The organism is Mycobacterium sp. 852002-10029_SCH5224772, assembly GCF_001667315.1.
In the GTDB taxonomy this organism is placed as follows: Bacteria; Actinomycetota; Actinomycetes; order Mycobacteriales; family Mycobacteriaceae; genus Mycobacterium.
In genome coordinates this window covers 1-57,671 of sequence record NZ_LZHT01000076.1, presented here as the reverse complement: position 1 = coordinate 57,671, position 57,671 = coordinate 1, and the positions used below count along the sequence as shown (strand labels likewise).

Genomic DNA, 57,671 nt, shown 5'->3' with positions numbered 1-57,671 from the left:
CCAGCGACTCCGACTGGGACCGCGAGAAGCTGCAGGAGCGGCTGGCCAAGCTGGCCGGCGGCGTCGCCGTGATCCAGGTGGGTGCGGCCACCGAGACCGCGCTCAAGGAACGCAAGGAAAGCGTCGAGGATGCCGTCGCGGCCGCCAAGGCCGCGGTCGAGGAGGGCATCGTCGCCGGCGGCGGCTCGGCCCTGCTGCAGACCCGCAAGGCGCTGGAAAAGCTGCGCGGCTCGCTGTCCGGCGATCAAGCGCTCGGCGTCGACGTCTTCTCCGAGGCATTGGCCGCTCCGCTGTACTGGATCGCCACCAACGCCGGGCTCGACGGCGCGGTCGCGGTGCACAAGGTGACCGAGCTGCCCAACGGGCACGGGCTGAACGCGGACAAGCTCACCTACGGTGACTTGATCGCTGACGGCGTCATCGACCCGGTCAAGGTCACCCGCTCGGCGGTGCTCAACGCGGCGTCGGTGGCCCGGATGGTGCTGACCACCGAAACGGCGATCGTCGAGAAGCCGGCCAAGGAAGACGACGACCACGGCCACGGTCATCACCACCATCACTGAGTAGTATTGGTGCCCGACCGTGGGCCTAATGTACGAAATCCCAACGGTTTTCGTGCATAGGTCCCACGGTCGGCGTCATTTCGGCCGCCGCGGCTCGATCAGAACTTGGAGCCCAATCCCGCGATCAGGTTGATGGTGACCGCCAAGATGACCGCGCCGAGAAGGTAAGACAGCAGCGCATGGCGCAGCACCGTCGCCCTGATGGATGTCAATCCGATCTCGGTGTCCGACACCTGATAGGTCATGCCGACGGTGAAGGCCACATACGCGAAGTCGCGAAAGCGCGGTCGCTCTGGGTCGTGGAAGTTGATTCCACCCGGCTCGCCTGAGTAATACAGCCGCGCGTAGTGCACGGTGAACAATGTGTGCACGGCAAACCAGGACGCCGCGACGGTCAGGATGCCGACGACGGCGGCTTCCACGGCTCCGGGGCCCGAGCGCGACGCGGCGGCCACCACGTAACCGACCCCGCCCAGGCTGGCGACGCTTGCCGACACGATGACGGCGTCGGCCACCCACCGGGTGGGGTCCTCTTTCGTCACGTATTTGCAGGTTTGATCGGCGTCCATGCCGCCCAAGAGGAGCCGCGTCCAGACCACGTAGATGCAGGCGGTGACGATCCAGCCGGCAAGCGCGAATCGCCAACCGACGGTGTTGCCGACTACGAGAGCGACGGCGACTCCGAGCGCGGCGGCAATCGCTATCCGAGCCGCGACCGTGTCGCGAAAGAACTCAACGAGGGATTCCACAACCCCGACCTAAGCACGAGCACCTGTCATCCACGTAGCACGAAAACGGCGGTCACCGTCAGCCCCGAACGATGACCCCGACCCTCCGTCGGGAATAGTATCAATCGATACGGTATTATACGATACAGTTAGGGTATCGGATGAGAGGTGACGACCATGGACGTGTACGAGGCAGTCACAACCCGACGGGCAGTGCGCGGATTCACCGACCAGCCGGTGTCGAGAGAGGTGCTGGAGCGTGTGCTGTCCGCCGCAGCGTGGTCGCCGTCGGGATCCAACATCCAGCCGTGGAACATCTATGTGGTGACCGGCGCGCCGTTGGCCGAGCTCAAAAAGCGCGCGGTCGAGCGGGTGGCCGCCGGCGACCCATGGGACGAGCGAGAGTACGAGATGTACCCCCAGGCGCTGCAGTCCCCATACCGCGAGCGGCGGTCGGCGTTCGGTAAGGAGCGCTACGGCGCACTCGGCATTGCGCGCGACGACTGGGATGGGCGCCAACGGGCGGCGATTGCCAACTGGGATTGCTTCGGTGCGCCCGCAGCCCTGTTCTGCTACATCGACCGCGACATGGGCCCGGCCCAATGGGCCGACCTGGGCATGTATCTGCAGACCGTCATGCTGCTACTGCGCGCCGAAGGCCTGCACAGCTGTCCGCAGATGGCGTGGTCGCAGGTTCGCCAGACGGTTGCCGAGGTCCTCTGCCCCCCGGACCGGCTAATGCTCTTCTGCGGCATGTCGATCGGCTACGAGGACCCTGCGGTTAATTACATTCGTACGGGCAGGGCACCGCTCGACGAAACGGTCGCGTTCGTCGACGACGAGTCGCCCGCTCCGCGGCAGGTGGACCGTTGCACCGGCGCTCCGGTGTTCGATCGGGATGAAAGAATGCGAGCGTCATGACCCGCGCTCCAAAGCATGCCGCGACTGCGCGCGCCACCGACCGCCCGGGGGATCCGTCCCCGTTCGCGCTGGGTTTGTTGCTGCGCCGCGCACACTGGCGCGCGGCCGCGGTGATGTCGGAGGCGCTTCGGCCGCTGGGCATCGAGTTGCGGCATTTCGCCGTGCTGCTCGTCCTCGTCAACCGCGGGCCCACAGAGCAGCGGGCCCTCGTAGAGGCGACGGGCTCGGACAAGGCGGGCATCATGCGGGTCGTGGATGACCTGGAGAGTAAGGGTCTCGCTGTCCGCAAGCATGTCCCGGGCGATCGGCGGGTGCGAGCCGTGGAGATCACCGCCAAGGGGCTTGAGATATTCGACGCCGCCCACGTGGCCGCGGAGCCGCTGGCCGAGAATCTGGTCTCCGCCATGGGTCCGGGGGAGGCAGAACAACTCAGGGATCTGCTGACCCGGTTCACTTCTGCTGCGGACTAGTAGCGGCTCGGTGCTCCCGTCAGCGGCTGCCCGGCGGCAGGCTGGGCGGGGTCGTCACGGTCGTGGTCGGCGTGGACGTCACGGCCGGGGTGCTGGTGACCGTGACGGTGCTCGTGCTGGTGCTCGTCGACGGCGGGGGCACGGCGACGGTCGTGGTGCTGGTCGTGACGCTGGTTGTCGACGAGGTCGTCGTCGCCGACGCCGCGGCGATCACACCGCAGGCGATGCGCTTGCTCGGCTCGGCGGTGGGGCTGCTGCCCAGGTTGTCGGCGCTCTGGTGGAGGATCAGCGCGCTGCCCGAGCTGTTTCGCAGGTCCGCGGCGGTGAACGAGTTGCTGGTGGTGACCAGTTTCGCCGAGCCGTCAGAGCGCACCTGCAGCGCGGTCAAATCGCCGCTGGCGGGATAGCCCGTGTGATTGGCCGCCTGGTAGACGCTTCCCGCGGAGTCGAAGTCGCCCTCGCATTTGCCGACCGAATAGATTTGCAGCCCGTGGAAACCGGGGCTGAGCACCTGGTTGGGGCCGGCCTCCACGGTCACCGTCGCGTAGCCGTTCGCGAACTCGAAGGTGGCGTTGGCGACCGGACTCCCGTCGGCGGTCTTGAGCTGCGTGGTCAGCCGCTCGGTGCCGGGCGCCGGGCTGGTCAGCGGTGACGTATTGGGTTGGCTGCTCTGCTGGTTCGCGCAGGCGGCCAGCGGTGCGATGGTCACGGCGAGCGCCGCGACCGCGAGGGATGCGCCGTTGTTCATGGGCGGTGCCTACCCAATTCGCCGATTTCAAAACGAGCATGACTCTGCGGCAGCGCCGAGAGCCGCACGGCTCACAGCGAACTCAGCAGGACCGCGCGGCCGCGGACGCGGAGCTTGTTGAGCGTCGACTGACGCAACCCGACGATGCGCTCGACCATTCTGTTGCCGAGGTTGTCGAGCATGTCCGCACTCAAATCGATTGGGGCAGGGCACAAGTCGCGTTCCTCTTCGCTGGCGTGGGCGTCGAGGACCCTGACGAACGAGTGCCATTCGTCTTCGTAGTCGGGTGCGGTCGGCGGCGTCCGCAGGAGCACCGCTAGCTGGTCCCAGACTTGGCGGTGCTCCGCATGGGCGATCGCGACCAGGGTGCTCGCCGCCGACACGGCGGGATAGAACAGGTCGTCTTCGATGCGCATGTGGATGTCCAGCTCCATCAACAGCTCATCGAGGGCGACTTGGCGCTCGCGGGTGTGCGGCGGTATCGCGCTGATCTTCTCGCAGAGTCCGCGCAAGACTTTGTGGTGCTCGAACAGCACGTCGTAGGCATTCACCGCACCCTCCCGCGCACTTCGACGAGTCCGTCGCGGATCCGCACCGGATAACTCGGCAGCGCCGCCGTTGCCGGTCCGCGCAGCACTGCTCCCGATCCGCACGCGAACCTGGAACCGTGCCAGGGACACACGATTCGATCGCGGTCGATCCAGCCGTCGTTCATCGGCGCGCCCAGGTGCGGGCAGCGTTCACCCACGGCCAGTATCCGGCCCTCGTTGCGGTAAAGCACCACGCCGACGCCGGCCACCGCGACTCGCCGTGGCTGGCCGTCCAGCGCCGCGGCCGCCAACACCGGCGTCCATACGTCCCCCCTCAGCCGGGCGCCAGAGCGGTCAACCCCGGCGCCCGATGCGAACACCAACGTCCCACCGAGGTAGCCGCCACCGAGGGTGAGGCCATAGCCCAGCGCGCTGGCCGCCATCCCGCGCCGATGACGGCCGCACCGGCGGTCCCACCAGGACGCCGCGTACAGGCCGGTCGCGATGGTGTTGAGGAAGCCGTGCACCAGACCGATCCGACGCGATTGTTCGTGGGTGTGCTGCCAGTCCGTCAGACCGGTGACGCCCGCACCGACGCTGCCGACAAGCCCGACGCCCAGCGCAAACCTCGATGCGCCGCGCAACTTTGTGGCGCGGCCGGGCAACGCGCCGACGGAATCCATCGCGACCGTCGTCGTCATCGCTCCGATCGGAATCGACGTCAACACCGGATGCAGTGGATGACCGAGCCAGGTGCCGTGCAACAGATTGCTGATCCGATCCCGACGCCCGCCCATGGCCGCGAACAGGAAGGTCAGAGCGTGCTCAAGCCGGTAGCTCGGCCGGTCCAGCCAGGCTTGCCGTCCCAGTGTCGCGGTGTGCCGATATGCCACAGTGCGCCCCCTCCGGAGTGCGAGACCGGCGCGGCGCAACGCGTCTCGACGCCGCGTCGGGGATGGACCGCGGCCGGGCCGCCGCGCCCATTCCTAGTCCACGGGCTGCGGCTGCGAATCGTTCACTCGACGGCCGACGAACGAGCCGTGCAGCAGCCACCACGTTGTCGGGGCACGACAACGGACCGTCGCCCCGTTGTCCGGTTCGGGCAAGCGCCGATGCGGCCGGCCACGCGACCATGGAGTTAGCAACGGACGAAGACTTCGCCCCAGGGCGACCCGAGTCGTCAGGGGCGGTGCACCGGCCCGCCCGCCCCTGGCGACAACCCCCTCCGACACGAAAGGACGTCACGCGCCATGACCACCATTCAGCGCTTCCGGATGACGCCGCAGCAATACACCCGATTGCACGACGAACTGGCCGGGCTGCGTTCGCGCCGCGGCGTCGAGGTTCCCGACGACCTCATGGACTACAACCCGAATCGCCGTGCGCGCCAGTCGGTGCGACGCGCGCGCATCTCCCAGATCGAGGGGCTGCTGTCCAACGCGGTCGTCGTCGGCGAAGGGGCCGCGTTTGATCCCGTCGCCGAAGCGGGCATGGTGTTGACCATTCGCTACGACGACACCGGTGAAACCGAGACGTTTCTGCTGGGCAGGCCGTGCCCCGAGGATGCCGGCATCAAGGCCTATTCGATGGCGTCCCCGCTGGGCCGCGCGATGGCCGGCGCCCGTCCGGGTGATGAGCGTTTCTACGCCATCCCGGATGGGACGGGGCGCTGCGTGACGCTGCTGAAGGCCGTCCCGTACGGAATGTATGCGATGAAAAGCCGTGGGCCACAGCTGGTTATGCGGCGTAGCTCCATGCACGTTCCGGACAAGCAGATCCACCGCTGGGAAGGCGAGGGCGGCGCGGAATACCTTACCCAAGCGGTATCTGCGATCTGAAAAAGTAGGCCGTCAATCAGATTGCGGCCGAACAGGATCGGCGGGTCAGGCGCTGCGCCGGATGCCGCGGCCGATGTCGCCCTTGAGCAGAAGGTCGCGTTCGGATTCCGACAGGCCGCCCCAAACCCCGTAGGGCTCACCGACTTCGAGGGCGTGCGAACGGCATTCCTGGATCACCGGGCACTGCCGGCACATTTCCTTGGCGCGCTGTTCACGTTGCATGCGGGCCCGGCCGCGCTCCCCGTCGGGGTGGAAGAACACCGCTGAGTCAACGCCGCGGCACACGCCCTGCAGTTGCCAATTCCAGATGTCGGCGTTGGGTCCAGGTAGTTGCTCCGGCTGTGGCATTGGTTCGTTCCCTCTCTGCACGGCCCGCCAGGTGAGGTCAGGTTCGCGAAAGCGATTGTGTGCAACTTAAATTAAGTGGAGTGGAGTCACCGATGACTACCCGTCATGTGTAGACGTTAGGGGCGACGATGAATTTCCGTCAATAGCCACTTAGCCCGGCAAAGTATGTGCCCCTTGGGGCAAAATTAACTTCGCGTTCATCTCGAATGGAATTGCGACAGCAACGCCGTGCTACCTGGCAGTTGACCGAAAGGAGATTTCCCAGCTCAGCGCCAGCCGGAGCCGCGGGCCGAATTTATCCATGGGCTATAGTGATTAACTGTTCGGTAACAGGAAGACCACAAACTGTTTACTACATCATTGTGATTGAAACTCGTCACACTTCCTTGATTGAGCGGCAGTTGGCCGACGCCGCGTTCGGAGACCGGCCCGGGCGCTGGCCGCTGCCGTCGGCGACGACGCCGGACCAACGGTGGCTGCGCGCGGTCGCGGCCGGGGGGCAGGGGCGCTACGGCGCCGCCCAGCGCGACCTCGCCGTGCTGCGGCGCGACGCTCCAGCCGGACGGCTGGCCTCGCTGGCCCACAGCACGCAGGGATCGTTCTTGCGCCAGCTCGGTTGGCACACCGCCGCCCGCGGCTGGGACGGGCGCGCCCTGGCGCTGTCCGGGACCGACCCCGAGGCGGGCTCCGACGCCCTGATCGGGCTGGCGGCCGACGCGCTGGGCGTCGGGCGCTTTGCGGCCGCCGCGACGTTGTTGGCGCGCGCCGACCCGTTGCTGACATCCGCGGTGCCCGACCGGCTTCCGGTGCGCCGCGGGTGGGTGGCCGCCGAACTCGCGATGGCCAGCGGCGAGGGCGACGTCGCCGTCCACCATGCCGGCGAGGCGGTGGAGCTGGCCGCGGCCATGGCCATCCCCTCGGCGCGGCACCGAGCCAAAAGCGAGGTGGTGCTGGCCGCCGCGCTGTGCAGCGCGGGAGACGTCGAGCGCGCCCGCGCTGTCGCACAGGCCGCGCTGCACACCACCGGCCGATTAGGCCTGCTTCCGCTTCGTTGGGCGTTGGCGTGCTTGCTGATAGATATCGGAAGTGTCACTTTTTCGGCACAGCAATTGCACGAAATCCGCGATATCTGCGCAGGCCAGGTGCGGCACGCCGGTGGAACGTGGCGTTCCGCTTGAAACGGCCTCCCGCCCGTTATTGTCATTTCGTAAGTTAGCCCAGTTGGCCCGCGATGTGTCCGGTTCGTAACGTTAGGGATATCACCGTCGATGACAATTCCAGCAGGGGAACGTCTCGACGCTGTGGTCGCCAAGGCCGTCACCGGAGACCACGGCGCACTGAGGGAGGTGCTGGAGACCATCCGCCCGATCGTCGTGCGATATTGCCGGGCGCGCGTCGGCACAATCGACCGCGGTGGCCTGTCAGCGGATGACGTGGCGCAGGAGGTGTGCTTGGCGACTATCACGGCGCTGCCCCGCTATCGCGATCGCGGACGCCCTTTTCTGGCCTTCCTCTACGGCATCGCGGCCCACAAGGTCGCCGACGCCCATCGGGCCGCCGGTCGCGATCTTGCCTATCCCACCGAATCGCTTCCCGACCGTTGGTCGCCCGACGCGGGACCCGAACAGCTTGCCATCGAAGCCGATTCGGTGAGCCGGATGAGCGAACTGCTCGAGATCCTGCCCGCCAAACAACGCGAGATCCTGATCCTGCGCGTTGTCGTCGGCCTGTCCGCCGAGGAGACCGCGGCCGCGGTCGGCAGTACCACCGGAGCGGTCCGCGTTGCCCAGCACCGCGCGCTGTCGCGGTTGAAGTCCGAGATGATCGCGGCAGGTGACTGTGCCTGAATCCCTGGATGAATTCGCTCGCACCGATCTGCTCATCGATGCGCTCGCCCAACGCCGGCCGGTGGGCGTGGAGGACCCCGACGCCGACGTGCTGACCGCCATGCTCGAGGACTGGCGCGACAACCTGCGGTGGCCCCCGGCCAGCGCGCTGGTGACACCCGAAGAGGCGGTCAACGCGTTGCGCACCGGGCTGGCCGAGCGCCGGCGGGGCCGTCGTGGCCTGACCGCCATCGGCTCGGTCGCCGCGGCGCTGATCGCGTTCAGCGGCTTTGGGGCCATGGTGGTCGAGGCACGCCCCGGCACCCCGCTGCACGGGCTGCACGCGATGTTCTTCGACCAACCGCGGGTCAACGAAAAGCAGGAAATGCTGGCCGCCAAGGCCGACCTGGCCAAGGTGCAGGAATCGATCGACCGCGGCGAGTGGGACCAGGCCAGAAATCAGCTCACCGAGGTGAGCAGCCTGGTGCAGTCGATCGACGACCCGGCCGCCAGGCAGGACCTGATGAACCAGCTGAAGCTGTTGAACGCCAAGGTCGAATCGCGCAACCCTAACGCCACACTGCCGGCCCCGGCGGCTCCGTCAGCCGTGCCGAAGGCGGCGACACAGTCGCCGGGTCCGCCCCGGGGCGGCGGGAATCAGTGACGGCGGTGAAAACCGTCGGCGTCTGACGTCGCTTCGTTGAGCGAGGCGTCGGCGTAGCCCCGGCAGTAGTCCCACGTGACGTAGGCATCCGGCTCGGGGTCATAGGCGGGCTCGTGCGGGCGCACGGTGCCATCGATCAACAGCTGCAGCAGGTTGGCCCGCAGCATGTCCCAGTCGTGATAGTGATCCTGCTGACACTCGTCGCAGCACACCACGAGTCCGCGAATCCCTTTGTGCGCCAGCAACGCTTCGTAGACCGCCAGATCGGCGAGGTCGGCCTCGACGGCCATCCGCTCTTGGGAATCCAGGGGCTGGCCTGGCTCGACGGCTTCCAGCGCCGCCGACGGATCGCACGGGTCGTCGGCGAAGGGATCGGGCGGCAAACCCGGTGGGAGGTGGTCGCGCACGCCTCTAGCCTACGCAGCCCGGTCGCGATAGCGCCAGCAGGGAGCTACCCGCCGTTCCCGTTCCGTTTGGCGCGCGGGCCGCGGCCCCGAACACGCGAAATCCCTGCGGTGTTGGATTGCCCGGTTCCTCCCCGCGCCGTCACGGCGCGCATCGTCACCGGGCGGTGTTGGATTGCCCGGTTTCTCCCCGCGCCGTCACGGCGCGCATCGTCACCGGGCGAAGGCGAGCCGATAGGATGGGCTTCTCACGTCGCATCGTATGGAGGGCCCCACTGATGACCCGTGGCACGTCCCACCTGGAAGACAGCTCTGACCTGGTCGGCAGTCCGTATGTCCGGGTGGGTGGCCTCGTCGACGACCCCGTTCCCACCGGCGGCGACAACCCGCACAAGATCGCGATGCTGGGGCTGACGTTCGACGACGTCCTGTTGCTGCCGGCCGCCTCCGATGTGGTTCCCGCCACCGCCGACACCTCCAGCCAGCTGACGAAGAAGATCAGGCTCAAGGTGCCGCTGGTGAGTTCGGCGATGGACACCGTTACCGAGTCGCGGATGGCGATCGCGATGGCGCGCGCCGGCGGCATGGGTGTGCTGCACCGCAATCTGCCGGTGGCCGAACAAGCCGGCCAGGTTGAGATGGTGAAGCGTTCCGAGGCCGGGATGGTCACCGATCCGGTCACCTGCCGCCCGGACAACACACTGGCCCAGGTCGATGCGCTGTGCGCGAAGTTCCGGATTTCCGGTTTGCCGGTCGTCGACGACTCCGGTGCGTTGGTGGGCATCATCACCAACCGCGACATGCGTTTCGAGGTGGATCAGACCAAGCAGGTCGCCGAGGTGATGACCAAAGCCCCGCTGATCACCGCGCAGGAGGGGGTGTCGGCCGACGCGGCGCTGGGCCTGTTGCGGCGCCACAAGATCGAGAAGCTGCCCATCGTCGACGGCCACGGCCGGCTGACCGGGCTGATCACCGTCAAAGATTTCGTCAAGACCGAACAGCACCCGCTGGCCACCAAGGACAGCGACGGCAGGCTGCTCGTCGGCGCCGCCGTCGGCGTCGGCGGTGATGCCTGGGTGCGCGCGATGATGCTGGTCGATGCCGGGGTCGACGTCCTGATCGTGGACACCGCGCACGCGCACAACCGGCTGGTGCTCGACATGGTCGGCAAGCTCAAGGCCGAGGCGGGCGACCGCGTCGAGGTGATCGGCGGCAATGTCGCCACCCGGTCGGCCGCGGCCGCCCTGGTCGCCGCCGGCGCCGACGCGGTGAAGGTGGGCGTGGGACCGGGGTCGATCTGCACTACCCGGGTGGTGGCCGGCGTCGGCGCGCCGCAGATCACCGCGATCCTGGAAGCCGTCGCCGCCTGCGGGCCGGCCGGGGTGCCGGTGATCGCCGACGGCGGGCTGCAGTACTCCGGCGACATCGCCAAGGCCCTGGCCGCGGGGGCGTCGACGGCCATGCTGGGTTCGCTGCTGGCGGGCACCGCCGAGGCGCCCGGCGAACTGATCTTCGTCAACGGCAAGCAGTTCAAGAGCTACCGCGGCATGGGATCGCTGGGGGCCATGGCGGGCCGGGGCTCCGGCGGCGGAAAGTCGTACTCGAAGGACCGTTACTTCGCCGACGACGCGCTCTCGGAGGACAAGCTGGTGCCCGAGGGCATCGAGGGCCGGGTGCCGTTCCGCGGCCCGCTGTCCTCGGTGATCCACCAGCTGACCGGCGGTCTGCGCGCGGCGATGGGGTACACCGGCTCGTCGACCATCGAGGAGCTGCAGCAGGCCCAGTTCGTCCGGATCACGGCGGCCGGGCTGCGGGAAAGCCACCCGCACGACGTCGCCATGACGGTCGAAGCCCCCAACTACTACGCGCGCTGAGGCCCAGATGGTCGAGATCGGGATGGGCCGCATCGCCCGTCGCAGCTATGAACTGAGCGAAGTCAGCATCGTGGCGTCCCGGCGCACCCGCTCGTCGCAGGACGTGTCGACCGCCTGGCAGCTGGACGCCTACCGGTTCGAGATCCCGGTGCTCGCTCATCCGACCGATGCGCTGGTGTCGCCGGAGTTCGCGATCGAGCTCGGCCGCCTCGGCGGCCTGGGCGTGCTCAACGGCGAGGGCCTGATCGGGCGGCACGCCGACGTCGAGGCCAAGATCGCCCAGCTGGTCGAGGCCGCGAGCAAGGAGCCCGAGCCCTCGGCGGCGATCCGGCTGCTGCAGGAATTCCATGCGGCACCGCTGAATCCGGAGCTGCTGGGCTCCGCCGTCGCCCGCATCAGGGAGGCCGGCGTCACCACCGCGGTGCGGGTGAGCCCGCAGAACGCGCAGGCGCTCACCCCGGTGCTGTTGCAGGCCGGGATCGACCTGCTGGTCATCCAGGGCACGATCGTCTCGGCCGAGCGGGTGGCCAGCGATGGGGAGCCGCTGAACCTCAAGACCTTCATCTCCGAGCTCGACGTGCCGGTGGTCGCCGGCGGAGTGCAGGACCACCGCACCGCGCTGCACCTGATGCGTACCGGCGCCGCCGGCGTCATCGTCGGCTATGGCGCGACCAGGGGAGTGACCACCAGCGACGAGGTGTTGGGCATCAGCGTGCCGATGGCCACCGCGATCGCCGACGCCGCCGCCGCGCGCCGCGAATACCTCGACGAGACCGGCGGCCGCTACGTGCACGTGCTGGCCGACGGGGACATCCACACCTCGGGCGAGCTGGCGAAGGCGATCGCCTGCGGCGCCGACGCGGTGGTGCTCGGCACGCCGCTCGCCGAGTCCGCCGAGGCGCTGGGTGAGGGATGGTTCTGGCCGGCCGCCGCGGCGCACCCGTCGCTGCCGCGTGGGGCGCTGCTGCAGATCGCCGTCGGTGAGCGCCCGCCGCTGCACCAGGTGCTGAACGGGCCCTCCGACGATCCGTTCGGCAGCCTCAACCTGGTCGGCGGTCTGCGCCGGTCGATGGCCAAGGCCGGCTATTGCGACCTCAAAGAGTTCCAGAAGGTCGGGCTGATCGTCGGTAGTTAGGTGGCGTTGTCACGCCCGGGTCGCGTGCTCGGAGCCAGCCCGTCCAGCAGCGACTCGACCACGTCGAATATCAGTTCGTCCTCGAGTGGATCGATCATTTTGTTGTTCGCCATGGTCGCGATCCCGTGCAGGGTGGCAAAGAATACCGTTCCAATCCTCTGCACGTCGCCGGCGGCCAGCTCACCGGCGGCCTGACCGGCGGCGACAAGGTCTGTCACCGGCGCGAAGCTCGCGTTCCGGGCGCGGGTGAGTTCGTCGGAGGCGTTCGCCAGATACCTCCTGGCCGACATCAGCTCGACCAACGCGGGGTTGTCCGTGGCGAACCGAACATAGGCCACCGCGACGTCGCTCAAAGACGTGACGAAGCCGCGGCCGTCGGGCTCGGCTGCTGTCGCCAGGGCGTGGCCAAGCCGGTCGAAACCATCGATGACGAGCGCTTCGAGCATCGCTGCCTTGTCGTCGAAGTGCCGGCGCGGGGCGCTGTGGCTGACGCCTACCGCTCGCGCTAATTCTCGTAACGACAAGCCGTCTACGCCGGATTTACGCAGCGTTTTCTCGGCCTCGGACAGCAGTGCCGCTCGGAGGGCGCCATGGTGGTACCGCCGATCGTCCACGACGGACACATTACCAAGATGTAGTCATTGACATCATTGTTGGCACTGTCTACATTTCGGTGAGTGGCCTGGACCACAAGGAGGACGCAGTTGGCTGCCGAGGGCGTGCGCACAATACGTAGCTTCTGCCGAATCTGCACGACGGTCTGCGGGATTCTGGTCGACGTCGACGGTGACACCGTGGTCGACGTGCGCGGCGATCGAGAACATCCGCGATCGAAGGGTTACACGTGCCCGAAGGGGCGTTCGCTGGGGAAGATGCACCATCACCCGAACCGGCTCGACCGCCCGATGATGCGGGTTGACGACGTGTTGGTGCCCACCACCTGGCAGGAGTGCCTCGATGATCTGGGCGAGCGGTTGCGCCAGGTCATCGATCGCCACGGGCCCCAGTCGGTCGGCATTTTCTTCGGCAGCGGCCTGGGTATGGACACCACCGGGTACCGGATGGCCCAGGGATTACACGCCGCCCTCGGTACTCCGGCGAAATTCAGTCCGATGACCATTGACGGGACCGCCAAGGTGTTGATCGCGGATCTGATGGGCGGGACGTCGGCGCTGTCCGGACGCCCCGACTACGACAACGCAGGTCTGCTTCTGCTGGTCGGTACCAATCCCGTTGTCTCGCATGGCCATAACATCGCGATGCCGAACCCGAGGGGGTATCTGCGCGAACTGACCGGTCGGGGGCAGTTGTGGGTTGTCGACCCTCGCCATACCGAGACGGCGCGAATGGCGACCGGTCACCTGGCCCCGCGCCCGGGTACCGACTATGCGGTGTTGGCGTTTTTGGTGCGTGAACTGCTGTCCGATGGCGCCGATCGCGAGTTTCTGCGGCGCCACACCGCGGACAGCGACGCGCTGGCGGCGGCGGTGGCACCATTCACACTCGACCGCACCACTGAGCTGACCGATGCCGACCCGGTCGGGCTCGCGGAGCTGCTTGCGGCTGTGCGTCACACCGGGCGGATAGCCGTAGAAACGGGAACGGGCGTGACCATGTCGGCCACCGCGAACGTAACTCAGTGGCTTGCCTGCGCGTTGATGGCGGTGACCGGGTCGCTCAACCGGCCGGGCGGCTGCTGGTTCCACCCCGGATACTGGTACCAGCTAGAAACGTTTGACCTACCGATCTCCGGACCCGAGGGATCTTTCGGGCCGGGCCCCCGCAGCCGTCCTGAATTGCGTTCGATGCTCGACGAATGGCCCTGCGCGGCACTGCCCGACGAGATCAATGCCGGCAATATCCGAGCCGTGCTGAATCTGGGCGGCAGCATGGTCACCGCCTTCCCCAACGCCGGCGCGCTGACGTCGGCGCTGCGCAAGCTCGACGTGTTGGCCACCCTCGAGATCATCGGAAACGAGACGACGGAGCTGTCCACTCATGTGTTAGCCACCAAAGACCAGCTGGAGCGGCCCGACGTGACACTGTGGGACGTGCTGTTGACACATGTTGGCGCGCAATACACTCCGGCCGTCGTCGATCCGATAGGAGACCGCCGCTCGACCTGGTGGGTGCTGGCCGAACTCGGACAGCGTCTCGGCCACGTACTCGCCGACACCAGCCAGCCGATCACCGACGAAGCGATGCTGGCGGGCGTGACCGCGGGTGCGCGCTTGCCGATGGAACAGCTCGTCGAGCAACGCTGCGTGCACGTGAGTCACGACTTGCCGGCACCGTGGGTCGACCGACACATCGAGCGGCTCGGTGGGTGGCGGCTGGCGCCGGCGATACTCGTCGACCAGCTGGCCACGCTGTGGCGGCCCGCCCCGCTGGTACTGGTGCCTCGGCGCCAGCGCAGCATGTTGAACTCACAGCTGGAGTACCTCGGTGAGCCGTCCGAGGTCCTCATGCACCCGGACGACGCTGCGGCGGCGGGCGTCCTCGATAACCAAAAAGTGACCGTACGTAGTGTCAGCGGGGAGCTGATCGGGGTTGCCAAACTCGATCCGACGATCCGGCGCGGAGCAGTGTCGATACCTCACGGACATGCGCACCAAGCCAACGTCAACAAGCTCACCAGCAAGGACGACCTCGATCCCATCACCGGGATGACGCGCTACTCCGGCGTGGCGGTCAGCGTGCAGGCCGCAGCGGGCCCCGGTGTCCGATCGACCGCGGACGTGCCCGAGGTCATCGCAACGCTCGGGTAGGGTCTCGCTGGCTTGTTACCGGCCGGTATGGCCATACTGGTGCGATGAAGCCGGATTACGACGTACTGATCATCGGTTCGGGTTTCGGGGGCAGCGTCAGCGCGTTGCGGCTGACGGAAAAGGGCTACCGCGTCGGCGTATTGGAGGCCGGACGCCGCTTCGCCGACGAGGATTTCGCCGAGACGTCATGGGACCTGCGTAAGTTTTTGTGGGCGCCGAAGCTGGGTTGCTACGGCATTCAGCGCATCCACCCGCTGCGCAACGTGATGATCCTGGCCGGCGCGGGCGTGGGCGGCGGCTCGCTGAACTACGCCAACACGCTCTATGTGCCACCGGAGCCGTTTTTCGCCGACCCGCAGTGGTCGCACATCACGGACTGGCGCGACGAGCTGATGCCGCACTATGACCAGGCCCGTCGCATGCTGGGCGTGGTGGAGAACCCGACCTTCACCGACGCCGACCGCGTCGTCAAACAGGTCGCCGACGAGATGGGCTGCGGCGACACGTTCGTGCCGACACCGGTCGGGGTGTTCTTCGGCCCCGACGGCACCAAGGCCCCCGGCAAAACCGTGCCGGACCCCTACTTCGGCGGCGCGGGACCCGAGCGCACCGGCTGCCTGGAGTGCGGTTGCTGCATGACCGGGTGCCGCTACGGCGCCAAGAACACCCTGCTCAAGAACTACCTTTACCTCGCGGAAGCGGGTGGGGCGCAAGTCATTCCGATGACGACGGTGAAGCGCTTCGAGCAGCGCCCCGACGGCCTGTGGGAGGTTCGCACCGTGCGCACCGGCAGTTGGCTGCGCCGCGACCGGCACAGCTACACGGCCAAGCACGTGATCCTGGCCGCCGGGACGTGGGGAACCCAGCATCTGCTGTTCAAGATGCGCGACGAGGGCCGGCTGCCCCGGCTCTCGAAGCGCCTCGGCGTGCTGACCCGCACCAATTCCGAGTCCATCGTCGGCGCCGGGCGCCTCGAGGTGTCCCCGGATCTCGACCTGACCCACGGGGTGGCGATCACGTCGTCGATCCACCCGACGCCCGACACCCACATCGAACCGGTCCGCTACGGCAAGGGCTCCAACGCGATGGGGCTACTGCAGACGCTGATGACCGACGGCCCCGGCCCAGAAGGTACCGACGTGCCCCGCTGGAAGCAGTTGCTGGACACCGCCCGCGAGGACCCGCGCGGCATGGTGCGGCTGCTCAACCCGCGCCAGTGGAGCGAGCGGACCATGATCGCACTGGTGATGCAACACCTGGATAACTCGATCACCACCTTCACCAAGCGCGGCAGGCTCGGCATCCGCTGGTACTCCAGCAAGCAGGGCCACGGTGAGCCCAACCCGACGTGGATTCCGGTGGGTAACGAGGTCACCCGCCGCATTGCCGCCAAGATCGACGGCGTGGCGGGCGGCACCTGGGGGGAGTTGTTCAACATCCCGCTGACCGCGCACTTCCTCGGCGGCGCCGTGATCGGCGACAACGCCGACCACGGGGTCATCGACCCCTATCACCGGGTCTACGGCTACCCGACGCTGTTCGTGGTGGACGGCGCCGCCATCTCGGCGAACCTGGGGGTGAACCCGTCATTGTCCATCACCGCCCAGGCCGAGCGAGCCGCGTCGTTGTGGCCGAACAACGGCGAGAACGACCAGCGCCCGGCGCAGGGCGAGCCGTATCGCCGGCTGGATCCGATAGCACCAGCTCACCCGCAGGTGCCCCTCTCCGCCCCGGGTGCGCTGCGCTGGTTACCGGTCGATCCGGTCAGCTCGGTGGGTTAACTGGCCAGCACCTCGAGCGGTGTGCCGGAAACCACCCGGCTGCGCTCGCCGCGCACGTTGACCGGCACATCGCCCATCAGCGTGATGCGGTGCATGAGCCGGGGCTGATCGTCGTAGTCGTCGATCGCCCGGTGCTGAGTCGCGCGGTTGTCCCACATGGCGACGTCGCCCGGCGCCCAGCTCCAGCGAATAGTGTTCTCCGGCATGGTGATTCGCCGCTGCAGCAGCTCCAGTAGCGTGCTGGACTCGTGGCTGTCCAGGCCGACGAAGCCGCGCACGAAATCGCCGGCCAGCAGCGCGCGTTCACCGGTCTCCGGGTGCACCCGCACCACGGGATGCTCGGTGCGAAAGTCCGGCTTCTCGAAGGCCTGCCGAAACGCCCGCTGCGTGTCGTTCATCGACATGACCGCTTCGGTGGACACGTAGTCATAGCGGTTGGTATGCAGCGCCCAGAGGTTGTCCGCGAGATGCTTCAGCGGCTCGGGCAGGTGCTGGTAGGCCGCCACGGTCGAGGCCCACAGCGTCGAGCCGCCATAGGCGGGCAGGTTGACCGCGCGCAGGATCGAGGCCGCCGGATAGTTGGCGGCGAACGTCACGTCGGTGTGCCAGCGGGTCGCCTTGCCGTACTCGGAGTCGATCGGCGTGATCACCGGCATGTGCTTGGCGGCCAGGGCGGATGCGGCCGGGTGACCGATCGGGGTGCCCAGCAGGCGGGCGAAGTCGAGTTGCCCTGCGTCGTCGAGCTGGTGCTGGTGGCGGAAGAAGATGACCTTGTGGGTCAACAGCGCCCGGCGGATCTGCTCGACCGCGGTGTCGTCCAGGTGGCCGCCGAGGCTCACGCCGTCGACCCGGGCGCCGATGCGGCTTCCCAGCTTGGTGACGGTTATCTGACCTGTCATGTCGTGTTCCTTGAGTCAAAACGGGTGTAGTCAATCGACTACATTTGGTAGTGTAGTCAGATGACTACAACTTCCGCAACAGGTCGCGGGAAAGTGCCCAGCGGGCGCGCGGAAGTGGCCGCGGCGATCCTGGAGGCCGCCACCGATTTGTTCGCCGAGCGCGGCCCGGCCGCGACCTCCATCCGCGACATCGCCGCGCGGGCAGGCGTCAATCACGGGCTGGTGTTCCGGCACTTCGGCACCAAGGAACATCTCGTCGGCGCCGTGCTCGATCACCTGGGGGCCAACCTGAGCGCCCTGCTGGAGACCGACACGCCGCCGGACGTGGTGCAGCGGTCCCTGGACCGCCAGATGCGGGTGATGGCCCGCACCGTGCTCGACGGGTATCCGGCGGGCCAGCTGCAGAAGCGCTTCCCCAACATCGCCACCCTGCTCGACGGGGTGCGACCGCTCTACGACGACGAGGTCAAGGCTCGGCTCGCGGTCGCCAATGCCCTTGCCCTGCAGTTCGGTTGGCGGTTGTTCGCGCCGGTCCTGCGGTCGGCGACCGGGATCGAAGAGCTGACCGACGCCGAACTACGCGCCGCGGTGGGCGCCGAAGTCGAGAGGATTCTCGGGCCCGCCGACGCTCAGTGAGGCCGGGACAGGGCCCGCCGGTGCATGGGCTCGCGGCCCGGCGGCTGGCGCGGCAGCGGCAGTTGCGGCTTGCGGGGTCGCACGGCGACGGTCGTCGGGGATTCGGTGCTCAGATCGAGGTCCTCGCCGGCGTGCCGGATCCTCAGCTCGCCACCGGGCCCGTCGCGCAGCGTGTAGGTGACATCAACGTGGTTGACGTCGATGGTGACCCGAAAGTCTCGCCACCGCAGCCGGAATCGCAGCCGCGAAATCCCGTCCGGGAGCGCAGGATCCAGCGATAGCACGCCCTCGTCGTCGCGCAGGCCGCCGAACCCGGCGACCAGCGCGGTCCAAGCGCCGGCGAGCGAGGCCATGTGCAGACCGTCGCGGGTGTTGTGGTGCAGATCCCTTAGGTCGATCAGGGCGGCCTCGTAGGCGTAGTCGTGCGCCAGCTCCATATGCCCGACCTCGGCGCACATCACCGCCTGGGTGCAGGCCGACAGCGACGAGTCACGCACCATGCGCGGCTCGTAGTAGTCGACGTTGCGGGCCTTCTGCTCGAGGGTGAACGAGTGGCTCTGCCAATGCATCGCCAGCACCAGGTCGGCCTGCTTGATCACCTGCGCGGGGTAGAGCCGCACGTAGGCCTCGTGCAACAGCAGCGGGTAGGTCGTGTTCTTCTCGAAGTCCCATTCGGCGTAGGTGGTGAACCCTTCGCACTGCTGGTGGACGCCCAGGCCTTTGTCGTAGGGGATGTGGGCGGCGTCGGCGGCATCGCGCCAGGCGGCCGCCTCCTCGGTCGTGACCCCCAGCGCCTTGGCCGCCTCGGGATGGCGGTTGCAGGCGTCGGCGGCGGTATGCAGATTGTGCGCGGCCATCAGGTTGGTGAAGGCGTTGTCGCGGACGACCGCCGTGTACTCGTCGGGGCCGGTGACACCGTCGAGGTGCCAGACGCCGTGCCGGTCGTGATGGCCGATCGAGAGCCACAGCCGGGCGGTCTCGACCAGGACCCTCAGGCCGCAATCGGCTTCCAGTTCGTTGTCGCCGGTGACGATGCGGTAGCGCTCGAAGGCCATCGCGATGTCGGCGTTGATGTGCCAGGCGGCCGTGCCGGCCGGCCAGTACGCCGAGCACTCCTGCCCCCGGATGGTTCGCCAGGGGAAGGCGGCGCCCTCCAGGCCCAGTTCGGCCGCGCGCTCCTTGGCCAGATCCAGGGTGGAGGCCCGCCACCGCAGCGCATCGGCCACCGTGTGCGGCGCGGTGTAGGTCAGCACCGGCAGCACATAACCCTCGGTGTCCCAGAAGGCGTGCCCGTCATAGCCGGTTCCGGTGAGCCCCTTGGCCGCGATGGCGCGGCGTTCGGCGCGGGCGCTGGCCTGCAGCAGGTGGAAGAGCCCGAAGCGCACGGCCTGCTGGGATTCGGGGTCGCCCTCGACCTCGACGTCCGCGGAATCCCAGAAGTTGTCCAGATACTTGCGCTGCGCGTCCAGCAGGCCCTGCCATCCGCTGTAGCGGCCCCCGTGCAGCGCTGCGGCGACCTGGTCGCGCAGCGCCGGACGCGAGCGCATGCTTGACCAGCCGTACGCCAGGTACTTGACGATGCGCAACTTCTGACCCTCGCGCAGCCCGCAGATCACGGTGGTCCGGGCCAGATCGGCGCGCGCATCGGTGCTGACCTCGACGCGCCCGGGAACCTCGACCTCGTGATCCATGCCGGCGGCCATCATCAGCGCGCTGCTGCGGGTGCGGTGCATGAGAACCGCGCCGGTATCGGTGTTTTCGTGGGCGACCTCTTCGAGCGGGTTCTCCAAGATGGCCGACACGCGCGGGTCGCCGGAGGTCTGTGGCTGGTCCTCGTTGGTGACCAGTTCGGACTGCACCGTGACCCGAACGAATTCGCCGATCGCTTCCACGACGTACTCGATGGCCGCGAGGCCGCGGTGGGGCAGGGAGACGAGGCGGGTGGAGACCACCTTGACCTCTTTGCCCGCGGGCGAGCGCCAGTGCGCGGTTCTCTTCAGCGTTCCGGCGCGCAGGTCGAGATTGCGCTCGTGGGAGATCAATTCGCCGTAGCGCACGTCGAAGGGCTCGTCCTCGACCAGCAACCGGATGATCTTGCCGTTGGTGACGTCGACGAGCGTCTGGCCGGCTTCCGGGTAGCCGTAGCCGGCTTCGGCGTAGGGCAGGGGCCGGATCTCGTAGAAGGAGTTCAGGTAGGTGCCCGGCAGGCCGTAGGGCTCGCCCTCGTCGAGGTTGCCGCGCAGCCCGATGTGCCCGTTGGACAGTGTGAACAGGGACTCCGACTGGGCCAGCAGGTTGAGGTCAAGCTGGGTTTCGCGAACGTGCCATGGGTCAACCGGAAACGATTCGTCGGTGATCATGACTGCAGCAACTCGGCGAGGTCACTGACCACCACGTCGGCGCCGTTGCGACGCAAATCCTCGGCTTGGCCCACTCTGTCGACACCTATCACGAAACCGAAGTTACCGGCTCGGCCGGCGGCCACCCCGGACAAGGCGTCTTCGAACACGGCCGCGGCGCCGGCGGGGACGTCGAGCAGCTGCGCCCCGCGCAGGTAGGAGTCGGGCGCCGGCTTGCCGGCGATGTGTTCCCGGCGCAGGGTGATGCCGTCCACCCGCTGCTGCACGAAGCGGTCCAGGCCGGTGATCTCGAGGACGTCGCGGGTGTTGGCGCTCGAGGACACCACCGCGATGCCCAGGCCCGCGGCCGATACCGCCTCGAGGTAGCGCCGCGACCCGTCGAACACCGTGACCCCGTCTTGCTTCAAGACCTTCTGGAACATGTCGTTCTTGCGGTTGCCCAGGCCGTAGATCGTCTCGGCGTCGTCGGGGTCGTCGGGGCTGCCGTCGGGCAGCGCGATGCCGCGGCTTTCCAGAAACGACCGAACCCCGTCCTCGCGTTTCTTGCCGTCCACGTATTTGCGGTAATCCGCGGCCGAGTCGAAGGGGACGAATTCGTCGCCGGTGCGCTTTGCCCGATCGGACAGGTAGGCGTCGAACATGGCCTTCCAGGCCTTGGTGTGCACGCTGGCGGTATCGGTGAGCACGCCGTCGAGGTCGAACAGGCAGGCGCGCACTTTTTCTGGCAGACCCAGCTCTGAGCTCACCGGCGGTCCTCGCTTTCTGGTCTCGGGGGCTGGTTTAACCGATACCCACTCCACCATGCCGCGGTGTGTGTCGCCAACGTTGCAGCGTCCGTCCCGCGGCGGGGCCGATTCCCGCGGGACCGACGACGGATGCGGCGGGTTGCCGGTAAACGCGTTATCACGCTATGCCGCAGGTGATTTCAGGAGAGATGGAGCTCAATGTCCAGTGTCGTGCGCCGTGCCGTCGTGCGCGGCCCAGGTGCCCGGGATCATCGGCATGGCGGGTCGGTCGCCGAATTCATCGCCGGCCAGGGTGGTCAGGCCCGCCGCGGCGACGGTTTCCTTGCGCGCGGTGCCGGCGAAGCCCAGGCGTGCGGCGCCGCGTTCGGACGCCGTCGTCGCCGGCTGGTCCCAGTCCGGATCGACGCCGACGTTCATGTCCATGAACTCGTCGCCGCGGCCGCGTTGCCGCGCCCGCCGGCGCCGCCGGGCCCGCGCCGCCTCCCGTGCGGCCGCGGTGGCCACGGCCGCGGCCGAATCAGGCTCGGGCGCCTTCCTTTTCGCGATGGCGGCGGCGTTCGCACTCATTGCCGAACCGAACCCGAGGCCGGGAGGCGCCAGGGCATACGGGGGTACGAACGGGGCCGTGCCCGCGGCCGGCGGCGCGGGCGGTGCCGGGCTGGCCACCGTGCTGGCCGTGGGCGCGGGCGCGGGCGCCGGTGCCGACGCGGGTGCCGCGGCCGGTGCGGCGATGGGGGCCGTGCCGGGCGCTGCCGGCAGGCCGGCCGGTGCCGCTGCGGGCGGGGCTGCCGGCACCGCGACCGGCGCGGTTGGGGGTGTGAGCCCGGCCAGGCCCGCAAAACCGCCCAGCGCCCCGAGGGGCGCCACGGCGACGAGCATGGGCACCAACAGCAACTGGGGCTGCATCGGGAGCCAACTGGCGAGCTGGGCCAGGTGGGTCGGCCAGTCGAGCAGGACCAGGTTGGAGATGAACTCGAAAGCCGCCGCCGGGTTTTCCTGCAACAACGCCCCAAACTGCTGAAAATCCGAAAACAGTTCGAGGGCTCGAACCACCCACCAGTGCACGTCGCCCGGATTGGTATAGGCCTCGTAGGGCAATCCGTTGAGAGTCCCCTCGACCGGGTCCCAGTCGAGTCCGAACAGCCGCAGGATCTGGGCGACGAACTGATTGAGCGGACTGTCGAACCCGTGCTCATGGTCGTGGTGGTCGTCGTCCTCCTCGTGGTCGTGTTGCGCGGTGGTGTCGGATTTCAGGATGGGCGGCGCCGGGTCGGTGTGCGGGGTGGCCGCCACCGCCGCCGTGGAGACGGCTTGATAGGTCGCCATCGTGCTGGCGGCCTGGACCCACATCCGCGCATAGTCGGCCTCGTTGACCGCGATCGGAATGGTGTTGATCCCAAAAAAATTCGTCGCCACCAGGGCGCCGTGGACGACGTGGTTGGTGCTCAGCTCGGGCAGGGTCGGCATCGCCGCCAACGCGGCTGTGTAGGCGGTGGCCGCTGTCTCATGTTGTGTGGCCGCCGCGGCGCTGTGCGCGCTGGCCTGCGTCAACCACGTCAGATACGGGGCATGCGCGGCAACGTAGGATTCGGCGCTGGGCCCCTGCCACGCGCCGGCCTGCGTCGACGTCAGCAACCCGCTGAGTTCTTCTGCTGCGGAGGCGTATTCGGCACCCATCGTGCTCCACGCCGCCGCCGCTGCGAACAGCGACGCCGGCCCTGGTCCGCTGCTCAGCAACGCCGAATGCACCTCCGGCGGGGAAGCCATCCACATCGGCGCGGTCATCGGCGGACGCCCCCGCTGCGGTCGGCGATCTGCGGGGTGATTGCGGCGGGCAACGTCGTCACGGCAACTCCTGGGCTGGGCGAGCTTGCAGAATCCGCGACCAGTTAATTGAAAATGATTGTCGTTATCAAGACGGGACCGCCAACCTCATACCAAAGGCATAAAATTCGCCGTGGCCGCGCGTTGCGCACTGCGTTTGCGCCGTAGGCCTCTCGGGCGGGGGCGGCGCGCGCGGCCACTAGACTCGCCTGTGTGGCCGAATCCACTGAAATCTCTGCAGCCGAGGCAACTGAGGCGTCGGATGCGGCCGGACCGCCTGCTCGACCGGTGCTCGTCGTGGACTTCGGGGCGCAGTACGCGCAGTTGATCGCCCGGCGCGTCCGAGAGGCGCGGGTTTTCTCCGAGGTCATTCCGCACACCGCCACGGCCGAGGACATCAAGGCCCGGGACCCGCTGGCGCTGGTGCTGTCCGGCGGGCCGTCCAGTGTCTACGCCGACGGCGCCCCCCAGCTCGACCCGGCGCTGTTCGATCTCGGGGTGCCGGTGTTCGGCATCTGTTACGGGTTTCAGGCCATGGCTCAGGCGCTGGGCGGGACCGTCGCCCGCACCGGCACCAGCGAATATGGCCGGACTGAACTGAAAGTCCTTGGTGGCGAACTGCATTCGGGATTGCCGAGCGTCCAGCCGGTGTGGATGAGCCACGGCGACGCGGTCACCGCCGCGCCGGACGGCTTCGAGGTGGTGGCCAGCAGCGCGGGCGCGGAGGTGGCCGGCTTTGAGAACCGGGCCCGCCGCCTGGCCGGGGTGCAATACCACCCGGAGGTGATGCACAGCCCGCACGGGCAGCAGGTGCTCAGCCGCTTCCTGCACGACTTCGCCGGCCTCGGCGCGGACTGGACGGCCGCCAACATCGCCGAGGCGCTGGTCGAGCAGGTGCGCGCCCAGATCGGTGACGGCCACGCGATTTGCGGGCTGTCCGGCGGCGTGGATTCCGCGGTGGCCGCCGCGCTGGTGCAGCGCGCCATCGGCGACCGCTTGACCTGTGTCTTCGTCGACCACGGGCTGCTGCGCGAGGGCGAGCGCGCGCAGGTGCAGCGCGACTTCGTCGCCGCCACCGGCGCCAACCTGGTGACCGTCGACGCGGCCGACACCTTCATCGACGCGCTCGCGGGCGTGACCAATCCCGAAGGCAAGCGCAAGATCATCGGCCGCCAGTTCATCCGGGCGTTCGAGGGCGCGGTGCGAGACATCGTGGGGGACAACGCTTCCGGGGGCTCCGGCGTGGAATTCCTGGTCCAGGGCACGCTGTATCCCGACGTGGTGGAGTCCGGGGGCGGCACCGGCACCGCGAACATCAAGAGCCACCACAACGTCGGCGGCCTGCCCGGCGACCTGACATTCAAGCTCATCGAGCCGCTGCGACTGCTGTTCAAGGACGAGGTGCGCGCGGTCGGGCGCGAGCTGGGCCTACCGGAGGAAATCGTTGCGCGCCAACCGTTTCCGGGTCCGGGCCTGGGCATCCGGATCGTCGGCGAGGTCACCGCGCCGCGATTGGACACCCTGCGTCGGGCGGACTCGATCGCGCGTGAGGAGCTCACCGCCGCCGGTTTGGACAACCTGATCTGGCAGTGCCCGGTGGTGCTGCTGGGCGACGTGCGTTCGGTCGGCGTGCAGGGCGACAACCGCACCTACGGGCACCCGATCGTGCTGCGGCCGGTGACCAGTGAGGACGCCATGACCGCCGACTGGACCCGGGTTCCCTACGAGGTGCTCGAGCGCATCTCGACCCGCATCACCAACGAGGTGGCCGAGGTCAACCGCGTGGTGCTGGACATCACCAGCAAGCCGCCGGGCACCATCGAATGGGAGTAGCCGCCCGGCCGTAGCGCGCCTCCCGGCGACGCCGTGCCATTGACAGTCCCCGCTTGCGGGTGGTAGTCATGGCTCAATTGAAAACGTTATTTTCAAATGCTTGTCGAGCCGACGCCGGCGGAGGGCAACGTGGCCGAAGAAGTCCGTGACCAGGAGCAGCCAGCCTGGAAGAACCCGATGGCATGGCTGCCGCACTCGATCGCGGAAGCGGCCCTATCGGCGGGGGAGGGCCCGGCGGCCGACCTCCCACGGGCCTGGGCGCACCTACAGGAGCGGTTGAACGCCGCCGAACAACTCGTCCGGAGCACACCGGTCAACAAGAACCGTCTCGATTATGGGTCGGGGATGCGTCATCTGATGGTGCTGCTGGCGGTCGGCACCGACATGGCACTGCGCGCCGACCCCGACCCGGTCCTCGCCGTCAACCGCGCCAGCATGGATGACATCGTCACCTGGGGCATGGAATGCCCCGACTGCGTGTACCTGACCGCGAGCCTGCGTGCGGGCGAGACCTATCGGCTCTTCGGCAACCGGGGGACGGCCTGCTACGTCGGGTTGCAGACCATGGACGGAATCGCGGCGACCTCCAATTGCCTGGTGGACGATCTCGACGTCGACGCGGACGGGCGCTTCGAGGCGATCCTCTCGGCCGACGAGCACGAGGGCAACTGGCTGCGGCTGGCCGGGAATCATCCGACGCTGACCGTCCGGAACTTCTTCTACGACTGGGACACCGAAGTTCCCGCGTCGCTGCGCATCGAGTGCATCGGCGACGAAGTGGTACCCGAGGCTCGTTCGGTCGACCTGGATGCCTCGGTCGCCCAACAGCTTTACGCGCTGGGGGACTTCGTCTACGACAACCTGAAATTCTTCCTCGACTTCGGTGCGATGCCGCCGGCCAACGGTTTCATTCCGCCGATGGACATGACCGAGATGGGCGCAGCAGCCGAAAACCGCCCTGTGATCGGGCGATTCGAGCTCGAGCCCGACGAGGCGCTCATCCTCGAGGTGCAACCCCCCGAGGGCGTCTACTGGAGTATCTCGTTGGGCAATCCGTGGTTGGAGACGATCCACTACGGCCGCCATCAATCCAGTCTCAACGGACACCAGGCGGTCATCGACTCCGACGGGATCTTTCGCGCCGTCATTTCCGCGACGGATCCCGGGGTGGCGAACTGGCTCGACACCGCGGGCCACAGCAACGGCGCGATGCTCTTGCGTTGCGTCCGAACGCAAACCGCGCCGGTCCCGAGCTCACGCGTCGTGCAGGTCGACGACGTCGTGGCGGCGTTGCCGGCAGAGACCACGATGACCACCCCCGACGAACGCGCGCACGTCATCGAAGCCCGTCGCCGCGCCGTACACGAAAGGTTCCACCGGTGAGCTTCTCCGCTGACGATCTCGAAGACGGCGCGCGCGCCGCCACCGGGCTCGACGACTTCGGCTCGTCCTACTACCGCGCGGGCCTCGAACGCACCGTCGATGCATTGAACACCGAAGCCGAACTCAACGACCTCGGCCGCGTCATGCAGCACGCCACCATCAGCAATGCCCTGATCCAGCGGCTCAAGATCGTGGAAACCTACAAGCAGCATCCCGAGATCGCCGACGAGGTGGTCGAGGGCCCGGTCGTCGTCCTCGGGCTGCCGCGCACGGGCACCACCGCACTGAGCCAATTGGTTTCTGCCGACCCACAATTCAGGTCGCTGCGCACGTGGGAATCCCAGGCACCGACTCCGCCGCCCGAGGCCGCCACCCAGCACAGTGACCCGCGAATCGCGCAGTGCGCCGACGGCATCGCGATGATCGAGCAGATGTTTCCCGACTTCCGGGCCATGAACAATTCCGAGCCCGAAGCCGCGACCGAATGCCAGGACCTGATGGGCATGAGCTTTCGCACCTTCCACTTCGATGGCGTGGTGCGCGTTCCCGGCTACGTGGAATGGTTGCTGCACAGCGACATGCGCGAAACCTACGTGTTCCACCGGGACGTGCTCGAATTGCTGCAATGGCATTGCAAACCGAACCTGTGGCACCTGCGTACCCCGGTGCACATGTTCGCCCTCGACGCGTTCGTCGATGTGTATCCGGATGCGAAATTTCTCTGGAGTCACCGTGATCCGGCCAAGGTTCTGGGGTCGGTCTGCAGCCTCATCGCCTACATCCGGAGCTGGAGCAGCGACCGCAAAGACCCGGAAGAACTTGGCACCGAGCAGCTGGCATGGTGGGCCGAAGGCATGCGGCGGGCAATGGAATTCCGCAGGAAGTTCGGTGACGACCGGTTTGTCGACGTGTCGTTTGCCGCCCTGCAAACCGACCCGGTCACCACCGTCGCCGACAGCTACGAGAGGCTCGGCCTGACGTTCACCGACTCGGCGCGGGCGAAGGTGCGGGAGTGGGCGGACGGGCACAAACCCGGCCAGCGCGGCACCCACACCTACGACTTGGCCGACTACGGGTTGACCCCGGAACGCGTGCACGAAGCGTTCAGCGACTACATGGCCACCTATGATGCTTCGGCCTGATCGGGCCGGCGGGCGTCAAAAACTCGAACCCGATCCACAGGTACACGCCGCGATCGTGTCCGCCGCCGCCGAAGTCGTTCGGAGCAAGGGAGTCCAGGCGCTGTCGATCGCTGCGTTGCTCAGCAGAACGCAGTTGAGCACCCGGGCGTTCTACCGTCACTTCGACTCCAAGGATCAGCTGGTTGCGGCGGTATTCCTGGTGATGGCGCGCGCCGAGGTGCTGCGGCTTGTGCAGCGGATGTCGGACTGCGCCGACCCGGTCCGTGCGGTGGCGGCCTGGATCGACGGTCGGCTGGACCTGGCGTTCAATCCGCAGATCCGCTCCGATCTACGCCAGATGTCGCTCGAGGCGCAGAATCAGATGTTCGTCGCGCCCGAGCTGGTGGCCCCCGCGTACCGGGAAATCCTGCGTCCGCTGGTCGAACAACTCGCGTGGGGAAAGAATCTGGGATTGTTCGGCGACATCGATCCCGACGGTGAGGCGCTGTCCATCCAAGGTGTCGTATGGTCCAACATCGAACGGCACTGGGCGACGGCCCATCGCGAACCCGACGAAATCCGTGCGCGCGTGCAGCATTTCTGCCTGCGGGGTCTCGGCGTCGCACCGGAAACGATCGCGGCGGTTCTCGCCGAAGCGGTGGGCGAATAGCTCACTTCGGGTTGCCATGACCAACGTCATCGGCTGGAACAACGTGCCGGTGCGGGTGCTGGGCGCAGGCACTGTCCGCGCTATTCCACTAATTCGCTTCTGCCGTAGGCAATGTAGGCCGCATCCCAGTCGCCACCGGCCTCGCCGACCACCCGGCGGGCGACCTCGCGATCGTCGTTGCCCGCGACCAGGACCAGGGTGTGGTCGGGGATGGTGACCGATCCGCCGCGCAATCGGCTGCGCGCGGCGGGGTCGGCCGCCAGCGCATCGCGGAAGCGAGCGGCGTCGACGAGGGGCACATCGATGATGACCGCGTTGGCGGCCGGCGCGTTCTGCGGTAGATAGGCGAAGGTCAGCACCGCCTGTTGGCCGAACTGGCGGCGCAGGGCCTCGGCGGCGGTGTGCAACGCACCGTCGTCGGCGCACAGATGAAATTCGCGCGAGCGTTCGACGGTGGCCCGCTGCAGCTGAGGTGACCAGAACACCCCGTCGAGCGGGGTCGACCCCGTCACGCTTGCGCCGTTGTGGGCGATCGTCTCGTCGGCGGGTAGCTCGAATGGCGGGGTGTCGGCGGCGAAGAGCTCAGCCGATTGACATGGTTCAGAGTCGGCGCGGGCCGGCGCTCCGGCCGAAAAAATCACGCCCAAACACACCATCAGCCACACCGGCACCGAGCGCATAAAGCAGCCTCTCACGTTGCTTGACGGTTGTCAGAGGGCCGGTGTTTACTTCGAACATATTTTCGAACACCGAATGAAGGGGGCTAGGTCATGACCGCGGCTTTTGCCTCCAGTCGCCACGAAGAAACCCGTGCTGAGCAGCTCGAATCGCTTCGCCGGCGGATGGCGAGCATCTCCGCAAAAAAGACCGGGCCGGCTGTCCCCGACGACGTGCTGGACTCGGAATCCCGACTGACGCTGCCGCAGTGGCTGGCGGACCTGTTGCCGGCGCCGCTGCCGCGGGGAACGGTGGCGGTGCTCTCGGGTGCCCGGTCGCTGCTGTTGAGCATGGTCGCCGCGGTCACGGCGGCCGGTGGCAACGCCGCGATCGTCGGTCAGCCGGACATCGGGCTGCTGGCCGCCGCGGAGATGGGGGCGGATCTGAGCCGGGTCGCGGTGATACCGGATCCCGGAACCGATCCTGTGGAGGTGGCCGCGGTCCTCGTCGACGGCATGGATCTGGTGGTCCTCGGGCTGGGCGGGCGCCGGGTGCCACCGACCCGGGCGCGGGCGGTGGTGGCGCGGGCCCGCAGCAAGGGGTGCACCCTGCTGGTCACCGGCGGCGATTGGCAGGGCGCGCCGACGCGGCTCGCTGCCCGGGTCTGCAGCTATGAGATCACCCCCCATTGGGGAACGCCCGCCCCCGGATACGGCCGGATCAGCGGGGTGCGGCTGCAGGTCAGCGGGATGTGCGCGGGACGACGGGTGATGCCCCCAGCGCGAGCCGGGTGAATTCCGGTGGTAACCCCTTCTGGTTCAAGGGTTTTGGCGATCTGGTGCATGGATTGGCCCGCGGTCGCGGCGGCCGCGGCCGCGGATCTGTCCGCCACCGTCCCGGTCGCGGTCACGCTGGCCAACCGGGTGATCGCCTGCTCGTCGGCCGCCCGGGCGGTGGGGGTGCGGCGGGGGCTGCGGCGCCGGGAGGCGGCGGCCCGGTGCCCGCACCTGCATGTCACCACCGCCGACGCGGACCGCGACGCCCGCTTCTTCGAAGCGGTGATCGCGGCGGTGGACGAGCTGGTGCCCCGCGCCGAGGTGTTGCGGCCCGGGCTCCTGGTGTTGCCGGTGCGCGGGGCGGCCCGCTATTTCGGGTCCGAGGCCACCGCCGCCGAACGGCTGATCGATGCGGTGGCCGGCGCCGGCGCCGAGTGTCAGGTCGGGATCGCCGACCAGTTGTCCACCGCGGTCTTCGCGGCGCGGGCCGGCCGTGTCGTCGAGCCGGGAGGCGATGCGCGGTTTTTGTCGGTGCTGTCCATCCGCCAACTCGCCACCGAGCCGAGCCTGTCCGGCCCCGGCCGAGAAGAGCTGACGGACCTGTTGTGGCGGATGGGGATTCGCACCATCGGGCAGTTCGCCGCGCTGTCGCGCAGCGACGTGGCTTCCAGGTTCGGCGCCGACGGGGTGACCGCGCACCGGTTGGCCCGCGGCGAACCCGAACGGCCGCCCTCCGGGCGGGAACCGCCGGCCGAGCTCGAGGCCGTGCTGGACTGCGATCCGCCGATCGACCGGGTTGACGCCGCGGCGTTCGCCGGGCGCTCGCTGGCCGGCGCGCTGCATCAGACGCTGATGGCCGCCGGCGTGGGATGCACCCGGCTGGCCATCCACGCCGTCACCGCCAACGGCGAAGAACGCCATCGAGTGTGGCGATGCGCCGAGCCGTTGACCGAGGACGCCACCGCAGACCGGGTGCGCTGGCAACTCGACGGATGGCTGAGCAATCGCACCGCGCGCGACCCCCGCCCCACCGCCGCGGTGACGCTGTTGCGGCTGCAGGCGGTGGAGGTGGTATCCGCCGAGGCGCTGCAGTTGCCGCTCTGGGGTGGGCTGGGGGAGGAGGACCGGCTGCGGGCCCGCCGGGCGCTGGTGCGGGTGCAGGGCCTGCTCGGCCCCGAGGCGGTGCGAGTGCCGGTGCTGTCCGGCGGTCGCGGGCCGGCCGAGCGCATCACGCTGATCCCGCTGGGCGACGAGCCGGTGCCGCGGGCCGATCCCGATCTGCCGTGGCCCGGCCGGCTACCCGAGCCGTCACCGGCGGTGCTGTTGGATGACCCGGTGGAATTGCTTGACGCCCAAGGGAATCCAATACGGGTGACCAACCGGGGGCTGTTCTCCGCGGACCCGGCCCGCATGATCAGCGGTGGTGTCCAGGGCCGAGACGAGCGGCTGTGCTGGTGGGCCGGGCCCTGGCCGGTCGACGAGCGGTGGTGGGACGATCGGGTCGTGGGCGGTCAGGGGGCCGGTCAAGGGTCTGGCCGCACCGCCCGCGCGCAGGTCTTGCTGGAGAGCGAGCGTGCGTTGCTGCTGTGCTATCGCCAGCGGCGCTGGTATCTCGAGGGAAGTTACGAGTAGGTGGGCCGCAGCGCCTCGGGCGTCAGGTCCTTGAGCGAGGGATATCCGTCGACGGCCATGATCAGATCCGCTTCGGCCAGCAGCGAGCGCAGCACGTGCACGATGCCGTCGACGCCCCCGAGAGCCAGCCCGTAGGCATAGGGGCGGCCGATCCCGACGGCGGTCGCCCCCAGCGCGAGCGCCTTGATGATGTCGGCCCCGCTGCGCACACCCGAGTCGAACAGCACCGGCATCGGATCGGCGGCCTCGAGCACGTCGGGCAGGCAATCCAGGCAGGGCAGCCCGCCGTTGGCTTGCCGTCCGCCGTGATTGGAGCAGTAAATGCCATCCACACCAATGTCTTTGGCGCGGCGAACGTCCTCGGGGTGGCAGATGCCCTTGACCATCAGCGGCAGATCGGTCTCCGCCCGCAGCCACTCCAAGTCCTCCCACCGAAACGGGCCGCCGAAAATCGGCAGCTTGCGCACCGCCGCCTCGGTGGCGTCTTCGCCCCGGCTCAGGCTGGCACGAAAAACCGGATCGCTGGTGTAGTTGGCCAGGCACCCGCTGGGCACCTGGGGGTAGTTCCCGCCGCTGAGGTCGCGGGGCCGCCATCCGGTGACCCACGTATCCAGGGTGACGGCGATGCTTTTGAAACCGCACTCCTCGGCGCGGTGCACCAGGCTGGCGGCCATCTTGCGATCCGGCGGCGTGTACAGCTGGAAAAACGCCGGGGTATCGCCCAGTTCTGCGGCGATATCTTCCATCGGGTCCGACGTGAGCGTGCCCACGAAGAACGGGACGCCGGTACGGACGGAGGCCCGGGCGCACAGCACGTCCCCGTGGCCGTCCGGGTCGCACACCCCGATGACGCCGATGGGTGCCATGAAGATCGGTGACGGAAACCTCATGCCGAACAGCTCCACGGACATGTCGCGCTCCTCGGGGGCGATCCCCATCCGCGGATACAGTCCCCACCGTTTGAACGCCGCGCAGTTGGCGCGCTGGGTGTGCTCGTCGCCGGCGCCGCCCGCGACGTACTGCAGCACCTTCGGGGTCATCGCCGCCGCCGCCTTTTCCTCCAAGTCCTCGAACCTGATCGGGTACTGCGGCTGATTTCCGTGCAGCGACTGGTCGTACAACTCGTTTTGATAATCGGCGAAGGCCATAGTCGGTCCAGTACCCCACACTCGGTGCACCAAACGGCCGCCTCGGAGACCGCTGCCGATCACGTCCGGTCGGGCCCTACGCCTGCCTCGGCCCCTTTGTCGTCCAAAGCTTTCGCACCACGGCCGCACCGGCCAGCGTCGCCGCGCCCAACGCGGCCGTCGGCACGGCGATCCGCGTGGCGCGCGTTCGTGAGTCGGGCTCGGGCCGGCCCGGGGGAGGCGTCGAGCCGATGTCGGCCGAAGTCTTCGCCATGGCCATGATCTGACCCAGGTGCAGCGCATTCGCCGACCCGGAGTCGCTGATCTGCGTCTGGCAGGAGAATCCGTTGGCCACCACCAGGGCATCCGGGTTCTTTCGGATCGCCGGCAGCAGGGCCTGTTCGCCGCAGTCGAGCGAGAGTTGGTACTTGCCCTGCTCGAACCCCCACGAGCCGGCCAGCCCGCAGCAACCACCGGAGACCGGCTGCACGTCGATGCCCATGTCCTGCAGCACCTGCTGGTCGGCGTCGACCCCGCCGGTGGCCCGCTGGTGGCAGTGGCCCCACAACAGCGCCCGGGCAGCGGACCCGGTGGAGGACACCTTGGGCAGCTCGACATCGAACTCGGTGAAGAACTGCGCGAAGTGATAGCTGTTGCGCAGCAGGCGGTCCGCGTCGTCGTCGTGTGGCAGCAGCTTCTTGAGCTCGTCCTTGAAGACGGCCAGACAGCTCGGCTCCATGCCGACAATCGGTGTGCCGGCTCGTATTTCGCTACGCAACTGCCCCACCACATCGTTGAGGTAGTGTTCGGCGACGTCGAGAAAGCCGTAGTCATACAGCGGACGGCCGCAACAAATGTGGCCCGTGGGCATGACGACGCGCCAGCCGGCGGCCTCGATCGCCTCCACGCAGGCCACCCCGACATCGGTGTGCAGGCGGTTGTTGAAGGTATCGGGAAACAGGATCACCCGCGGCCCGGTGGGGTTGACGACGGGACGCGCCGCGAACCACTGTTGCAGTGTCATCGGCGCGAAGGTGGGCAACGGCCGGTGGCGGTCGATTCCGCCCAGCGCCTTGGCGATTCGGGAGAGCACCGGCGTCTGGGTGGCGAAGTTGGCCAGCTCGGGGATGGCGCTGGCCAACTGCGCGGCCCGGTCGATGAACCCGAACGCGTAGGCGTGCCGCGGTCGCCAGCGGCGCAGCGACCGGAAGTGGTGGTAGAGGAACTCCGCCTTGTAGGTGGGGATGTCCACCTCCACCGGGCAGTCGTTGGTGCAGCCCTTGCAGGCCAGGCACAGGTCCAGCGCGTCGGCGACTTCGTCGGACTGCCAGCCGTCGGTGATCACCTCGCCGCGCAGCATCTCGAACAGCAGCCGCGCCCGCCCCCGCGTGGAGTGTTTCTCCTCCCTGGTCACCTGGTAGCTGGGGCACATGGTGTCCTGCGCCTCCGGCACCCGGCACTTACCGACGCCGACGCAGCGCAACGCCGCATGCGAGAAGTCGCCGTGGTCCTCGGTATAGGCGAACTTCACCTGGGGCCGCGACGGATTGTAATCCGTGCCCAGCTTGAGGTTTTCGTCGAACCGATACGGGTCGATCACCTTGCCGGGGTTCATCTTCCACTCGGGATCCCAGATCAGCTTGAACTTGCGCATGGCCTCCATCAGCCGCGGGCTGTACTGCTTGCCGAGCAACTCGGCGCGCTGCTGGCCGTCGCCGTGCTCACCGGACATCGACCCGCCGTAGGACGCGACCAGGTCGCCGGCCTCCTCCATGAACTTGCGGTAGTTGACCAGACCGTCCTTGTGGCGCAGATCGAACCCGATTCGGGAGTGGATGCAGCCCTCCCCGAGATGGCCGTACATGGCGCCGCGCAGGTGGTGTTTGGCGTAGAGCTGCTGCAGATCGCGCACGTAGTCACCGATCCGCCGCCAGGGGACCGCGGAGTCCTCCCAGCCCGGCCAGTAATTGCCGCCGTCCACCGGGAACGCCGTCGAGCCCAGCCCGGCCTCGCGGATCGCCCACAGCTCGGCGCTGTTCCCGCCGTCCTGCTTGCTGCGGGCCAGCACGATGCGGTCGTCCTCGACGTGCTTTTTCTTCTTCAACCACCGAACGAATTCCTCTGCCCGCTCGAGTGATTCGTGGGGTTCATCGGAGCCGAACTGGACCATGAGCCAGGCCCCGGTGGAGTCCGGGCGCGGCAACGCGGCCCGGCCGGCGGCGTTGGTACCGCTGATTTCCTGGTCGTGCACGAGCAGGTGGTCGACGGCCTCGAGCCCGATGGGCTTCCACTCCATCATCTCCGGCGCGAGGTCGCCGGCCGCGCCGAGGGAGTCGAACTCCACCACCACCACGGTGCGGTGGAGCATGGCCGGGGTAAGCATCACGGTCGCGGTCAGGGCGACCGCACAGGTGCTTTCGGTGCCGACCAGGGCGCGGGCGACGTTGAATCCCCGCTCGGGGAGCAGCTCGTCGAGGTTGTAGCCGGACACCCGCCGGGGCACCTCGGCGACGTCGGCGTAGCCCTGGCGGATGTCCTCGGCGTACTCGTCGCGCAAATCCCGTAGCGCGGCATAGATTTCGCCCTTGCGACCGCCGGCGGCGATGATCGTCTCGAGGTCCTTCTCCTCGTTCACGCCGACGGTGAACCGGGCGCCGTCGTAGGTGACGATGTCGAGTTGGTGGGTGTTGTCGGAGGTGCGGGGCCCCGGTCCGTAAAAGCGCGATTGGACCGAGTGCACCCCGCAGGAGTTGTTGCCGATGTTGCCGCCCAGCGTGCACCGCGAATGCGACGACGGGTCGGGGCCGAACACCAGCCCGTGCTCGCCGGTGGCCTTGTTGAGCTGTTCGTTGATCACCCCGGTCTGCACGGTGGCCAGCCGGCGTTGCGCGTCGATGTCGATGATGCCGGTGAGATACTTCGAAAAGTCAATCACCACCGCCACATTGACGGTCTCCCCGGACAGGCTCGTGCCGCCGCCACGGCACAGCACCGGCGCGCGGTAGGCGTGGCAGGCGCGCACCGTCTGCACGACATCGTTGAGCGTCTTGGGAATCACCACCCCGATCGGAACCTGCCGGAAGTTCGACGCATCATTGGCGTACATCGCCAACGTGGCCGTGTCGAACCGCACTTCGCCGGTGACGTGCCGGCGGAGCTGGTTTTCCAGGCCGGTGACGTTGACCTTGTCGGTGGCGGCCATCCCGGCAACGAGGTGGGTATCCGGGTGGGCCGGGATGATCCGCGTCTGGTCGGTCCTGAGCAGGCTCATTCGGCCCCATCCCCGGGTCCCTCGAGTCCCACGATCGTCTCCGGGTCGTCGCAGCCGATACCCGTCATGATCGCTCCTCCCGTCCCGGCCAAGTGGCTAACCGCGTGGGGCAAAGATTTGCCGAAGGCCACGATCCGTCGGCTACCCGCGATCCGATGGTCTAACCGCGGACGCGGCGAGTTGGCCGCGATCGCGCCCGACCGACCGCACGCTGCTGACGAAAAGAATCGGGAGGCCGGCGTTGCGTCGCCAATAGACCTGCGCGGCCTGGCCTTTGAATACCCGTTAATACCGTCCGAAGACGGTGGCCACGTTGTGTCCGCCGAACCCGAACGAGTTGTTGATCGCGTACTCGTAGTTGCCCGGGCGTGGTTTGCCCGCGACGACGTCCAGGTCGATTTCGGGGTCGAGGTTTTCCAGGTTCAGCGTCGGCGGAACCACCTGGTCGCGCAGCGCGAGCACGGTCAGGATCGATTCGACGGCACCGACCGCGCCGACCGAGTGGCCCAGCGCCGCCTTGGGCGCGTAGACGACCGCGTTTCCGCCGTGGGGGCCCAGCGCGTTGTTGATGGCCTTGCCCTCGGCGACGTCACCCACCGAGGTGCCGGTGGCGTGCGCATTGACGTGGCCGATGTCGCCGGGGGACAGCCCGGCGAGTTGGATCGCCCGGCTCATCGCGTGCCCGGCGCGTTCGCCGTTGGGGTCCGGGGCCACCATGTGGTAGCCGTCGGAGGTGATGCTGGCCCCCATGATGCGGGCCAAGATGTTGGCCCCACGGGCCTTGGCGTGCTCCTCGGTTTCGATGACCATCAGCGCGCCGGCCTCGCCGAACACGAAGCCGGTGCGGTCGCGGTCGAACGGGCGACAGGCGCCTACCGGGTCGTCGTTCTTGGTGGACATCACGATCCGCATCTGGGCGAAGGCCGCGATCGCGACCGCCTCGATCCTGACCTCCACACCACCGCAGATCGCGATGTCGGCCTCTCCGAAGACGATGTTGCGCCACGCCTGGGCGATGCCCTCGGACCCCGACGCGCAGGCAGATACGGGGGTGATCACCCCGGCCCTGGCGTGCCGCTCCAGACCCACCGCCGCGGCCGCCCCGTTGGGCATGTACTTCTGCACCGCCAGCGGGGATACCCCCTTCATGCCGCGAGCGCGCAGATCGTCGTAACTGAACACGATCTGCTCCGCCGACCCCAGGCCGGTGCCGATCGACACCATCAGCCGGTTGCTGTCCACCTCCGGCGAGCCGGCGTTCTCCCACACCCGCCGGCCCAGCACGGTCGACATCGTTTGCAGGTAACCCATCCGGTGGCGTTCGGCACGGGTCAGCCCGGCGTCGAACTCCTCCAACAGGTGACCGCCGATGCGCACCGGCAGGTCAAACTCCTCGATGAACGAATCCTCGAGTTTTCGGATGCCACTTTGCCTGTCCAGCAACAGCTTCCACGTGGCCTCGGCGTCAGTCGCCAGTGCGGTCGTCATGGCAACGCCAGTGACGACCACGTTCGGCAGCGTTTTCCCGGTAACCAGCTCCGCCATGACTCCCGAAACCTTTCATTTGATGAGGGCTGCTAACGCTTGACGCCGAGCCCCACTCACCCCACCAAATCATGCCAACACAAACCACCATTGTCCCTGACGTCAAGGGTGTGGCGCTATGTGGCGCGTACCGCCTGCGCTTGCGCCATCAGCGCCCGCCCACCGGGCAACACTGGCAGGACGGCGCGGGCCAGCCGGTCGCGGCCGCGAACCCCGTCGGTCCTGGCCTGGCCGGTGCGCAGGTGGCGCCAGCCCATGGCCGCCCACGACGCCGCGACCACGGCGTCGATCACCCCGCCGCGGGCCCGGCGCCGGTCGACGAGGGCCAGGCCGAGCGCGGTCGCCGCGTGCACCGTGTCGACCCAGACCCCGGCCGCCAGCACCTCCGGACCGGGGTTGACCCCCGACAATGCCGCCTGGGCCAGATGACGAGCGCCCAGGATCCGGGTGACGACGATCGCTTTGCGATCGGCCCGCACCCCGTGGATGTGGCTCAACACCTCGGCGGGGGCGGCCGCCAGCACGCCGCCCCACCCCGCGCGGATCAGCTCGATGACACGGATCTTCATAGGGTAGAGGCTAACCGGCGCGCGAAAGGGCCCACCCGCTCGATGAACCGATCGAAGAAGACCGCCGCGTCCACGTCAATCCCGATGAGCGCGTTGGGTTCCCGATGAGTCGACCAGTCGGTCACCGTCATCGCGCGGGTCAGGGTCCCGGTCAGCTCGATGTCCACCGTCGCCGGACGGGTCGTGACGAGGCCCGGATCCAGCGCGACGGCGGCGGCCAACGGGTCGTGCATGTGTGCCTGATACCCGTGGCCGAGTGCGTGATAGGCCTCCAGGTAGAACCGGGTGGCGTCCTCGATCACCCGGACCAGCGGATTGGACGCCGTCGACCGGGTTTCGCGCGCGTCGTGCTCGCTCAGCGGCGTTGTCGTGGACTCGGCGGCCGCCGCCAGCCGGGCCAGGTGCTCGGGCGTCATCGCGACTTTGCGGGTCAAGTCCAGGCCGCACAGGATCGGAAGCCGCTGCTGCTCAACGGCTTCATGGCCCCAGGCGGCCAGCACCTCGGCCGCCGCCTCGGGGTCCACGCTGATGTTCCATTCCGCCACCGCGGTGGTGTTGCCCCGGTGGTCGTAGGAACCGCCCATGATCACCAGCCGGCGCAGCAGTGTCGGCAGGGCGGGCTCGGCGCGCAGCGCCAGCGCCAGATTGGTCAACGGGCCGGTGGCCACACCGATGAGCTCACCGGGGTGGGCGTGCGCGGCGCGCACCCAGGCGCTCGCCGAGTCGTAGTCGGTGAGCCTGCGCTCGCCGGGCGGCAGGTCGGCGTAGCCCAATCCCCTGGGGCCGTGGACTTTTGACGGCAGCCGCATCGGTCCGGTCAGCGTCTGATCGGAACCCTGCGAAACCGGTATGTCGGTGAGGCCGCACAGCCGCAGCAGGCCCAGGTTGTTTTCACAAACCTGCTCCACGCAGACGTTTCCGCCGGTCGAAGCGATGCCGATCACCTCGGCATCCGGGCTGGCGAACAGGTACATCAGCGCCAGCGCGTCGTCCACGCCGGTATCGACGTCGAGGAAAACGGGAGCGTTCATTGTCTACAACATAGCCATCTCGGCGATTAGGCTGGCATGATGCCCACGACGTCAGAGCACCCCGAGGAAAATGAGTTAACGCCGCACTTCGACGACGTGCAGGCCCACTACGACTTGTCGGATGACTTCTTCCGGCTCTTCCTCGACCCGACCCAGACGTACAGCTGCGCCTACTTCGAGCGCGACGATATGACGCTCGAAGAAGCGCAGATCGCCAAGATCGACCTCGCCTTGGGCAAACTGGGGCTGGAACCGGGCATGACGTTGCTCGACGTCGGCTGCGGCTGGGGCGCCACCATGATGCGTGCCCTGGAAAAATACGACGTCAACGTCGTCGGCCTCACCCTGAGCCGCAACCAGGCCGAGCACGTCGAGCGGTTGGTCGCGCAGTCGAAGAGCCCCCGTTCCGCCCGGATCCTGCTGCGGGGCTGGGAGGAGTTCGACGAGCCCGTCGACCGGATCGTCAGCATCGGCGCATTCGAGCACTTCGGGCACGAGCGCTACGACGCGTTCTTCACCATGGCGCACGACCTGCTGCCCGACGACGGGGTCATGCTGCTGCACACGATCACCGGACTGCACCCGACGGAGATGGTCGAACGCGGCATGCCGATCTCGTTCACGTTCGCCCGATTCATCAAATTCATTGTCACCGAGATCTTTCCGGGTGGGCGGCTGCCGTCGATACCGATGGTGCAAGAGCGCGCCACCGCGAACGGCTTCACCGTCAGCCGAGTCCAGTCGCTGCAGCCGCACTACGCCAAGACGCTCGACATCTGGTCCGCCGCACTGCAGGCCCACAGGGACGAGGCCATCGCGGTGCAATCCGAGGAAGTCTACGACCGGTACATGAAATACCTGACCGGCTGCGCGAACGCATTCCGGGTGGGCTACGTCGACGTCAACCAGTTCACCCTGCAGAAATGATTACCAGTGCACGCCGGGCACCAGGCGCACCAACCGCTTGACGCTGCGGGGTGTGCGGATGCCACCGGTGACGGCGCGGACGGGCCGGTTGGGTTTGCGGCGCGCGGACCCTTGCGGCGCGATGGGTAGCCCGCGCGCCGCCGCCGAGTCGGGGTAGCCGAGATAGAGCTGGTGCAGGATTCGCCGAGAAGTCCTGGGGGCGAAGTAATTTCCGGCTTCGGCGAGCGTGCCCAGCGGGGTGTCGATCCGCGCCGGCTTGTCCACCAGCCCGCGCACCACCATCGCGGCCGCGCGCTCGGGGCTGATCGCCGGGACCGGGTTGAGCCGGTGCGACGGCACGATCATGGGGGTGCGCACCAGCGGCATGTGGATGTTGGTGAAGGTGATGTGGTAGGACAGCACCTCCGATCCCACCACGTCGGAGAACGCGTCCAGTGCCGCCTTGGTCGGTAGGTAGGAGCTGTACTTGGGATTGCGCGCCTGCACGCCCGCGCTCGACACGTTGACGACGTGGCCGAACCGCCGCTCGCGCCAATGGGGCAGCAGCGCCAGCACCATCCGCACCGCACCGAAGTAGTTGACCGCCATCACCCGTTCGTAATCGTGCAGCCGATCGGTGGAGTTGACCACCGAGCGGCGGATCGACCGGCCGGCGTTGTTCACCAGGTAATCGACGTGGTCGAAGCGACCCAGGATGTCTTTGACGGTGTGTTCCACCGACGCGGAATCGGTGACATCGCAGGTAAAGGCATGGGCTGCACCACCATTGGCGCGGATCTCGGCGACCAGCGCATCCAGTGCGGCGCCGTTGCGGGCCAGCGCGAACACGGTGGCGCCGCGCTCGGCGATCGCGATGGCCGCCGCCCGGCCGATGCCGCTGGACGCGCCGGTGATGATGACGTGCCGGCCGCGCAGCGCTCCTCGCGGATCGTCGTGGCGCGCGCGGTCCGGATCCAGGTGCTCCGCCCAGTACCGCCACAGCTTGGGCGCGTATTCGGAGAACTGCGGAACTCGTATCCCGGTGTCCTGCAGTATGTTTCGTGTGTTCTCGCTGACGAAGGTGGGAGCCAGATCGACGAGGTCGAACACTTGGGCGGGAATGCCCAGCTGGGTGGCCGCCATGTTGCGCACCACCTTGGCGCGCCCGCGCACCTTGAGCACCGGCGCGGCCACCGAGCGGGGCAGCGCCCCGCGCAGTGGCGGCAGCCCGCCCGCCTTGGCCACACCGCGGTAGATGCCCCGCAGGCCGATGGTCTTCTCGGCGGTGAGGTGGAACGTCTGTCCGTCCCGACCGTCGAGGTGCAGCAGCGCGACCAGCGCGTCGACGACGTAGTCGACCGGGACGATGTTGGTGCGGCCGGTGTCGGGCAGCAGGATGGGGGTCAGCGAGGGCAGCACGGCCAACTTGGCCAGCACGCCGAAGAAGTAGTACGGCCCGTCCACCTTGTCCATCTCGCCGGTGCGTGAATCGCCGACGACCACCGCCGGGCGGTAGACGCGGTAGCGCAGTCCGGGCGTCGAGCGCACCAGCAGTTCGGCTTCGAACTTGGTCTGGTGATAGGGCGTCGGCAGTTGCTGGCCGACGTCGAAGTCGTCCTCGGTGTATTCGCCGGCAAAGTCACCCGCCACGGCGATCGAGGAGACGTGGTGCAACGTCGCGTCGCACCGTTGCGCCAGGCCGATCACCGCGCGCGTCCCCTCGACGTTGGTGGCGCGTTGCTCGGGTTCGCCGGCGGTGATGTCGTAGATCGCCGCGCAGTGCACCACGTGGTCGATGCCGCCGAGCTCGGCCAGGACCTCGTCGCTCAGGTCCAGCTCCGGCAGCTCGGCGACCAGCGGTTTGACCCGCTCACCCCGCTGATCACCCCAGTGCGCCGCGAGGCGCTCGAAGCGACCCAGCGACTGCCGTCGCACCAGCACCCACACCTGTGCGTCGGGCCGGGATTCCAGAAGACGAGACACGACTCGGCGACCAATAAACCCGGTACCGCCGGTAACGACATACCGCATGAAGACATGGTGGCGGCTGGGAGCCGCGCACGTCAACTGCCGGTCGTCAAAGGTCAGTTGTGGAAGTCGCGGATCCCGTCCCAGTCGACCAGCGTCCAACCGGTCATCGGGTTACCGTTGATCACCACGCGGCCGGTGGTGGGCAGCGGGTGGGTGTTCATCAGGCTTTCCTTGCCGTTGCGGGCGTTCATCAGCGTCCACACCATGATCGCGTTCGCGTGCGAGAACACCACAGGATTGTGGTGGCCGCTGTTGTAGATCTTGTTGACGGCCGCGGTGAACTGGTCGTTGAATTCTTTGCCGCTGATCGAGCCGGGGATGCTGTACGACACATCGCCCTTGATCCAGTTCGCCGGGGCCAGCAGGTAGGTCGACTTCGCCATCGAATCGGGCTTGCCGTTGTACCAGCCGGCGCTGATCTCCTGGATGCCCGGCAGCACCTCCACTTGCTTGCCGAGTTCGGAGGCGAGCGGCGCGGCGGTCTGCTGCGCCCTGGTCATGGTGGACGCGTAGACGGCGTCGTAGTTCTTGCGGCCGAGTTGATGGGCGATCTGTTCGGCCTGCCCCTTGCCCTCCGGGGTCAGACCCGGTCCTGGCACGTCGGTGTCGATGGTGCCGGCGGCGTTGGACTCCGACTGGGCGTGCCGGATGAACGTCACCGTGATGGAGCGCGCCTGCGGTGAGCCGCCGCCGCAGCCGGCGACGATTACCGTTGCGGTGAGCGCGGCGACCGCTATTGAGACCTTCCGGAACAAGCTGCGCTTGGGCATGGGAGATAGCCTGCCCTGCCGACGGCTTCGGTGGGAAGGGTTTGCAATGGTTAGGTGCAGAAAATCCTCGAAAGGAGACCCCCATGGCGATTGACCCGAGTGCCGTCGGCGCGGTGACCGAACCCATGCCCTTCGAATGGACGGACCGGGACACGCTGCTCTACGCGCTCGGTGTCGGCGCCGGGATCGACGATCTGGCATTCACCACCGAGAACAGCCACGACATCGACCAGCAGGTGCTGCCCACCTACGCGGTGATCTGCTGCCCGGCGTTCGGCGCGGCCGGCCTGGTCGGAAAGTTCAACTGGGCCATGCTGCTACACGGATCGCAGAGCATCCGGCTGCATGCGCCGCTGCCGCCCGCGGGAAAGCTCTCGGTGGTTTCCGAGGTCGCCGACATCCAGGACAAGGGCGAGGGCAAGAACGCGATCCTCGTGTTGCGCGGCCGGGGCACCGATCCGGGATCCGGGCAGCTGATCGCCGAGACGCTCACCACCCTGGTCATCCGCGGCGAGGGCGGATTCGGGGGAATGCCGGGTCAGCGGCCGGTCGCACCGGAATTCCCGGACCGCGAGCCCGACGCGCGGATCGCACTGCCCACCCGCGAAGACCAGGCGCTGATCTACCGGCTCTCCGGGGACCGCAACCCGCTGCACAGCGACCCGTGGTTCGCCCGGGAGCTGGCGGGGTTCCCCAAGCCGATCCTGCACGGCCTGTGCACCTACGGGGTGTCCGGGCGCGCGCTGGTGTCCGAGCTCGGCGGGGGCGTCGCGGCCAACGTCACCTCGATCGCCTCGCGATTCACCTCGCCGGTGTTTCCCGGCGAGACACTGACCACGCTGATCTGGCGGACCGAGCCGGGCAAGGCCGTGTTCCGCACCGAGGCATCGGGCGCCGACGGTGTGGAGGCGCGGGTGGTGCTCGACGACGGCGCGGTGGAATACGCCTAACGTTCGCAACCGTGCAGCTGATCCGCCAGCCGGTCGGTGAATTCGCCGGCTCGCGCGGGGCTGTCCAATGCGAACAGCGCCGCGGTGGCGCGGTCGCCATCGTCGGTGTGCCGCACCAGGATCGGCACACCGTCATGCCGCACCGCATCGAAGGCGTCCTCGTCGGTGATGTCATCGCCGAGATAGACCGGCGTCAGTGGACCCGACCCGGCCTCGTGCAGGTGATCGATCACCCAGCGCAGCGTTTTCCCTTTGTCCCAGTCCAGATCCGGGCGCAACTCGATGACCTCGCGGCCGGTGGTCACCCGTAGCGCGTCGCGGCGGCCAGCCGCGCGCACCGCCGCCAGCGCTTCACCGACGCGGTCGCGTTCGGCGTTGCGGTAATGCACGGCAACACCGAATCGCTTGTGCTCCACCACTACTCCGGGAATCGCGCCGAGCTGGTCGCGCAGCTGCCCGGCCGCCTGCTCCAGCACCGGGATGGCCGCGGCCGCGGCGTCGTTCTGGTGGTGCGTCCCGTCGGGAGCGGTTAGCTCGAAACCGTGACTTCCCGCGTACCAAATGCCTGGTACGCCAACGCGGTTCGTCACGTCGGCGAGGTCGCGGCCGGATAGCACCGCGACCGGACAGCGGGCGGCCAGCCTCTCCAGCGCTTCCGTGGCCCCGGCGACGGGCCGGGCGGCATCCGGGTCGTCGACGATGTCGGACAGCGTGCCGTCGAAGTCGAAGAACACTGCCGGTCGCTGGCCGGCCAGCCCATCGGTCAAGTCCTGCAATGCATCCGGTAGTTGCGACATCCGAAGGTCCCCGGTGCGCACGCCGACCTCACCCAGATCGGCGACCACCGCGTCCGCCCCGGCGTCACGCAGCGCGCCGGCGCGCCCCGCCGGGCCGACGCCGATCACCAATGCGAATCCCGTGGCGCGGGCGGCCTCGATGCCCCCCGCCTGCCCGGCGATTACGACGGCGCGGCCCGGGCGCACCTTCAGGCCCGCGGCCGCCCGCACCGGGCCGTCCGCGGAGACGACGGCGGTACCCAGCCCGATCGCCCGCAGCTGCGCGGCCAGGGTGGAGTCGAGCGCACCCTCGTCGGCTGCCAGGTCGAACAGCACCGCGTCGTGGCGGCGCGGGTCGATGATGACCGTCATGATCACGACATTAGGTGGTGATCTCCGCGCGGCGGCCACCCGGCCAGTATCGAACATCAGTTCGATATACTCGGGTGGGTGGGCTGGTTTAACGGGCCGCCGAGCTGGGCGGAAATGGAGCGGGTGCTCGACAGCAAGCCGCGCCGTGCCGGTGAGCCGGCGGGTCTTCCCGAGGACGCCCCCCTCTCGCGCAAGCGCGCGACGTACCGGCCGCCGGGTGACGGCCGGTCGGCCCGCTCGTCCGTCGCCTACGCCGAACTGCATGCGCATTCGGCGTTCAGCTTCCTGGACGGGGCGAGCACACCCGAGGAGCTTGTCGAGGAGGCGGCCCGGCTGGACCTGCGCGCCCTGGCGCTCACCGATCACGACGGCTTGTACGGGGCGGTGCGGTTCGCCGAGGCGGCCGCCGAACTCGACATGCGCACCGTGTTCGGCGCCGAACTGTCGCTGGGGGGTGAGGCCCGCACCGAGCGTCCGGATCCGGCCGGCCCGCACCTGCTGGTGCTGGCCCGCGGCCCCGAGGGTTACCGGCGGCTGTCGCGGCAACTGGCCGCGGCGCATCTGGCCGGCGGCGAGAAGGGCAAGCCCCGTTACGATTTCGACGCGCTGACCGAGGCCGCCGGCGGGCACTGGCACATCTTGACCGGATGCCGCAAAGGCCATGTGCGCCAGGCACTTTCCGCGGGCGGCCCGGGCGCGGCGGAGTGGGCGCTGGCCGACCTGGTGGACCGGTTCGGCGCCGGGCGGGTCAGCGTCGAGTTGACCCATCACGGCCAACCGCTCGACGACGAGCGCAACGCGGCGCTGGCCGCCCTCGCCCCGCGCTTCGGGGTCGGCGTCGTCGCCACCACCGGGGCACATTTCGCGGGGCCGTCGCGGCGCCGGCTGGCCATGGCGATGGGCGCCATCCGGGCCCGGGAGTCCCTGGACGGCGCCGCCGGGTGGCTGGCCCCGCTCGGCGGTTCGCACCTGCGCTCCGGTGAGGAGATGGCCCGGCTGTTCGCGCAGGTGCCCCTGGGGGTCCCTGATGTGGTGACCGCGGCCGCCGAGCTGGCCGAGCAGTGCGCGTTCGGGCTGGCGCTCATCGCGCCGCAGCTGCCACCGTTCGACGTTCCCGACGGGCACACCGAGGACAGCTGGCTGCGACAGCTGACCATGGCCGGGGCGCGCGACCGCTACGGGTCCAGCGCACCACGCGCGTACGCCCAGATCGAGCACGAGCTGAAAGTCATTGCCCAGCTGCAGTTTCCGGGCTACTTCCTGGTGGTGCACGATATCGCCCGGTTCTGCCGGGACAACAACATCCTGTGTCAGGGCAGGGGATCGGCGGCCAACTCCGCGGTCTGCTACGCCCTCGGGGTCACCGCCGTCGACCCGGTGGCCAACGAGCTGCTGTTCGAGCGATTCTTGTCGCCGGCCCGCGACGGGCCGCCCGACATCGACATGGACATCGAATCCGACCAGCGCGAAAAGGTCATCCAGTACGTCTACGACAAATACGGCCGGGACTACGCCGCCCAGGTCGCCAACGTCATCACCTACCGGGGAAAGATCGCGGTGCGCGACATGGCTCGCGCCCTGGGCTTCTCGCAAGGCCAGCAGGACGCCTGGAGCAAGCAGATCAACCACTGGAGCGGGCTGGCGGACTCGCCGGATGTTGAAGGCATCCCCGAGCAGGTGGTCGACCTGGCCAACCAGATCCGGAACCTGCCGCGGCACATGGGCATTCACTCCGGCGGCATGGTGATCTGCGACCGCCCCATTGCCGACGTGTGCCCGGTGGAGTGGGCGCGGATGGAGAACCGCAGCGTCCTGCAATGGGACAAAGACGACTGTGCGGCAATCGGTTTGGTGAAGTTCGACCTGCTCGGGCTGGGCATGCTCTCGGCGCTGCACTACGCCATCGACCTGCTGGCCGAGCACAAGGGGATCGAGGTGGACCTGGCCCGCCTCGACCTCTCCGAGCCGGCGGTGTACGAGATGCTGGCCCGCGCCGATTCCGTCGGCGTGTTCCAGGTGGAGTCGCGCGCGCAGATGGCCACCCTGCCGCGGCTGAAGCCACGGGTGTTCTACGACCTGGTGGTGGAGGTCGCGCTGATCCGCCCCGGCCCCATCCAGGGCGGGTCGGTGCACCCCTACATCCGGCGGCGCAACGGCCTGGACCCGGTGGTCTACGACCACCCGTCCATGGAGCCGGCGCTGCGAAAGACGTTGGGGGTACCGCTCTTTCAGGAGCAACTGATGCAGCTGGCGGTCGACTGCGCCGGGTTTTCCGCCGCCGAAGCCGACCAGCTGCGCCGCGCCATGGGATCCAAGCGCTCCACCGAACGGATGCGACGGCTGCGCGGGCGCTTCTACGACGGCATGCGCGCGCTGCACGGCGCCGGAGACGAGGTGATCGACCGGACCTACGAAAAGCTGGAAGCCTTCGCCAATTTCGGCTTCCCCGAAAGCCATGCGCTGTCGTTTGCATCGCTGGTGTTCTATTCGTCGTGGTTCAAGCTGCACCACCCCGCGGTGTTCTGTGCCGCGCTGCTGCGCGCCCAGCCGATGGGCTTCTACTCGCCCCAGTCGCTGGTGGCCGATGCCCGCCGGCACGGCGTGACCGTGCACGGTCCGGACGTCAACGCCAGCCTGGCGCACGCCACCTTGGAAAACGCCGGAACCGAGGTCCGGCTCGGTCTGGGTGCGGTCCGTCATATCGGAGACGACCTGGCCGAGCAACTGGTCGACGAACGAAAGGCCAACGGCCCGTTCACTTCTCTGCTGGAACTGACCACCCGGCTGCAGCTCTCCGTGCCGCAGACCGAGGCGCTGGCCACCGCCGGGGCTTTTGCCTGTTTCGGCATGTCCCGGCGCGAGGGGCTGTGGGCGGCCGGGGCGGCGGCCACCCAGCGGCCGGGCCGCCTGCCCGGGGTGGGATCGTCCTCGCACGTCCCGGCGCTGCCCGGGATGAGCGAGCTGGAACTGGCCGCCGCCGACGTGTGGGCCACCGGCATCTCCCCGGACAGTTACCCGACGCAGTTCCTGCGGGAAGACCTGGACGCGATGGGGGTGGTGCCCGCCGAGAAGCTGGGGTCGGTGCCCGACGGGGACCGCGTGCTGATCGCCGGTGCGGTGACCCACCGCCAGCGCCCCGGGACGGCGCAGGGGGTGACATTCCTCAACCTGGAGGACGAGACCGGGATGGTCAACGTGCTCTGCGCGCCGGGGGTGTGGGCGCGGCATCGCAAGCTGGCGAATTCGGCGCCGGCGCTGCTGGTACGCGGGCAGGTCCAAAACGCCACCGGTGCGATCACCGTCGTCGCCGAGCGGTTGGGCCGCATCACTCTGGCGGTCGGCTCGCGCTCGCGCGACTTCCGGTGAGAACCCATCGCGACGGTGCACAAAATGCCGTAGTTTCTCGGCGTGTCGCGTACCAACGCGCGCGCTCGGGCGGCGAAGGAGCATCAGTGTCCAAGGTCTGGTTTCTCACCGGAGCATCTCGTGGGTTTGGACTCGAGATCGCACGCACGATCTTGAGCCGGGGCGACCGGGTGGTCGCGACCGCACGGCGGGCGGGGCAGCTCGCGGCGCACTTCCCCGACGCAGGTGAGGCCCTGCTTGCCGTCGATCTCGACGTCACGAACGGCGAACAGGCGGCCGCGGCGGTCCAGTCCGCGCTCGAATCGTTCGGACGGATCGACGTGCTGGTGAACAACGCCGGCCGGGGCCTCCTCGGAGCGGTTGAGGAGTCGTCCGACGCCTCGGCCCGGGCCGTCTACGAGGTCAACGTGTTCGGCACCCTGACCATGCAGCGGGCAGTCTTGCCGGTTATGCGCCGCCAGCGCGCAGGGCACATCATCAACATCAGCTCTATCGGCGGGCTGCTCGGCTCGGCCGGGTGGGGCGTCTACTGCTCCACCAAGTTCGCGGTGGAAGGGTTCAGCGAGGCACTCGCCAAGGAAGTTAAGCCGCTGGGCATCTGGGTCACCGTCGTCGAGCCTGGTTACTTTCGCACCGACTTCCTCGACGCCTCCAGTCTGAGCGCCGAGCAAACCGTCATCGCGGACTACGAATCCACCGCCGGAGCCGTGCGTTCCCGCGCCGCAAACCTAAATCACGAACAGCCCGGCGACCCGGTCAAGGCCGCGGCCGCGATTGTCGATGTCGTTTCGGCGGACGAACCTCCCGTGCACCTGCTGCTGGGGAGCGACTGTGTCGCAGCGGTGGAGAATAAAATCTCTGAGCTGCAGGCCGACATCGATGCGTGGCGACACGTTTCGCTTTCAACGGATCACGATTAGCGCCGTTCGGCGGCGACCGGCCGCCAGATCGGTTGTCGCGGCAGAAGATAGTCTCCACACATGACCCTCAACTTGTCCGTCGACGAAGTCCTCACCACTACCCGCTCGGTCCGGAAACGCCTCGACTTCGACAAGCCGGTGGGCCGCGACGTGCTGATGGAATGCCTCGAACTCGCGCTGCAGGCGCCCACCGGCTCCAATGCGCAAGGCTGGCAATGGATTTTCGTCGAGGACGCCGAGAAGAAGAAGGCGATCGCCGACATCTACCTGGCCAACGCCCGCGCCTACCTGAGCCTGCCGTCGGCCGAGTACCCCGACGGCGACACCCGCGGCGAGCGGATGCCCAAGGTCAAGGACTCCGCCACCTACCTCGCCGAGCACATGCACGAGGCGCCCGTGTTGATGATCCCCTGCCTCGAGGGGCGGGCGGAGAAGGCGCCGCTGGGGCTCAGCGCGTCGTTCTGGGCGTCGCTGTTCCCGGCGGCGTGGAGCTTTTGCCTGGCGCTGCGCTCCCGCGGGCTGGGCACCTGCTGGACCACGCTGCACCTGGTCAACAACGGAGACCGGCAGGCCGCCGAGGTCCTCGGCATCCCGCACGACCGCTACAGCCAGGGCGGCCTGTTCCCGATCGCCTACACCAAGGGCACCGACTTCCGCCCGGCCAAGCGGCTGCCCGCCGAGCAGGTCACGCACTGGAACAGCTGGTAGTCGCCGGGTCGCCTAGGTCAGGGCGCGACACTCTCCGCGGCGATCACGACCTAGATTGCCCCGGCGTAGTGGTGCTGCCGCCACGCCTCGTAGACGGCGATCGCCGCGGCGTTGGACAGGTTCAGCGAACGCCGGCCCGCCAGCATCGGGATGCGGACCTGCCCGGTGATGTGCGCGTCGGCCAGTGTTTCGGCGTCCAGCCCGGTGGGTTCGGGACCAAACATCAGCACGTCGCCGGCGCGGTAGCGCACGTCGGCGAACGAGGTGGGCGCGTGCGAGGTGAACGCGAACACCCGCTCGGGTGACAGCGCGGCCCAGGCCGCCGCCAGCGAGGCGTGCACGGTCACCGAGGCCAGGTCGTGGTAGTCCAGGCCGGCCCGTCGCAGCTTGGGTTCGGACAGGTCGAACCCCATCGGCTCGACCAGATGCAATTCGCAGCCCGTCGCCGCCGCCGTCCGGATGGCGTTGCCCGTATTGGGGGCGATCCGTGGGGAGTAGAACATCAGCTTGAACACAACGCGATAATGGTCGCATGGTCGAGCAGAGCATTTGGATGCAGAAGGTCGCGGCCGATCCCGGGCATTCGCAGTGGTATATCGAACGATTCCGCGCCATGGCCCGGGCAGGTGACGACCTGGCCGGTGAGGCCCGCTTTGTGGACGCCATGGCGCACCGCGGCGCCCGCATCCTCGACGCCGGGTGCGGGCCGGGCCGGTTGGGCGGGTACCTGGCCGACGCCGGCCACCAGGTGGTCGGGGTGGACGTCGACCCGGCGCTCATCGCAGCGGCCGAGCAGGATCATCCCGGCCCGCGCTGGCTGGTCGGCGACCTCGCCGAGCTGAACCTGCCCGCGCGCGGCATCGCCGAACCCTTCGACGTCATCGTCTCCGCCGGCAACGTCATGACGTTTGTGGCCCCCAGCACCCGGGTCCAGGTGCTGCGCCGGCTGCGCGCCCACCTCGCCGACGACGGTCGCGCGGCGATCGGCTTCGGCGCCGGCCGCGACTATGACTTCGAGGTGTTTCTGGGCGACGCCGTCGACGCGGGGTTCGCGATCGATGTGCTGCTGTCCACCTGGGACCTGCGCCCGTTCACCGACGATTCCGAGTTCCTGGTCGCGATTCTTCGGCCCGCCTGAGCTTTTCGCGGGATCCGTGTTTGCCAGGGGTGACCGCGCGCGTGCCACGCCACCTTGGAGGAACCTGTCTGCTCAGTAACGATTCTGGTGGGCTGGGCCGCGGGCTGTCATACTCGTCGGATTGCCACACTTACACGCGCGCGCCTCTCTGGCGTGGGGCGGGTGGAAATAAAGCAGGAAGTTTCATGAGCCTCTCGTTTTGTTCAGCGCTCAGGGTCAGCGCCGCGGCCGGTCATGCGGCCGCGATGACGTGACCATGTTCACCCGCCCGGCCGCTGCGGCCGAGGCGGATGCCTCCCAGCCCGCACCGGTGCGCGCCGACACCGCCGCGGCCAAACGGCCGCCCGCCTGGTCGCTGGGCAACTGGCCGGTCGGCTGGAAAGTGCTGGCGATCGTGCTGGTGCCGCTGGTCTTGGCGACGGTTTTCGGAGTGCTCCGCATCCACACCGCGATGGACAGCTCGGCGCGTCTGAAACTGGCCGCCACCCGCGCCGACGTGGTGCCGGTGATCACCAAATACATGTCGGCTCTGGACGTCGCGCTGCAGGCCGGCTCCACCGGGCGCGACGTCGAGGGCGCCAAAAAGAACTACGAGGCACGCAAAGGCGAGCTGCAGAGCAGGCTGGCCGACACCGACGTCACCGACGAGGTCCGATCGGGCGTGAACACCCTGCTCGACGGTGGCCAGATGCTGGTGAGCAAGGTGTCTGACAACCGCCTCGGTCTGCGGGAGCGGGTGACCCTCTACGCGCCGATCCTGTTGACGGCCGAAGACGTCATCAACGCGTCGGTGCGCGTCGACGACGAGCACATCCGCGCCCAGGCGCAGGGATTGAGCCGGGCGGTCGGCGCGCGCGGGCAGATGACCATGCAGAAAATCCTCGTCACCCGCGGGGCCGATCTGCCCGAGCCGGCGCTGCGCACCTCGATGGCCACCCTGGCGGGCACCGAGCCGTCGACGCTGTTCGGCATGAGCGAAGTGCTCGGGGCCGGGTCGACCGAGGCCAAGACGCTGCAACAACAGATGGTGGCCCGGATGGCGATGATGTCCGATCCGGCCAGCGTGCTCGTCGACAACCCGGATCTGCTGCGCTCCATCCAAACCACCGACGACATCGCCGAACAGGTCATCAAGAACGTCACCGCCTCGGTGACCAAGTCGGTACACGCCCAGGCCGCCGATCGGCGCGACGCCGCGATCGGCGACACCGTCGTGGTGCTGGCCGCGATCTTCATCGCGCTGGCCGTGGTGCTGCTGGTGGCGCGCGCGCTGGTGCGGCCGCTGCGCATGCTGCGCGACGGCGCGCTCAAAGTCGCCCACACCGATCTCGAGGAAGAGATCGCTCACGTGAAAGCCGGTGGGGCTGAACCGGTTCCGACCCCGCTGCCGGTGTACACCACCGAGGAGATCGGCCAGGTCGCCCACGCCGTCGACGAACTGCACACCCAGGCCCTGCTGCTGGCCGGCGACGAGGCGCGGCTGCGGCTGCTGGTCAACGACATGTTCGAGACCATGTCGCGGCGCAGCCGCTCGCTGGTCGACCAGCAGCTGGCGCTCATCGACCGGCTGGAGCGCAACGAGGAGAATCCCGACCGCCTCGACAGCCTCTTCCGGCTGGACCACCTGGCGGCCCGGCTGCGCCGCAACAGCGCCAACCTGCTGGTGCTGGCCGGCGCGCAGCTCGCCCGCGACCAGCGCGACCCGGTGCCGCTGGCGACGGTGATCAACGCCGCGGTGTCCGAGGTCGAGGACTACCGCCGCGTCGAGATCGCCGGGCTGCCCGAGTGCGCGCTGGCCGGCGCGGCGGCGGGCGGCGCCATCCATCTGTTCGCCGAGCTGATCGACAACGCCCTGCGCTACTCGCCGCCGACGACGTCCGCGCGGATCTCGGCGTCGCGAAGCGGCTCAGATCCTCAAGGGGGAGTCGTGGTGCGGATCGCCGACGCCGGTCTGGGGATGAACGACGCCGACCGGCGCATCGCCAACATGCGGCTGCAGGCCGGCGCCGACGTCAGCCCCGACAACGCACGCCACATGGGCCTATTCGTGGTCGGCCGGATCGCGGCCCGGCACGGCATCCGGGTGGGGCTGCGTGGCCCCGCGGCCAACGAGGCGGGCTCGGGCACCACCGCCGAGATCTACCTGCCGCCCACGGTGCTCACCGGCCTGACCGCCGCGCAATCGGCTGGGCCCCGGCACATCCGGGCGGTATCGTCGCCGAGCGCCAAACTCGCCAGCGCGATCGCCGGGCCCGCGCCGGCCGATGACGCCGGCCGCGACGGCACGCACGAGCCGGCGGCCCGCGACACCCCGGCCGCGTCCGGCCCGTCGGTCACCCTGCTGCCGCGGCGCAACCCGGGTTCCAGCGGCATCACCGAGGTCCCCGCCCCGCCCGCCGAACAGCCGCCCCCGCGGCGCCGTGAGCTGGCCACCCCCTGGTGGGAAAGTGCGCCCAAGGCCACCCCGGAGCCGAAGCCCGCGCCGAAGCCCGAGTCCACGCCCGCAACGGCGCCGGCCTCACCGGTCCGGGCGGCATCGGACACCTCGGCCTTCTTCGCCGCCCGGTCCCGGGAAGCCCGGGAGGAGAAGCCCACCAGCCCGGCGACCGACGATGACGTCATCTACCGGAGGATGCTCTCGGAGATGCTGGGCGACCCGCATGACTTGGTCAACAGCCCCGACCTCGATTGGCAGTCGGTGTGGGACCGCGGCTGGACGCTGGCGGCGGCGGCCGAGGACAAGCCCGTCGAGTCGCACACCACCGACCACGGCCTGCCGGTGCGCACCCCTGGCGCCCGCCTGGTGCCCGGCGGCGCCAACGGACCGGGTCTGGCCGAGCCCGACGAGCCCGAGCACGACCTCAACGGCGGATCGCCGTCGCACCGGCAGCCGCAGCACGCGGCCGTCACCCGGGACCCCGAGGCGGTTCGCGCCTCGTTCAGCAACCATTTCGGCGGCGTGCGCACCGGACGCTCGCACGCCCGTGAGACGGACCAAGGACCCGACCAACAATGACGTCACCCGATAACTCCCTGGACTGGCTGGTGACCAGGTTCGCCCGCGAGGTCCCCGGCGTCGCGCACGCGCTGCTGGTGTCCGTCGACGGGCTGCCCATCGCCGCCAGCGAGCACCTGCCCCGGGAACGTGCCGACCAGCTCGCCGCCGTGGCCTCCGGGCTGGCCAGCCTGGCGACCGGGGCCGCGCAGCTGTTCGAGGGTGGGCAGGTGCTGCAGTCCGTGGTCGAGATGCAGAACGGCTACCTGTTGCTGATGCGCGTCGGGGATGGCTCGCACCTGGCGACGCTGGCCGTGACGTCGTGTGACATCGGTCAGATCGGCTACGAGATGGCCGTCCTCGTCGAGCGGGTCGGGGGTGTGGTGCAGTCGACCCGCCGATCGGCCGTGCCGCACCACTCGTGAGCCGCGATGGACACCCCCGAGACCTGGCCCGCACACCGTAAGGGGAACCTGGTCCGCCCGTACACCCTGACCTCGGGACGGACCGACACCAACGTCGAGCTGCCCCTGGAAGCGCCGATTCAGACGTTGCCGGCCGGCCAGACCCACCGGTGGCCGCCCAACGATGCGCGAGGCAGAATCATTCAGCTGTGCGGCCAGGGCCCGCCGAGCCCGTCGGTCGCCGAAATCTCGGCCCGGCTGGATCTGCCGCTCGGCGTCGCGCGCGTCCTGGTCGGGGATCTGGTGCTGTCCGGTTACCTTCGGGTGCATAGGACGTTGTCCGAGCGGTCGACCCGCGATGAGCGCCACGAACTCATAGGAAGGACCCTGCGTGGCTTACGCGCACTCTGAGGTGCAATCCGATTATTCCGGCGCCCACGCGTCGACGAAGATCGTCATCGCCGGCGGGTTCGGGGCCGGCAAGACAACGTTCGTCGGGGCGGTCTCGGAGATCATGCCGCTGCGCACCGAGGCGATGCTCACCGACGCCTCGACCGGCGTCGACGCGCTCGAGGCCACCCCGGACAAGCGGACCACCACCGTCGCGATGGACTTCGGCCGGATCACGCTGGCGCAAGACCTGGTGCTCTACCTGTTCGGCACCCCGGGGCAGCGCCGCTTCTGGTTCATGTGGGACGACCTGGTCCGCGGCGCGATCGGCGCGGTGGTGCTGGTCGACTGCCGGCGCTTGCAGGACAGCTTCGCCGCCGTCGACTTCTTCGAGCACCGCAACCTGCCGTTCCTGGTCGCGGTCAACGAGTTCGACGGCGCGCCGCGCTACCCGGTTGCCGCAGTGCGCGAAGCGCTGACCCTACCCCCGCACATTCCGGTGATCACGGTCGACGCCCGCGATCGCCGGTCGGCGACCGACGCGCTCATCGCGGTCAGCGAATACGCGCTGGCCACCCTGACGCCGAATTGACCGCATCGCCCACCGAGTGGGTCGACCACGAATTTCAGGGCCACGACTTCACCGACGAAGACCTGAGCCGGTTGCAGACCGAGCGGGCCGTGTTCACCGACTGCAATTTCAGCGGCGCCAACCTCGCCGAGTCGCAACACCGCGGTTCGGCGTTTCGCAACTGCACCTTCCGCCGGACGTCGTTGTGGCACAGCTCTTTTGCTCAGTGCTCGATGCTGGGGTCGGTGTTCGTGCAGTGCCGGCTGCGGCCGATCACGTTCGACGAGGTGGATTTCACGCTCGCCGTGCTCGCCGGAATCGACCTTCGGGGCGTCGACTTCAGCGGCTGCCGGCTGCGGGAGACCAGCCTGGTGGAGGCCGACCTGCGCAAGGCCGTGCTGCGCGGCGCGGATCTGCGTGGAGCGCGGACCGCCGGCGCCCGGCTGGACGACGCCGACCTGCGGGGCTGCACCGTCGACCCCGGGTTGTGGACGACCGCGTCGCTGGCCGGCGCCCGCGTCGACGTCGATCAGGCGGTGGCCTTCGCGCTGGCGCACGGGTTGCGCCTGGACGGGGATTGAGCGGCGACGGCTGAGTCGTCAGCGTTTCAGCCGGATGTGCCAGCGGACGAAGCCCGTGTAAGCCATCGACAGCGCCGCGAGCATGAACATGTCGAATACGAAGATGTGTTTCGAGTGCTGCCAGATCGGGTCGTTGGTCGGGATCTGCTTGACCTTCACCAGCGACGGGAAGTCGATCGAGGATGCGCCCGCGGCGTACCCCCACCGCGCGGGCGTCAGCCACGCCATCTGTTCGAGACCGACCCGCTGGTAAACCGGGATCATCCCGCTGGAGAACACCAGCTGCGACATGATCGACACCACCAGCAGCGGCATGATCTGCTCGTTGGACTGCGCCAGCGCCGACAACAGCAGGCCGAGCATCGCCGACGCCACACACGTGCCCGCCACGGTGACGAACAGCGAGAAGGTGGAGTTGCCGAAGAACTGGGGATGCGCGGTCGGCGCGCCCTTGCCCAGCCGCACGATGATGGTCGCCACCGCGGCCTGGCCGGTGGCGAACACGCAGAACACCGCGATCTTGGCCAGCAGATAGGCGGTGGTGGACAGGCCGACGGCCTGCTCGCGTCGGAAGATGGCGCGCTCGCCGATGAGATCCCGGATGGTCAGCGCGGTGCCCATGAACACGGCACCGATGTTCAACAGCACCATGATGTACTGCGGCTGCGTGGGCGCGGGGCCCATCGGATCGGCCGGCCCCAGCCCGGGGTGTGGGCCCTTCACCGTCAGCGACAACGCGCCGATGAGGAACGGCAGGACCGCCAGGAAGATCGTGTAACCGCGGTCGGACACGACGAGCCGAACCTGGCGGCGGGCGATCGTGGACAGCTGCCGCCACAGGTTGGTCTGGGGAGGTTCACCCAGATCCGCCGGACTCTGCGGGCTCGGTGGCTTCTCCGACCGCTGATTGCGCTCCTTGAAGCGGCGGTTGGCCTCGTCCGGGTCGGCGCCCACCTTGGCGAAGATGTCGGCCCAGTTCCGCGTGCCCATGGCGGCCTCGACCTGGTCGGGCGGACCGCAGAACGCGGTCTTACCGCCGGGCGCGACCAGCAGGATCTGATCGCACACATCAAGGTAGGACACCGAGTGGGTCACCACCAGCACGACGCGGCCGGCGTCGGCGAGCTGGCGCAGCATCAGCATGACCTGACGGTCCAGCGCCGGGTCCAGGCCGGACGTCGGCTCGTCGAGCAGCAGCAGCGACGGCTGGGTGAGCAACTCGAGCGCGACCGAGGCGCGTTTGCGCTGGCCGCCCGAGAGCTTGTCCACCCGGGTCTCGGCGTGCTGGGTCATGTCGAGTTCCTCGAGCACCTGCGCGACGACGCGGGCCCGCTCCTCTTTGCTGGTGTCGGGGGGCAGGCGCAGTTCGGCGGCGTAGTTGAGGGCTTGGTTGACCGTGAGCTGGCGGTGTACCACGTCGTCCTGCGGGACCATCCCGATCCTGCTGCGCATGGACGCGTACTCGGTGTGAATGTCGTGGCCCTCGAAGGTCACGTTGCCCGACGTGGGGCTGGTGTAGCCGACGATCAGCCGCGACAGCGTGGTCTTGCCGGCGCCCGAACCCCCGATGATGGCCGTCAACGTCCCGGGCCGGGCGGTCACCGAGATGTGGTCGAGCAACTGCTTGCCGTGGTCGACGGTGTAGCAGACGGAGTTGACCTCCAGGCCGCCCGTCCGCGTCGCCGCCTCGGTGCGCCGGACCAGGCTGTCGCCGGTGAACACCAGGTCGACGTTTCCGATGGTGACCACGTCGCCCTCGGTCAGCACCGCCGAGCCGACCCGGACGCCGTTGACGAAGGTGCCGTTCACGCTGTGCGCGTCGCGAATCTCGGTGCCCAGCGGGGTCTGGATCAAAAACGCGTGGTGGCGTGAGGCCAGCACGTCCTGGATGACGATGTCGTTGTCGGTGGCCCGGCCGATTGTTTGCGAGCCGGCCGGTTTCTGGATCGAGCCGGACCGCGACGGCAACAGCGCGTGGAACATCTTCGTCGCCAGGTTCGCCACCTCGGGCGGCGTGCTGGAGGCGGGTGCCGCCCGGGTGTGCGGGGCGGGGGCCGGCATCTGCGGAGCCGGCGGGGCGCTGTGCAGAGCGGCGTTGTGCGGCGGGGGTGGGGC

51 protein-coding genes (1 of these 51 running past the window's edge) are annotated in these 57,671 nt (G+C 68.5%); 29 read left to right on the top strand and 22 right to left on the bottom strand.

Features of this window, described 5'->3' with window-relative positions; all coding sequences use genetic code 11:
- A protein-coding gene (gene groL, locus A5775_RS13585) for a chaperonin GroEL (protein WP_067252946.1) crosses the window boundary here: on the top strand, window positions 1-563 show its 3' end. 1,057 nt of this gene lie to the left of the window's left edge; the window shows 563 of its 1,620 coding nt (coding positions 1,058-1,620); the start codon falls outside the window, past its left edge; it ends in the stop codon at window positions 561-563.
- 98 nt (window positions 564-661) lie between these two features.
- On the opposite strand, the gene A5775_RS13580 is transcribed toward groL, so the two are convergent.
- On the bottom strand, window positions 662-1,312 hold the full coding sequence (locus A5775_RS13580) for a DUF1345 domain-containing protein (protein ID WP_067252944.1): 651 nt from the start codon (window positions 1,310-1,312) through the stop codon (window positions 662-664).
- 156 nt (window positions 1,313-1,468) lie between these two features.
- Here A5775_RS13580 and A5775_RS13575 point away from each other — a divergent pair, with 156 nt between their 5' ends.
- Window positions 1,469-2,212, top strand: coding sequence for a nitroreductase (locus A5775_RS13575; protein ID WP_082953009.1), 744 nt, complete (start codon window positions 1,469-1,471; stop codon window positions 2,210-2,212).
- Window positions 2,209-2,682 (top strand): MarR family winged helix-turn-helix transcriptional regulator, encoded by a 474-nt coding sequence (locus A5775_RS13570; RefSeq protein WP_067252942.1) that lies wholly within the window; start codon window positions 2,209-2,211, stop codon window positions 2,680-2,682. Before A5775_RS13575 ends, A5775_RS13570 begins: the two co-directional genes overlap by 4 nt.
- A 19-nt stretch (window positions 2,683-2,701) precedes the next feature.
- On the opposite strand, the gene A5775_RS13565 is transcribed toward A5775_RS13570, so the two are convergent.
- The 3 genes from A5775_RS13565 to A5775_RS13555 form a co-directional block, all read right to left on the bottom strand.
- Window positions 2,702-3,430: a superoxide dismutase family protein gene (locus tag A5775_RS13565; protein WP_067252940.1), complete on the bottom strand. Its 729-nt coding sequence runs from the start codon at window positions 3,428-3,430 to the stop codon at window positions 2,702-2,704.
- A gap of 71 nt (window positions 3,431-3,501) precedes the next feature.
- Complete coding sequence (locus A5775_RS13560) at window positions 3,502-3,981, bottom strand: hemerythrin domain-containing protein (protein ID WP_067252937.1); 480 nt, start codon at window positions 3,979-3,981, stop codon at window positions 3,502-3,504.
- Entirely contained in the window at window positions 3,978-4,769 is a 792-nt protein-coding gene (locus A5775_RS13555) for a Rieske (2Fe-2S) protein (protein WP_082953012.1), read from the bottom strand. The genes A5775_RS13560 and A5775_RS13555 overlap by 4 nt, the downstream gene beginning before the upstream one ends.
- Before the next feature lie 441 nt (window positions 4,770-5,210).
- Here A5775_RS13555 and A5775_RS13550 point away from each other — a divergent pair, with 441 nt between their 5' ends.
- Window positions 5,211-5,798, top strand: coding sequence for a GreA/GreB family elongation factor (locus A5775_RS13550; protein ID WP_082953008.1), 588 nt, complete (start codon window positions 5,211-5,213; stop codon window positions 5,796-5,798).
- A 45-nt stretch (window positions 5,799-5,843) separates the two neighbouring features.
- On the opposite strand, the gene A5775_RS13545 is transcribed toward A5775_RS13550, so the two are convergent.
- Window positions 5,844-6,146 (bottom strand): WhiB family transcriptional regulator, encoded by a 303-nt coding sequence (locus tag A5775_RS13545; RefSeq protein ID WP_067252932.1) that lies wholly within the window; start codon window positions 6,144-6,146, stop codon window positions 5,844-5,846.
- A 362-nt stretch (window positions 6,147-6,508) separates the two neighbouring features.
- On the opposite strand from A5775_RS13545, the gene A5775_RS13540 reads away from it, so the two are divergent.
- From A5775_RS13540 to A5775_RS13530, 3 genes are all read left to right on the top strand, one after another.
- Entirely contained in the window at window positions 6,509-7,324 is an 816-nt protein-coding gene (locus tag A5775_RS13540) for a hypothetical protein (protein ID WP_067252930.1), read from the top strand.
- Window positions 7,325-7,414: 90 nt separating this feature from the next.
- Complete coding sequence (locus A5775_RS13535; protein ID WP_067252928.1) at window positions 7,415-7,993, top strand: sigma-70 family RNA polymerase sigma factor; 579 nt, start codon at window positions 7,415-7,417, stop codon at window positions 7,991-7,993.
- Complete coding sequence (locus A5775_RS13530; protein ID WP_231995177.1) at window positions 7,980-8,636, top strand: anti-sigma-D factor RsdA; 657 nt, start codon at window positions 7,980-7,982, stop codon at window positions 8,634-8,636. The genes A5775_RS13535 and A5775_RS13530 overlap by 14 nt, the downstream gene beginning before the upstream one ends.
- Here A5775_RS13530 and A5775_RS13525 read toward each other — a convergent pair.
- A complete protein-coding gene (locus A5775_RS13525; protein WP_067101334.1) occupies window positions 8,630-9,043 on the bottom strand; it encodes a DUF5319 domain-containing protein in 414 nt (137 codons plus the stop codon). The two genes, A5775_RS13530 and A5775_RS13525, sit on opposite strands and share 7 nt — an antisense overlap.
- Before the next feature lie 275 nt (window positions 9,044-9,318).
- Here A5775_RS13525 and guaB point away from each other — a divergent pair, with 275 nt between their 5' ends.
- Entirely contained in the window at window positions 9,319-10,914 is a 1,596-nt protein-coding gene (gene guaB / locus A5775_RS13520; protein ID WP_067252926.1) for an IMP dehydrogenase, read from the top strand.
- Window positions 10,915-10,921: 7 nt separating this feature from the next.
- Complete coding sequence (locus tag A5775_RS13515; protein WP_067252923.1) at window positions 10,922-12,049, top strand: GuaB3 family IMP dehydrogenase-related protein; 1,128 nt, start codon at window positions 10,922-10,924, stop codon at window positions 12,047-12,049.
- Here A5775_RS13515 and A5775_RS13510 read toward each other — a convergent pair.
- Window positions 12,046-12,663, bottom strand: a complete 618-nt coding sequence (locus A5775_RS13510) for a TetR/AcrR family transcriptional regulator (RefSeq protein ID WP_231995176.1) — start codon at window positions 12,661-12,663, stop codon at window positions 12,046-12,048. The two genes, A5775_RS13515 and A5775_RS13510, sit on opposite strands and share 4 nt — an antisense overlap.
- 90 nt (window positions 12,664-12,753) lie before the next feature.
- Between A5775_RS13510 and A5775_RS13505 the strand changes: the two genes are divergently transcribed.
- On the top strand, window positions 12,754-14,817 hold the full coding sequence (locus A5775_RS13505) for a molybdopterin-dependent oxidoreductase (RefSeq protein ID WP_067252919.1): 2,064 nt from the start codon (window positions 12,754-12,756) through the stop codon (window positions 14,815-14,817).
- 44 nt (window positions 14,818-14,861) lie between these two features.
- Window positions 14,862-16,598 (top strand): GMC oxidoreductase, encoded by a 1,737-nt coding sequence (locus A5775_RS13500; protein ID WP_067252917.1) that lies wholly within the window; start codon window positions 14,862-14,864, stop codon window positions 16,596-16,598.
- Here the strand turns inward: A5775_RS13500 and A5775_RS13495 are convergent.
- Window positions 16,595-17,497 (bottom strand): TauD/TfdA family dioxygenase, encoded by a 903-nt coding sequence (locus tag A5775_RS13495; protein WP_067252915.1) that lies wholly within the window; start codon window positions 17,495-17,497, stop codon window positions 16,595-16,597. The two genes, A5775_RS13500 and A5775_RS13495, sit on opposite strands and share 4 nt — an antisense overlap.
- A gap of 60 nt (window positions 17,498-17,557) precedes the next feature.
- Between A5775_RS13495 and A5775_RS13490 the strand changes: the two genes are divergently transcribed.
- Entirely contained in the window at window positions 17,558-18,133 is a 576-nt protein-coding gene (locus tag A5775_RS13490; RefSeq protein ID WP_067252913.1) for a TetR/AcrR family transcriptional regulator, read from the top strand.
- Here A5775_RS13490 and A5775_RS13485 read toward each other — a convergent pair.
- The 3 genes from A5775_RS13485 to A5775_RS13475 all read right to left on the bottom strand — a co-directional run bounded on the left by A5775_RS13485 (window position 18,127) and on the right by A5775_RS13475 (window position 23,024).
- Window positions 18,127-20,493 carry a glycoside hydrolase family 65 protein gene (locus tag A5775_RS13485; RefSeq protein WP_067252911.1) on the bottom strand — a complete coding sequence of 789 codons (2,367 nt, stop codon included), beginning with the start codon at window positions 20,491-20,493 and terminating at the stop codon, window positions 18,127-18,129. The genes A5775_RS13490 and A5775_RS13485 overlap by 7 nt on opposite strands.
- A complete protein-coding gene (locus tag A5775_RS13480; RefSeq protein ID WP_231995175.1) occupies window positions 20,490-21,296 on the bottom strand; it encodes a beta-phosphoglucomutase family hydrolase in 807 nt (268 codons plus the stop codon). The genes A5775_RS13485 and A5775_RS13480 overlap by 4 nt, the downstream gene beginning before the upstream one ends.
- 138 nt (window positions 21,297-21,434) lie before the next feature.
- A complete protein-coding gene (locus tag A5775_RS13475; RefSeq protein WP_067252907.1) occupies window positions 21,435-23,024 on the bottom strand; it encodes a PPE family protein in 1,590 nt (529 codons plus the stop codon).
- 270 nt (window positions 23,025-23,294) lie between these two features.
- Between A5775_RS13475 and guaA the strand changes: the two genes are divergently transcribed.
- The 4 genes from guaA to A5775_RS13455 all read left to right on the top strand — a co-directional run bounded on the left by guaA (window position 23,295) and on the right by A5775_RS13455 (window position 28,070).
- A complete protein-coding gene (gene guaA, locus A5775_RS13470; RefSeq protein WP_197512561.1) occupies window positions 23,295-24,896 on the top strand; it encodes a glutamine-hydrolyzing GMP synthase in 1,602 nt (533 codons plus the stop codon).
- Window positions 24,897-25,073: 177 nt separating this feature from the next.
- Window positions 25,074-26,279, top strand: a complete 1,206-nt coding sequence (locus A5775_RS13465; protein WP_067252958.1) for a DUF1214 domain-containing protein — start codon at window positions 25,074-25,076, stop codon at window positions 26,277-26,279.
- Window positions 26,276-27,421 (top strand): sulfotransferase, encoded by a 1,146-nt coding sequence (locus A5775_RS13460; RefSeq protein WP_067252902.1) that lies wholly within the window; start codon window positions 26,276-26,278, stop codon window positions 27,419-27,421. Before A5775_RS13465 ends, A5775_RS13460 begins: the two co-directional genes overlap by 4 nt.
- Window positions 27,405-28,070, top strand: coding sequence for a TetR/AcrR family transcriptional regulator (locus A5775_RS13455; protein WP_369827850.1), 666 nt, complete (start codon window positions 27,405-27,407; stop codon window positions 28,068-28,070). The genes A5775_RS13460 and A5775_RS13455 overlap by 17 nt, the downstream gene beginning before the upstream one ends.
- A gap of 80 nt (window positions 28,071-28,150) precedes the next feature.
- Here the strand turns inward: A5775_RS13455 and A5775_RS13450 are convergent, their stop codons facing one another.
- Complete coding sequence (locus A5775_RS13450; protein WP_156660686.1) at window positions 28,151-28,726, bottom strand: hypothetical protein; 576 nt, start codon at window positions 28,724-28,726, stop codon at window positions 28,151-28,153.
- 114 nt (window positions 28,727-28,840) lie between these two features.
- Here A5775_RS13450 and A5775_RS13445 point away from each other — a divergent pair, with 114 nt between their 5' ends.
- Together A5775_RS13445 and A5775_RS13440 are read left to right on the top strand one after the other, a co-directional pair.
- Complete coding sequence (locus A5775_RS13445; protein WP_067252898.1) at window positions 28,841-29,521, top strand: hypothetical protein; 681 nt, start codon at window positions 28,841-28,843, stop codon at window positions 29,519-29,521.
- A gap of 48 nt (window positions 29,522-29,569) precedes the next feature.
- Entirely contained in the window at window positions 29,570-31,135 is a 1,566-nt protein-coding gene (locus tag A5775_RS13440) for a DNA polymerase Y family protein (protein WP_067252896.1), read from the top strand.
- Here the strand turns inward: A5775_RS13440 and A5775_RS13435 are convergent.
- The 5 genes from A5775_RS13435 to A5775_RS13415 all read right to left on the bottom strand — a co-directional run bounded on the left by A5775_RS13435 (window position 31,126) and on the right by A5775_RS13415 (window position 38,678).
- Complete coding sequence (locus A5775_RS13435) at window positions 31,126-32,283, bottom strand: alpha-hydroxy-acid oxidizing protein (RefSeq protein ID WP_067252894.1); 1,158 nt, start codon at window positions 32,281-32,283, stop codon at window positions 31,126-31,128. The genes A5775_RS13440 and A5775_RS13435 overlap by 10 nt on opposite strands.
- Window positions 32,284-32,359: 76 nt before the next feature.
- A complete protein-coding gene (locus A5775_RS13430) occupies window positions 32,360-35,533 on the bottom strand; it encodes an FAD-binding and (Fe-S)-binding domain-containing protein (RefSeq protein ID WP_067252892.1) in 3,174 nt (1,057 codons plus the stop codon).
- 285 nt (window positions 35,534-35,818) lie between these two features.
- Window positions 35,819-37,078 (bottom strand): 3-oxoacyl-ACP synthase KasB, encoded by a 1,260-nt coding sequence (gene kasB, locus A5775_RS13425; protein ID WP_067252890.1) that lies wholly within the window; start codon window positions 37,076-37,078, stop codon window positions 35,819-35,821.
- Between the two features lie 116 nt (window positions 37,079-37,194).
- Window positions 37,195-37,647 carry a hypothetical protein gene (locus tag A5775_RS13420; RefSeq protein WP_067252888.1) on the bottom strand — a complete coding sequence of 151 codons (453 nt, stop codon included), beginning with the start codon at window positions 37,645-37,647 and terminating at the stop codon, window positions 37,195-37,197.
- On the bottom strand, window positions 37,644-38,678 hold the full coding sequence (locus A5775_RS13415; protein ID WP_067252886.1) for a nucleoside hydrolase: 1,035 nt from the start codon (window positions 38,676-38,678) through the stop codon (window positions 37,644-37,646). The genes A5775_RS13420 and A5775_RS13415 overlap by 4 nt, the downstream gene beginning before the upstream one ends.
- 39 nt (window positions 38,679-38,717) lie before the next feature.
- Between A5775_RS13415 and cmaA1 the strand changes: the two genes are divergently transcribed.
- Window positions 38,718-39,605 (top strand): cyclopropane mycolic acid synthase CmaA1, encoded by an 888-nt coding sequence (gene cmaA1 / locus A5775_RS13410; RefSeq protein WP_067252956.1) that lies wholly within the window; start codon window positions 38,718-38,720, stop codon window positions 39,603-39,605.
- Here the strand turns inward: cmaA1 and A5775_RS13405 are convergent, their stop codons facing one another.
- Window positions 39,606-41,615, bottom strand: coding sequence for an SDR family oxidoreductase (locus tag A5775_RS13405; RefSeq protein WP_067252884.1), 2,010 nt, complete (start codon window positions 41,613-41,615; stop codon window positions 39,606-39,608). It lies immediately after the preceding gene.
- A 53-nt stretch (window positions 41,616-41,668) separates the two neighbouring features.
- Window positions 41,669-42,385 (bottom strand): histidine phosphatase family protein, encoded by a 717-nt coding sequence (locus A5775_RS13400; RefSeq protein ID WP_067252882.1) that lies wholly within the window; start codon window positions 42,383-42,385, stop codon window positions 41,669-41,671.
- An 83-nt stretch (window positions 42,386-42,468) separates the two neighbouring features.
- Between A5775_RS13400 and A5775_RS13395 the strand changes: the two genes are divergently transcribed.
- A complete protein-coding gene (locus A5775_RS13395) occupies window positions 42,469-43,335 on the top strand; it encodes a MaoC family dehydratase (protein ID WP_067252880.1) in 867 nt (288 codons plus the stop codon).
- On the opposite strand, the gene otsB is transcribed toward A5775_RS13395, so the two are convergent.
- A complete protein-coding gene (gene otsB / locus A5775_RS13390; protein WP_067252954.1) occupies window positions 43,332-44,483 on the bottom strand; it encodes a trehalose-phosphatase in 1,152 nt (383 codons plus the stop codon). The two genes, A5775_RS13395 and otsB, sit on opposite strands and share 4 nt — an antisense overlap.
- A 78-nt stretch (window positions 44,484-44,561) precedes the next feature.
- Between otsB and A5775_RS13385 the strand changes: the two genes are divergently transcribed.
- From A5775_RS13385 to A5775_RS13375, 3 genes are all read left to right on the top strand, one after another.
- On the top strand, window positions 44,562-47,849 hold the full coding sequence (locus A5775_RS13385; protein ID WP_067252879.1) for an error-prone DNA polymerase: 3,288 nt from the start codon (window positions 44,562-44,564) through the stop codon (window positions 47,847-47,849).
- Between the two features lie 86 nt (window positions 47,850-47,935).
- Window positions 47,936-48,769 carry an oxidoreductase gene (locus A5775_RS13380; RefSeq protein ID WP_067252877.1) on the top strand — a complete coding sequence of 278 codons (834 nt, stop codon included), beginning with the start codon at window positions 47,936-47,938 and terminating at the stop codon, window positions 48,767-48,769.
- A 60-nt stretch (window positions 48,770-48,829) separates the two neighbouring features.
- Window positions 48,830-49,477: a nitroreductase family protein gene (locus A5775_RS13375; RefSeq protein ID WP_067252876.1), complete on the top strand. Its 648-nt coding sequence runs from the start codon at window positions 48,830-48,832 to the stop codon at window positions 49,475-49,477.
- A 50-nt stretch (window positions 49,478-49,527) separates the two neighbouring features.
- Here the strand turns inward: A5775_RS13375 and A5775_RS13370 are convergent, their stop codons facing one another.
- Window positions 49,528-49,992, bottom strand: a complete 465-nt coding sequence (locus tag A5775_RS13370; protein WP_067252875.1) for a tRNA (cytidine(34)-2'-O)-methyltransferase — start codon at window positions 49,990-49,992, stop codon at window positions 49,528-49,530.
- Between the two features lie 17 nt (window positions 49,993-50,009).
- On the opposite strand from A5775_RS13370, the gene A5775_RS13365 reads away from it, so the two are divergent.
- From A5775_RS13365 to A5775_RS26120, 6 genes are all read left to right on the top strand, one after another.
- Window positions 50,010-50,615, top strand: coding sequence for a trans-aconitate 2-methyltransferase (locus A5775_RS13365; protein WP_067252873.1), 606 nt, complete (start codon window positions 50,010-50,012; stop codon window positions 50,613-50,615).
- A gap of 256 nt (window positions 50,616-50,871) precedes the next feature.
- The gene (locus tag A5775_RS13360) at window positions 50,872-53,631 is read left to right on the top strand and encodes an ATP-binding protein (RefSeq protein ID WP_067252952.1); all 2,760 of its coding nucleotides are present in this window, start codon (window positions 50,872-50,874) and stop codon (window positions 53,629-53,631) included.
- On the top strand, window positions 53,628-54,035 hold the full coding sequence (locus A5775_RS13355; RefSeq protein ID WP_067252871.1) for a serine protease inhibitor: 408 nt from the start codon (window positions 53,628-53,630) through the stop codon (window positions 54,033-54,035). Before A5775_RS13360 ends, A5775_RS13355 begins: the two co-directional genes overlap by 4 nt.
- A 6-nt stretch (window positions 54,036-54,041) precedes the next feature.
- Entirely contained in the window at window positions 54,042-54,425 is a 384-nt protein-coding gene (locus A5775_RS13350) for a DUF742 domain-containing protein (protein WP_067252868.1), read from the top strand.
- Window positions 54,406-54,996, top strand: coding sequence for an ATP/GTP-binding protein (locus tag A5775_RS13345; RefSeq protein ID WP_067252866.1), 591 nt, complete (start codon window positions 54,406-54,408; stop codon window positions 54,994-54,996). Before A5775_RS13350 ends, A5775_RS13345 begins: the two co-directional genes overlap by 20 nt.
- On the top strand, window positions 54,993-55,556 hold the full coding sequence (locus A5775_RS26120) for a pentapeptide repeat-containing protein (RefSeq protein ID WP_067252865.1): 564 nt from the start codon (window positions 54,993-54,995) through the stop codon (window positions 55,554-55,556). Before A5775_RS13345 ends, A5775_RS26120 begins: the two co-directional genes overlap by 4 nt.
- An 18-nt stretch (window positions 55,557-55,574) precedes the next feature.
- Here A5775_RS26120 and A5775_RS13335 read toward each other — a convergent pair.
- A partial coding sequence (locus A5775_RS13335) for an ATP-binding cassette domain-containing protein (protein ID WP_197512557.1) occupies window positions 55,575-57,671 on the bottom strand: 2,097 nt, incomplete at its 5' end.

Coding starts and splice junctions, on each gene's coding strand:
- kasB (WP_067252890.1), bottom strand. CDS start 37,078: ATGGCGGAGCTGGTTACCGGGAAAACGCTGCCGAACGTGGTCGTCACT.
- A5775_RS13365 (WP_067252873.1), top strand. CDS start 50,010: ATGGTCGAGCAGAGCATTTGGATGCAGAAGGTCGCGGCCGATCCCGGG.
- A5775_RS13450 (WP_156660686.1), bottom strand. CDS start 28,726: ATGGTGTGTTTGGGCGTGATTTTTTCGGCCGGAGCGCCGGCCCGCGCC.
- A5775_RS13515 (WP_067252923.1), top strand. CDS start 10,922: ATGGTCGAGATCGGGATGGGCCGCATCGCCCGTCGCAGCTATGAACTG.
- A5775_RS13545 (WP_067252932.1), bottom strand. CDS start 6,146: ATGCCACAGCCGGAGCAACTACCTGGACCCAACGCCGACATCTGGAAT.
- A5775_RS13395 (WP_067252880.1), top strand. CDS start 42,469: ATGGCGATTGACCCGAGTGCCGTCGGCGCGGTGACCGAACCCATGCCC.
- A5775_RS13445 (WP_067252898.1), top strand. CDS start 28,841: ATGACCGCGGCTTTTGCCTCCAGTCGCCACGAAGAAACCCGTGCTGAG.
- A5775_RS13550 (WP_082953008.1), top strand. CDS start 5,211: ATGACCACCATTCAGCGCTTCCGGATGACGCCGCAGCAATACACCCGA.
- A5775_RS13430 (WP_067252892.1), bottom strand. CDS start 35,533: ATGAGCCTGCTCAGGACCGACCAGACGCGGATCATCCCGGCCCACCCG.
- guaB (WP_067252926.1), top strand. CDS start 9,319: ATGACCCGTGGCACGTCCCACCTGGAAGACAGCTCTGACCTGGTCGGC.
- A5775_RS13535 (WP_067252928.1), top strand. CDS start 7,415: ATGACAATTCCAGCAGGGGAACGTCTCGACGCTGTGGTCGCCAAGGCC.
- A5775_RS13415 (WP_067252886.1), bottom strand. CDS start 38,678: ATGAACGCTCCCGTTTTCCTCGACGTCGATACCGGCGTGGACGACGCG.
- A5775_RS13575 (WP_082953009.1), top strand. CDS start 1,469: ATGGACGTGTACGAGGCAGTCACAACCCGACGGGCAGTGCGCGGATTC.
- A5775_RS13485 (WP_067252911.1), bottom strand. CDS start 20,493: ATGATCACCGACGAATCGTTTCCGGTTGACCCATGGCACGTTCGCGAA.
- A5775_RS13400 (WP_067252882.1), bottom strand. CDS start 42,385: ATGCCCAAGCGCAGCTTGTTCCGGAAGGTCTCAATAGCGGTCGCCGCG.
- A5775_RS13420 (WP_067252888.1), bottom strand. CDS start 37,647: ATGAAGATCCGTGTCATCGAGCTGATCCGCGCGGGGTGGGGCGGCGTG.
- A5775_RS13490 (WP_067252913.1), top strand. CDS start 17,558: ATGACTACAACTTCCGCAACAGGTCGCGGGAAAGTGCCCAGCGGGCGC.
- A5775_RS13455 (WP_369827850.1), top strand. CDS start 27,405: ATGATGCTTCGGCCTGATCGGGCCGGCGGGCGTCAAAAACTCGAACCC.
- A5775_RS13440 (WP_067252896.1), top strand. CDS start 29,570: ATGGATTGGCCCGCGGTCGCGGCGGCCGCGGCCGCGGATCTGTCCGCC.
- A5775_RS13475 (WP_067252907.1), bottom strand. CDS start 23,024: ATGACCGCGCCGATGTGGATGGCTTCCCCGCCGGAGGTGCATTCGGCG.
- otsB (WP_067252954.1), bottom strand. CDS start 44,483: ATGACGGTCATCATCGACCCGCGCCGCCACGACGCGGTGCTGTTCGAC.
- A5775_RS13375 (WP_067252876.1), top strand. CDS start 48,830: ATGACCCTCAACTTGTCCGTCGACGAAGTCCTCACCACTACCCGCTCG.
- cmaA1 (WP_067252956.1), top strand. CDS start 38,718: ATGCCCACGACGTCAGAGCACCCCGAGGAAAATGAGTTAACGCCGCAC.
- A5775_RS13570 (WP_067252942.1), top strand. CDS start 2,209: ATGACCCGCGCTCCAAAGCATGCCGCGACTGCGCGCGCCACCGACCGC.
- A5775_RS13495 (WP_067252915.1), bottom strand. CDS start 17,497: ATGACAGGTCAGATAACCGTCACCAAGCTGGGAAGCCGCATCGGCGCC.
- A5775_RS13480 (WP_231995175.1), bottom strand. CDS start 21,296: ATGGTGGAGTGGGTATCGGTTAAACCAGCCCCCGAGACCAGAAAGCGA.
- A5775_RS13355 (WP_067252871.1), top strand. CDS start 53,628: ATGACGTCACCCGATAACTCCCTGGACTGGCTGGTGACCAGGTTCGCC.
- A5775_RS13405 (WP_067252884.1), bottom strand. CDS start 41,615: ATGCGGTATGTCGTTACCGGCGGTACCGGGTTTATTGGTCGCCGAGTC.
- A5775_RS13350 (WP_067252868.1), top strand. CDS start 54,042: ATGGACACCCCCGAGACCTGGCCCGCACACCGTAAGGGGAACCTGGTC.
- A5775_RS13360 (WP_067252952.1), top strand. CDS start 50,872: ATGTTCACCCGCCCGGCCGCTGCGGCCGAGGCGGATGCCTCCCAGCCC.
- A5775_RS13565 (WP_067252940.1), bottom strand. CDS start 3,430: ATGAACAACGGCGCATCCCTCGCGGTCGCGGCGCTCGCCGTGACCATC.
- A5775_RS13435 (WP_067252894.1), bottom strand. CDS start 32,283: ATGGCCTTCGCCGATTATCAAAACGAGTTGTACGACCAGTCGCTGCAC.
- A5775_RS13500 (WP_067252917.1), top strand. CDS start 14,862: ATGAAGCCGGATTACGACGTACTGATCATCGGTTCGGGTTTCGGGGGC.
- A5775_RS13465 (WP_067252958.1), top strand. CDS start 25,074: ATGGCATGGCTGCCGCACTCGATCGCGGAAGCGGCCCTATCGGCGGGG.